Annotated in this window: 50 protein-coding genes (1 of these 50 running past the window's edge); 17 read left to right on the top strand and 33 right to left on the bottom strand. The window is 68.0% G+C overall.

Annotated elements, in window-relative coordinates:
• Window positions 1-104: the beginning of an SDR family oxidoreductase gene (locus M2282_RS13235; protein ID WP_280809235.1), read on the bottom strand. 616 nt of this gene lie to the left of the window's left edge; the window shows 104 of its 720 coding nt (coding positions 1-104); its start codon is at window positions 102-104; the stop codon falls past the left edge of the window.
• 73 nt (window positions 105-177) lie between these two features.
• Here M2282_RS13235 and M2282_RS13230 point away from each other — a divergent pair, with 73 nt between their 5' ends.
• Window positions 178-1113, top strand: coding sequence for a LysR family transcriptional regulator (locus M2282_RS13230; protein ID WP_280809234.1), 936 nt, complete (start codon window positions 178-180; stop codon window positions 1111-1113).
• A gap of 134 nt (window positions 1114-1247) precedes the next feature.
• Window positions 1248-2231 carry a helix-turn-helix domain-containing protein gene (locus M2282_RS13225; protein ID WP_280809233.1) on the top strand — a complete coding sequence of 328 codons (984 nt, stop codon included), beginning with the start codon at window positions 1248-1250 and terminating at the stop codon, window positions 2229-2231.
• An 18-nt stretch (window positions 2232-2249) separates the two neighbouring features.
• Here the strand turns inward: M2282_RS13225 and M2282_RS13220 are convergent, their stop codons facing one another.
• The 10 genes from M2282_RS13220 to M2282_RS13175 form a co-directional block, all read right to left on the bottom strand.
• The gene (locus M2282_RS13220; RefSeq protein ID WP_280809232.1) at window positions 2250-2957 is read right to left on the bottom strand and encodes an ABC transporter ATP-binding protein; all 708 of its coding nucleotides are present in this window, start codon (window positions 2955-2957) and stop codon (window positions 2250-2252) included.
• A 1-nt stretch (window position 2958) separates the two neighbouring features.
• Window positions 2959-3666, bottom strand: a complete 708-nt coding sequence (locus tag M2282_RS13215; RefSeq protein WP_280809231.1) for an ABC transporter ATP-binding protein — start codon at window positions 3664-3666, stop codon at window positions 2959-2961.
• Window positions 3663-4736: a branched-chain amino acid ABC transporter permease gene (locus tag M2282_RS13210; protein ID WP_348541733.1), complete on the bottom strand. Its 1074-nt coding sequence runs from the start codon at window positions 4734-4736 to the stop codon at window positions 3663-3665. The genes M2282_RS13215 and M2282_RS13210 overlap by 4 nt, the downstream gene beginning before the upstream one ends.
• A complete protein-coding gene (locus M2282_RS13205) occupies window positions 4733-5602 on the bottom strand; it encodes a branched-chain amino acid ABC transporter permease (RefSeq protein WP_280809230.1) in 870 nt (289 codons plus the stop codon). Before M2282_RS13205 ends, M2282_RS13210 begins: the two co-directional genes overlap by 4 nt.
• A 12-nt stretch (window positions 5603-5614) precedes the next feature.
• Complete coding sequence (locus M2282_RS13200; protein ID WP_432422900.1) at window positions 5615-6880, bottom strand: ABC transporter substrate-binding protein; 1266 nt, start codon at window positions 6878-6880, stop codon at window positions 5615-5617.
• 50 nt (window positions 6881-6930) lie between these two features.
• A complete protein-coding gene (locus tag M2282_RS13195) occupies window positions 6931-8433 on the bottom strand; it encodes an aldehyde dehydrogenase family protein (RefSeq protein WP_280809229.1) in 1503 nt (500 codons plus the stop codon).
• Window positions 8434-8479: 46 nt separating this feature from the next.
• The gene (locus tag M2282_RS13190; RefSeq protein ID WP_280809228.1) at window positions 8480-8869 is read right to left on the bottom strand and encodes a nuclear transport factor 2 family protein; all 390 of its coding nucleotides are present in this window, start codon (window positions 8867-8869) and stop codon (window positions 8480-8482) included.
• Window positions 8870-8912: 43 nt separating this feature from the next.
• Entirely contained in the window at window positions 8913-9719 is an 807-nt protein-coding gene (locus tag M2282_RS13185) for a MoaF C-terminal domain-containing protein (protein ID WP_280809227.1), read from the bottom strand.
• Between the two features lie 19 nt (window positions 9720-9738).
• A complete protein-coding gene (locus tag M2282_RS13180) occupies window positions 9739-10545 on the bottom strand; it encodes an SDR family NAD(P)-dependent oxidoreductase (RefSeq protein ID WP_280809226.1) in 807 nt (268 codons plus the stop codon).
• A gap of 100 nt (window positions 10546-10645) precedes the next feature.
• Window positions 10646-12250, bottom strand: coding sequence for a GMC family oxidoreductase (locus M2282_RS13175; RefSeq protein ID WP_280809225.1), 1605 nt, complete (start codon window positions 12248-12250; stop codon window positions 10646-10648).
• Window positions 12251-12383: 133 nt separating this feature from the next.
• On the opposite strand from M2282_RS13175, the gene hemE reads away from it, so the two are divergent.
• The 3 genes from hemE to M2282_RS13160 all read left to right on the top strand — a co-directional run bounded on the left by hemE (window position 12384) and on the right by M2282_RS13160 (window position 17010).
• Window positions 12384-13493, top strand: a complete 1110-nt coding sequence (gene hemE, locus M2282_RS13170) for a uroporphyrinogen decarboxylase (protein WP_280809224.1) — start codon at window positions 12384-12386, stop codon at window positions 13491-13493.
• A 500-nt stretch (window positions 13494-13993) separates the two neighbouring features.
• Complete coding sequence (gene priA, locus M2282_RS13165; RefSeq protein ID WP_280809604.1) at window positions 13994-16069, top strand: replication restart helicase PriA; 2076 nt, start codon at window positions 13994-13996, stop codon at window positions 16067-16069.
• A gap of 50 nt (window positions 16070-16119) precedes the next feature.
• On the top strand, window positions 16120-17010 hold the full coding sequence (locus tag M2282_RS13160) for a hypothetical protein (protein WP_280809223.1): 891 nt from the start codon (window positions 16120-16122) through the stop codon (window positions 17008-17010).
• Window positions 17011-17046: 36 nt separating this feature from the next.
• Here M2282_RS13160 and M2282_RS13155 read toward each other — a convergent pair whose 3' ends face one another.
• Complete coding sequence (locus M2282_RS13155; protein ID WP_280809222.1) at window positions 17047-17259, bottom strand: hypothetical protein; 213 nt, start codon at window positions 17257-17259, stop codon at window positions 17047-17049.
• A 270-nt stretch (window positions 17260-17529) separates the two neighbouring features.
• On the opposite strand from M2282_RS13155, the gene M2282_RS13150 reads away from it, so the two are divergent.
• Complete coding sequence (locus M2282_RS13150) at window positions 17530-18195, top strand: hypothetical protein (protein WP_280809221.1); 666 nt, start codon at window positions 17530-17532, stop codon at window positions 18193-18195.
• A gap of 5 nt (window positions 18196-18200) precedes the next feature.
• Here the strand turns inward: M2282_RS13150 and M2282_RS13145 are convergent, their stop codons facing one another.
• On the bottom strand, window positions 18201-19220 hold the full coding sequence (locus tag M2282_RS13145; RefSeq protein WP_280809220.1) for an AEC family transporter: 1020 nt from the start codon (window positions 19218-19220) through the stop codon (window positions 18201-18203).
• A 124-nt stretch (window positions 19221-19344) separates the two neighbouring features.
• Here M2282_RS13145 and M2282_RS13140 point away from each other — a divergent pair, with 124 nt between their 5' ends.
• From M2282_RS13140 to M2282_RS13120, 5 genes are all read left to right on the top strand, one after another.
• Window positions 19345-21459, top strand: coding sequence for an ATP-dependent helicase (locus tag M2282_RS13140; RefSeq protein ID WP_280809219.1), 2115 nt, complete (start codon window positions 19345-19347; stop codon window positions 21457-21459).
• 5 nt (window positions 21460-21464) lie between these two features.
• Window positions 21465-21908 (top strand): hypothetical protein, encoded by a 444-nt coding sequence (locus tag M2282_RS13135; protein ID WP_280809218.1) that lies wholly within the window; start codon window positions 21465-21467, stop codon window positions 21906-21908.
• Window positions 21905-23071 carry a phospholipase A gene (locus tag M2282_RS13130; protein WP_280809217.1) on the top strand — a complete coding sequence of 389 codons (1167 nt, stop codon included), beginning with the start codon at window positions 21905-21907 and terminating at the stop codon, window positions 23069-23071. The genes M2282_RS13135 and M2282_RS13130 overlap by 4 nt, the downstream gene beginning before the upstream one ends.
• A gap of 123 nt (window positions 23072-23194) precedes the next feature.
• Window positions 23195-24049: an ammonia-dependent NAD(+) synthetase gene (nadE, locus tag M2282_RS13125; RefSeq protein ID WP_280809216.1), complete on the top strand. Its 855-nt coding sequence runs from the start codon at window positions 23195-23197 to the stop codon at window positions 24047-24049.
• Window positions 24050-24093: 44 nt separating this feature from the next.
• Window positions 24094-25491: a coniferyl aldehyde dehydrogenase gene (locus tag M2282_RS13120; protein ID WP_280809215.1), complete on the top strand. Its 1398-nt coding sequence runs from the start codon at window positions 24094-24096 to the stop codon at window positions 25489-25491.
• 11 nt (window positions 25492-25502) lie between these two features.
• Here the strand turns inward: M2282_RS13120 and M2282_RS13115 are convergent, their stop codons facing one another.
• The 12 genes from M2282_RS13115 to aceE form a co-directional block, all read right to left on the bottom strand.
• A complete protein-coding gene (locus M2282_RS13115; RefSeq protein ID WP_280809214.1) occupies window positions 25503-26864 on the bottom strand; it encodes a sigma-54-dependent transcriptional regulator in 1362 nt (453 codons plus the stop codon).
• Window positions 26861-28696 (bottom strand): sensor histidine kinase, encoded by a 1836-nt coding sequence (locus M2282_RS13110; RefSeq protein ID WP_280809213.1) that lies wholly within the window; start codon window positions 28694-28696, stop codon window positions 26861-26863. The genes M2282_RS13115 and M2282_RS13110 overlap by 4 nt, the downstream gene beginning before the upstream one ends.
• A gap of 150 nt (window positions 28697-28846) precedes the next feature.
• The gene (locus tag M2282_RS13105) at window positions 28847-29500 is read right to left on the bottom strand and encodes a DUF6781 family protein (RefSeq protein ID WP_280809212.1); all 654 of its coding nucleotides are present in this window, start codon (window positions 29498-29500) and stop codon (window positions 28847-28849) included.
• A gap of 10 nt (window positions 29501-29510) precedes the next feature.
• Window positions 29511-30260: an acetoacetyl-CoA reductase gene (gene phbB, locus M2282_RS13100; protein ID WP_280809211.1), complete on the bottom strand. Its 750-nt coding sequence runs from the start codon at window positions 30258-30260 to the stop codon at window positions 29511-29513.
• 35 nt (window positions 30261-30295) lie between these two features.
• Window positions 30296-31480 (bottom strand): acetyl-CoA C-acetyltransferase, encoded by a 1185-nt coding sequence (locus M2282_RS13095; protein ID WP_280809210.1) that lies wholly within the window; start codon window positions 31478-31480, stop codon window positions 30296-30298.
• 158 nt (window positions 31481-31638) lie between these two features.
• Window positions 31639-32973 carry an NAD(P)/FAD-dependent oxidoreductase gene (locus tag M2282_RS13090; RefSeq protein ID WP_280809209.1) on the bottom strand — a complete coding sequence of 445 codons (1335 nt, stop codon included), beginning with the start codon at window positions 32971-32973 and terminating at the stop codon, window positions 31639-31641.
• Window positions 32974-33006: 33 nt separating this feature from the next.
• Window positions 33007-34353 carry a dicarboxylate/amino acid:cation symporter gene (locus tag M2282_RS13085; protein ID WP_280809208.1) on the bottom strand — a complete coding sequence of 449 codons (1347 nt, stop codon included), beginning with the start codon at window positions 34351-34353 and terminating at the stop codon, window positions 33007-33009.
• Between the two features lie 48 nt (window positions 34354-34401).
• A complete protein-coding gene (locus tag M2282_RS13080; RefSeq protein WP_280809207.1) occupies window positions 34402-36687 on the bottom strand; it encodes an NADP-dependent malic enzyme in 2286 nt (761 codons plus the stop codon).
• A 17-nt stretch (window positions 36688-36704) separates the two neighbouring features.
• A complete protein-coding gene (locus M2282_RS13075; RefSeq protein WP_280809206.1) occupies window positions 36705-37502 on the bottom strand; it encodes an alpha/beta fold hydrolase in 798 nt (265 codons plus the stop codon).
• A gap of 9 nt (window positions 37503-37511) precedes the next feature.
• The gene (gene lpdA / locus M2282_RS13070; RefSeq protein WP_280809205.1) at window positions 37512-39308 is read right to left on the bottom strand and encodes a dihydrolipoyl dehydrogenase; all 1797 of its coding nucleotides are present in this window, start codon (window positions 39306-39308) and stop codon (window positions 37512-37514) included.
• 13 nt (window positions 39309-39321) lie between these two features.
• On the bottom strand, window positions 39322-40926 hold the full coding sequence (gene aceF, locus M2282_RS13065) for a dihydrolipoyllysine-residue acetyltransferase (RefSeq protein ID WP_280809204.1): 1605 nt from the start codon (window positions 40924-40926) through the stop codon (window positions 39322-39324).
• A gap of 13 nt (window positions 40927-40939) precedes the next feature.
• Window positions 40940-43612, bottom strand: a complete 2673-nt coding sequence (gene aceE / locus M2282_RS13060; RefSeq protein WP_280809203.1) for a pyruvate dehydrogenase (acetyl-transferring), homodimeric type — start codon at window positions 43610-43612, stop codon at window positions 40940-40942.
• 340 nt (window positions 43613-43952) lie between these two features.
• On the opposite strand from aceE, the gene M2282_RS13055 reads away from it, so the two are divergent.
• Both M2282_RS13055 and M2282_RS13050 read left to right on the top strand, forming a co-directional pair.
• Window positions 43953-44717 carry an alpha/beta fold hydrolase gene (locus M2282_RS13055; protein WP_280809202.1) on the top strand — a complete coding sequence of 255 codons (765 nt, stop codon included), beginning with the start codon at window positions 43953-43955 and terminating at the stop codon, window positions 44715-44717.
• Between the two features lie 61 nt (window positions 44718-44778).
• A complete protein-coding gene (locus tag M2282_RS13050) occupies window positions 44779-46224 on the top strand; it encodes an HD domain-containing phosphohydrolase (RefSeq protein ID WP_280809201.1) in 1446 nt (481 codons plus the stop codon).
• Between the two features lie 280 nt (window positions 46225-46504).
• Here the strand turns inward: M2282_RS13050 and M2282_RS13045 are convergent, their stop codons facing one another.
• The 3 genes from M2282_RS13045 to M2282_RS13035 all read right to left on the bottom strand — a co-directional run bounded on the left by M2282_RS13045 (window position 46505) and on the right by M2282_RS13035 (window position 50347).
• Window positions 46505-48310 (bottom strand): cytochrome c biogenesis protein DipZ, encoded by a 1806-nt coding sequence (locus tag M2282_RS13045; RefSeq protein WP_280809603.1) that lies wholly within the window; start codon window positions 48308-48310, stop codon window positions 46505-46507.
• Window positions 48311-48447: 137 nt separating this feature from the next.
• The gene (locus M2282_RS13040) at window positions 48448-49809 is read right to left on the bottom strand and encodes an ATP-binding protein (RefSeq protein ID WP_280809200.1); all 1362 of its coding nucleotides are present in this window, start codon (window positions 49807-49809) and stop codon (window positions 48448-48450) included.
• Window positions 49810-49930: 121 nt separating this feature from the next.
• Entirely contained in the window at window positions 49931-50347 is a 417-nt protein-coding gene (locus M2282_RS13035) for an organic hydroperoxide resistance protein (RefSeq protein WP_280809199.1), read from the bottom strand.
• 328 nt (window positions 50348-50675) lie between these two features.
• Here M2282_RS13035 and M2282_RS13030 point away from each other — a divergent pair, with 328 nt between their 5' ends.
• Window positions 50676-51419 carry a response regulator gene (locus tag M2282_RS13030; protein WP_280809198.1) on the top strand — a complete coding sequence of 248 codons (744 nt, stop codon included), beginning with the start codon at window positions 50676-50678 and terminating at the stop codon, window positions 51417-51419.
• A gap of 13 nt (window positions 51420-51432) precedes the next feature.
• Here M2282_RS13030 and M2282_RS13025 read toward each other — a convergent pair whose 3' ends face one another.
• A complete protein-coding gene (locus M2282_RS13025; protein WP_280809197.1) occupies window positions 51433-51561 on the bottom strand; it encodes a hypothetical protein in 129 nt (42 codons plus the stop codon).
• A 1-nt stretch (window position 51562) separates the two neighbouring features.
• Entirely contained in the window at window positions 51563-52135 is a 573-nt protein-coding gene (locus M2282_RS13020; protein ID WP_280809196.1) for a thioredoxin family protein, read from the bottom strand.
• Window positions 52136-52354: 219 nt separating this feature from the next.
• Here M2282_RS13020 and M2282_RS13015 point away from each other — a divergent pair, with 219 nt between their 5' ends.
• The gene (locus M2282_RS13015) at window positions 52355-52561 is read left to right on the top strand and encodes a hypothetical protein (protein WP_280809195.1); all 207 of its coding nucleotides are present in this window, start codon (window positions 52355-52357) and stop codon (window positions 52559-52561) included.
• 207 nt (window positions 52562-52768) lie between these two features.
• The gene (locus M2282_RS13010) at window positions 52769-53200 is read left to right on the top strand and encodes a hypothetical protein (protein WP_280809194.1); all 432 of its coding nucleotides are present in this window, start codon (window positions 52769-52771) and stop codon (window positions 53198-53200) included.
• On the opposite strand, the gene M2282_RS13005 is transcribed toward M2282_RS13010, so the two are convergent.
• Window positions 53181-54104, bottom strand: a complete 924-nt coding sequence (locus tag M2282_RS13005) for a helix-turn-helix transcriptional regulator (RefSeq protein WP_280809193.1) — start codon at window positions 54102-54104, stop codon at window positions 53181-53183. The genes M2282_RS13010 and M2282_RS13005 overlap by 20 nt on opposite strands.
• Window positions 54105-54249: 145 nt before the next feature.
• Between M2282_RS13005 and M2282_RS13000 the strand changes: the two genes are divergently transcribed.
• Window positions 54250-55047, top strand: coding sequence for a fumarylacetoacetate hydrolase family protein (locus M2282_RS13000; RefSeq protein ID WP_280809192.1), 798 nt, complete (start codon window positions 54250-54252; stop codon window positions 55045-55047).
• A gap of 6 nt (window positions 55048-55053) precedes the next feature.
• Here the strand turns inward: M2282_RS13000 and M2282_RS12995 are convergent, their stop codons facing one another.
• Together M2282_RS12995 and M2282_RS12990 are read right to left on the bottom strand one after the other, a co-directional pair.
• Window positions 55054-56073, bottom strand: coding sequence for a TRAP transporter substrate-binding protein (locus M2282_RS12995; RefSeq protein WP_432422899.1), 1020 nt, complete (start codon window positions 56071-56073; stop codon window positions 55054-55056).
• A 27-nt stretch (window positions 56074-56100) separates the two neighbouring features.
• Entirely contained in the window at window positions 56101-56883 is a 783-nt protein-coding gene (locus M2282_RS12990) for an IclR family transcriptional regulator (RefSeq protein WP_280809191.1), read from the bottom strand.
• Window positions 56884-57194: the final 311 nt, after the last annotated feature.

Here is a 57194-nt window from a genome sequence, read left to right as displayed (position 1 = left end):
GTCGCGATGACGCGCGCCCCGGTCGCCGCGAGCCGCCGCACCGTCTCCAGCCCCACGCCCGAAGAGCCGCCAACCACCACCACTGTCTGCTGTTCCGAAGTCATGTCGAATCCTTTGGTTGCCTGATGAGCCTTCAGGTTAGGGAGCGCAGGCCTATCATTCAAATCGTTTGAAACCATGGACAACATCAACGAAAGTGATTTCAGGCGGCTGGACCTGAACCTGCTGCTGGTGTTTCACGCGCTGCTGCACGAACGCAGCGTCACGCGTGCGGCGCAGCGCCTGTTCATCGGCCAGCCTGCACTGAGCGGCGCGCTCAAGCGCCTGCGCGCGGCGCTGGGCGACGAGCTCTTCGTGCGCACCTCGCACGGCATGACGCCCACGCCGCGCGCGCTGGCACTCGCGCGCGTCATCGAGCCGCTGCTGCTCTCTTTGCAGCAGGCGCTGCATGCGAAGCCGGTGTTCGATCCCGCCAAGGCCGAGCGCGTGTTCCGCATCGGCCTGAGCGATGCGCTCGAAGTGGCGCTGATGCCGCAGCTCATGCAGCGGCTCGCGGTGGAGGCCCCGGGCGTGCGGCTGATCGCGCGCGCGGCCGATCGCGTCAGCGCGCCCGGCATGCTCGATGCCGCCGAGATCGAGCTGGCCGTGGGCGTCTTCACCGACTGCGCCACCTGGCATCGGCAGCGCGCACTGTTCGACTGGCATTTCGTCTGCGTCTACAACCCCGCGCTCGTCAAGGTGCGCGGCAAGCGGGTGACGCTCAAGGAGTACCTGCGCCATCCGCACCTGCTCACCTCGTTCAGCGCCGACCTCAGTGGCCTGGTCGACGAGTTGCTGCGCGAACAGGGGCTCGCGCGCCAGGTGGTGTTCTCGAGCCGCAACTTCGCGACCAACCCCTTCATCGTGCGGCAGATGGCGGCCATCACCACCGTGCCCACCTTCGCCGCGGCCACCTGGCGCGATGCGCTCGGGCTGGCGGTCAGCCCGTTGCCTTTCGATACGCCGAGCTACGCCGTATCGCTCCTGTGGGCCGCGGCCCACGACGCCGACCTCGGGCTCCAGTGGCTGCTTTCATTGATGGACGAGGTTTTCGGCGGCAAACCCGTTCGTTGACCCAGCGCGCACTGCGCGTAGACCGGGAACGCACCGGCGCCACCGGTCCGGGTGGAAACACCGATGATCGCCCGCCCCTGCATGCCTATCCTGCGGAAGCGCTTTCGGCGCCCCCCAAAGAGAGACAACACGGCATGAACGCAAACCACTTCAGCACGCTGCTCGAGCACCCCGAGGACCGCCAGGCCTGCTGGGGCCGGATCAGCGAGTCGTACTTCGGCGCGTTGCGCGTGCAGTGCCTCGACACGGGCACCTTCGACGCGCGCATGGATGCCTACACGCTGGGGCCGCTGGGCATGTACATGATCGAAGCCCCCTCGCACCGCGTGGCGCGGCCCGACACGCGCCAGGAGATCGTGCTGGACGAGCACTACAAGCTGGTGCTGCAGCTCGGCGGCCACGGCCACATCTCGCAGCGCGACCGCGAGTTTCACCTGCACCCCGGCGACTGGAGTCTCTACGACCCGCGCGTGCCCTATGCGATCACCAACCCCGAGCGCTCGCGCCTCCTGGCCATCACGATCCCGCGGCAGCAGTTCAAGGGCATGAAGATTCCCGACCTGCACACCTGCGAGGCGCACACGCCGGCGATGCGCGGGCTCTATGCGGTGCTGGGCTCGTTCCTCACCTCGCTGGCCGACCAGTTGCCCTCGCTGCCGGACGCGGTCGGCCGCTCGGTCAGCGACACCGTGCTGAGCCTGCTCGCATCGACGCTCGCCACGCACTCCGACGAGCAGTTCGGCGCGCATCCGGTCCCCGGCGTGCTGAAGGCCCGCGTCAAGCAGTTCGTGCACGCGCACCTGGCGGACCCCGCGCTGTCGCTGGACCTCATCGCGCAGCAGCTGCGCTGCTCCAAGCGCTACCTGCACCGCGTGTTCGAGGACGAAGACCAGACGCTGGACCGCTTCATCTGGCAGATGCGGCTCGAACGCTGCAGCGAGGCGCTGCGCAACGCGGCCGGCCGCCGCATCTCGGTGTCCGAGATCGCCTTTGCCTGGGGCTTCAACAGCAGCGCGCATTTCTGCCGCGCGTTCAAGATGCAGTACGGCGTGGCGCCACGCGAGTTCCAGCGGCGCGAGGCCGAGCAGGCCCTCGCCTCGGCGGCGCTGACGCACTGAAGCGCCGCCGGGCCGAAGCTACGCGGCAGCCAGGTAGCTGCTGTGCAGGATCTCCGGCCGGCTGCGCAATTCTTCCGACGATCCCGCAAACGCCATGCGGCCGCGCTCCAGCACATAGGCGCGGCTGGAGACGGCCAGCGCCACGGTCGTGAACTGTTCGATCAGCAGCACGCCGACACCCTCGCGCGCGACCTGCTGCACCACCTCCACCAATCGCTTGACCACGGTGGGTGCGAGCCCCAGCGAGAGTTCGTCGATCGCCAGGTAGCGCGGCTTGCCGATCAGCGCCTGGGCGATGCAGACCATCTGCTTCTGGCCGCCCGAGAGCGAGCGCGCGGGCAGCGCGAGCTTCACGCGCAGTTCGGGAAACACCGCGAGCACCTGCTCGACAGCGTCCGCTACGCGCGATGCGGGAAGCGCCGTCGCAGCAGCACGCAGGTTGTCGAGCACCGACAGGTCGCCGAGCACGCGATGCCCTTCCGGCACCACCGCCACGCCCAGCGCGCGCACCCGCTCGGGCCGCTGGCCGTGCAGCGCATGGCCTTCGACCTCGATGCGTCCGCCGGTGAGCGGCAGCACGCCGGCAATCGCCATCACCGTGCTCGACTTGCCCGCGCCGTTGGCACCGAGCAGCGCGGTCACCTCGCCGGACGGCACCAGGAGGTCGATGCCGTGCAGCACGGCCTTGCCGCCGCGCAGCAGGCGCAGATCGTGGATGCTCAGCATGTCATTCCGTTCCCAGGTAGGCCTTGCGCACGGCCGGATCGTCGAGCACCGCGCGCGTCGGTCCGAGCGCGAGGCGGCGGCCGAAGTCGAGCACCAGCGTCTGCGTGCAGGTGGCCGCGATCAGGTCGACGTCGTGGTCGATCAGCAGCACCTGCGCGCCGCAGAAGGCGTGCACCGAGCCGATCACGCGGCGCAGCGCGCCAGCCTCCTGCTCGGTGAGGCCCGCGCCGGGTTCGTCGAGCAGCAGCAGCTTGGGCGCGCCGACCAGCGATTTCGCGATCTCCAGCATGCGGCGCTGGAAGAGGTTCAAGCGTTGGCCCGGCACCGTCGCCACGTCGAGCAGGCCCGTGTGCGACAGCGCCCGCGCCACCTGCGCCACCGCCTCGCCGCGTGCATGCGGCACGTGGTCGAGCAGCGCGCGCACGTTGTCCCACACGCTCAGGTCTTCCACCACCTGCTCGGTCTGGAACGAACGCCGCAGGCCGAAGCGCACGCGCTCGATGGGCTTGAGGCCCAGCAGGTCGGCGCCATTCACCGCGACCGTGCCGGCGCGCGGCTGCACGAGGCCGCTCAGCACATTGACCAGCGTGGTCTTGCCCGCGCCGTTCGGCCCGATGAGGCCGCACACGGGCGCATCGAGTTCGGCGCTCAGCGCATCGATCGCCTTGACGCCGCCGAAGGCCACCGTGAGATCGTGGATGCGGATCATGGCGCTGCGTCCTTGGCGCGCGGCGAAAGCCGCTTGCGCACCGCATCGAACGCCCCCGCCAGTTGCCCGGCAATGCCGCTCGGCGCCGTGATGAGCGCATGCAGCAATGCGACGCCAAAGAAGATCATCGCGAGATAGCCGTTCACACCGAAGTCCGTGAGCAATGCCGGCACGGCGCGCAGCAGCAATCCTGCGATCAACGCACCGGCCCAGTGGTACACGCCGCCCACCACGGTGAGCGCGAACAGCATCACCGAATCGCCTGCGGTGAAGGCGCGCCCGTCGAGCTGGCCCACGCCGCCCGCGAGCAGGGCGCCCGCCACGCCGGCGCAGAAGCCCGCCAGCCCGAAGGCCCAGGTCTGGTAGCGCAGGATGTTCACGCCCGCCGCCACGGCTGCGGCCTCGCCGCGGCGGATCAGCGCCCATGACCGGCCGGCCCGCGTGCGCCGGTGCAGCTCGATCAGCGCCAGCACCGCCGCCAGCCACACCGCCACATAGCGGAAGTACGCCGCATCGGACAGCGCCAGCGCGGGCCGCGGCATCATCAGCCGCTCGCTGCCGAACACGCGGCCCAGCCAGCCCGCGCCGCCGTCGGGAAAGCCCATGACGTTGATCACCACCTGGAAGCCGCCGGCCATCATCATCGTGACGAGCGCGAGATAAAGCCCCTTGAGCCGCAGCGCCGGCAGCCCCGCGAGCATGCCCACCGCGCACGACAGCAACCCGCCCGCGAGCACCGACAGCTCGAAGGGCCAGCCCAGCCCGTGCCCCGCGCGCAAGGCGATCCAGCCGCCCGCGCCGAGCAGCGCGTACTGGCACAGCGACACCAGCCCCAGCTGGCCGTAGAGCAGCGCCACGCCGGCCGCCGCGATCGACAACGCGAGCGACGAAGTGAGCGTCTTGATCCAGTAGGCATTCGCCAGCCACGGCACGGCGATGCCGATGAGCAGCACGCAGCCGACCATCGCAGCCAGCGAGAGGCGTGCGCGGCGCGATGCCTCGGCCAGCGAGGCGGGCGCCACGGCGATATCCCGAGCTGGCGCCACGCCGTTGAAGATCGAAGCGCTCATGCTTGCCGCGTCCCCGTGCGAAAGAAAACGATCATCGCCAGCGCAATCAGGAACGGCGTGGCCGTGCGAAAGGCCGCGAAGCCCGGCACCGTGATCGCCAGCGCCTCCAGCACGCCGATGGCGATGCCGCCCGCCACCGTGGCCGGCAGCGAATGCAGCCGCCCGATGATCGCCGCGGCAAAGGCCGGAATCACCAGGAAGGTCAGCAGCGTAGCCTGCAGCCGCACGATGTTCGCGAGCAGCAGCCCGCACACGCCGGCGAAGGCGCCACTGAGCACCCAGGCCACCGTGTCCACGCCGAGCACGCGAATGCCCAGCAGCGCGCTCAGGTCGCGGTCATTGGCCAGCGCGCGCATCTTCAGGCCCACGCGGGTCTTCGACAGCAGCAGGCCCACGCCGCCCATCATCAGCACCGCCAGTGCGAGCCCCAGCGCCCGCGTGTGGGTGAGGCGCACCTCGACCTCGCCGAGCACGAATTCGATCGCGCCCGCATCGGTGGGCAGCACCAGCCGGCGCGGCTGCTCGCCCCAGTACCACTCGGTGAAGCCCACCACCACCAGCGCGAAGCCCAGCGTGGCGATGCTGCGGATGGTCGGGTCGCGGTGCGACAGGCGCGGCGCCAGCAGCCGCCCGTAGGCCAGCGACAGCAGCATCGACGCGACGATGGCCGCGCACCACGCGACGCCCTGCGGCCAGTCCGCCTCGAGCATCGACCAGGCCACATAGGCACCGAGCGCGCCGATGGCGCCGAACGCGAAATTCAGCACCCCCGAGGAGCGATAGAGCACCACCAGCCCCACGCCCGAGAGCGCATACACCGCGCCCAGGCCCAGGCCCGAGATGACGAAAGGCAGGTAGTCCTCCATGGCCCGGCGCGCCTACTTGAGGCCCATCTTCTGCTCGTCGGCGCGGATGTCGACCAGCTCCGGGTCTTCCGCCGTCAGGCAGCCGCCGGGCGCAAAGCGCCAGCCGTTGCCGTCCGGACTCGCGATCGGCCCGCTGTTGTTGGCGTTGTGGCGATTGCCGTTGCCCACGTAGAAGGGCTTGCAGAGGATGTCGCTGCGAAAGTCCGTCACCTTGCGCAGCGCATCGGTCACGCTCGCGCGGTCGATCTTCTTCGGGTCCATCTTGAGGAGAGCCTGCGTCACCAGCCGCGCGGCGACGTAGCCGGCCTGCGAGAAGGTGTCGCGCGGATCGCCCTTCGCGCCGTACTTTTCCATCACCGCGAGCCAGTTCTTGTTGTCGGGCCCGGCCGATTCGAGTGGATTGAATTCGAGGTTGACGTCGAAGTTGCCCTTCCAGTACGGCCCGATGGCCTTGGGCACGTCGGCGTTGTAGGCCGGCGCGGACGACACGAAGTGGATCTTCTTGCCCAGGTTCTGCTGCTCGGCCGCGGCCAGCATGGGCACCAGGATGCCCTTGGGCACGTTCATGATGATGGTGTCTGGCTTCTTCGCGGCGGCCTGCAGCATGGTGGAGGTGGCATCGGCCGAGCCGGGGTCGATGGCGATGGTCTCGACCTCCACGCCGTTCTTCCTGCCCCATTCCTTGGGCCCCTCGCAGGCCCAGTTGCCCAGGCTCGGGATGTTCGGAATGATGCAGACCATCTTCTTCGACTTGTACTTCTGCGCCGCGTACATCGCGGCGATGGTGGCCGACACGCGCGGCCCCGCATTCACCGGCACGTAGTTGCGCGCGTTGAAGCATTCGCGCGGCACGCCGGTGCCGGCGATCACCATCACGCCCTCGTCGGCGTACATCTTGGCGTTGGCACCGCACTCCACGAAGCTGGTGCTGCCCGCGAGCGCGACCACCTTGCGGTCCTTCACGAGCTTGGAGGCCACCTGCGCAGCGGTCTCGGGGTTCCACTGGTCGTCGACCACGATGTAGTCGACCGGCCGGCCGTTGATGCCGCCGTTGGCGTTCACGCACTTGAAGTACGCGGCCGCCGCCTGGCCCGAGGCGCTGAAGTCGTCGGGCCCGGTCTTGCCGACCACGGCGCCGATGGGAATGGGTTCGCCGGTGGCGGGCTTGCCGCTGTTGAGGCCGCAGTCCAGGCCCGACTGCGCCCAGGCCCCGCTGAAGCCGGCAAGGCCCATGGCGCCGACGACGGCCGACAGCGCGATCTTCTTTGTTCTCAGCATGATGAATGTCTCCAGTTGTTGTGTTCTGTTGCGTTCGGAACCGGGCGCGGCTACACCGCCATGCACACGCTCTTGAGCTCGGTGAAGCTCTCGACCGCCGCGCGCCCCAGGTCGCGCCCGTAGCCCGACTGCTTGATGCCGCCCAGCGGCAGCGCGTTGTCGAGCACGTTGTGCGCGTTGACCCAGACCACGCCCGCCTGCAGGCGCGGCACGATGCGGTGCACGGCCGAGAGGTTGTTCGACCACACGCTCGCGGCCAGGCCGTAGGCGCTGTCGTTGGCCATGCGGATGGCGTCCTCGACATCGTCGAAGGGCACCACCGTGGCGACCGGGCCGAACACTTCCTCCCGCACGATGCGCATCGAGGGCTGCGCATCGACGAACACGGTCGGCCGCACGAAGCAGCCGCCGTCGAAGGCGCGGCTGCCGCCGGTGACGAGCGTGGCGCCCTCGGACACCGCGCCGTCGATGTGCGCCATCACGCGGTCCATGTGGCGCCTGGAGACGAGCGGGCCGAACTGCGCCTTCGGATCGAAGCCCGAGCCGATGTGCAGCCCCTCGGCGACCTGCGCCAGCTCTTGCACCACCTTGTCGAAGATGCCGCGCTGCACATAGACGCGCGAACCGGCGGTGCACACCTGCCCCTGGTGAAAGAAGATGCCGTTGGCCGCGCCTTGCGCCGCCGCGGCCGGGTCGGCGTCGTCGAGCACGATCAGCGGCGACTTGCCGCCCAGCTCCAGCGTGAAGCGCGCCATGTTGTCGACGGCGGCATGGCCGATGTGCCGGCCTACCGCCGTCGAGCCGGTAAAGCTTATCTTGCGGATGTCCGGGTGCGCGGCGAGCGCGGCACCGGCGGTGGCGCCGCGGCCGCACACCACGTTGAGCGCGCCGGGCGGAAAGCCCGCCTCGATCGCCAGCTCGGCCAGCCGCAGCGCGGTGAGCGGCGTTTCTTCGGAGGGCTTGAGCACCACGGTGCAGCCGGCGGCGAGCGCGGGCGCCACCTTCCACAGCGCGATCGCGAGCGGAAAATTCCAGGGCACGATCGCGCCGACCACGCCCACCGGTTCGCGCCGCGTGTAGGTCACCCACTGCGGGCCGGGGATGCCGATGGAGTTGTCGAGCGTCTGCCCTTCGAGCTTGGTGGCCCAGCCCGCCATGTAGCGCACGAACTCCGCGCCGCCGCCCACGTCGACCATGCGCGCGATGCCGCGCAGCTTGCCGCTCTGCAGGGTTTCCAGCGCGCTGAGTTCGTCGGCATGCGACTCGATGAGGGTCGAGAGCGTGTAGAGCATGCGCTCCCGGTCGGCCGGGCGCAGCCCCTTCCAGGCGGCGCTCTCGAAGGTACGGCGCGCGCTCGCGACGGCGGCGTTCACATCGGCCGCATCGCTGTCGGGGGCTTCGGCCACGGTCATCTCGGTGGCCGGATCGACGACGGGCAGGTACAGGCCGTTGGCGGGTGCCGCCTCGCGGCCGTCGATGTGGTTGCCGCGGCGGCGCTGCGCCAGCAGGCCCACCAGGCCGAGGTGTTCGAGCGAAAGGTCTCGCAGGTTCATGGATGGACTCCGGGGCAATGCATTGAATGAAGGAAGAAGGTGGAATTCACGACATGGCCTGCGCCACGAGCAGCGTGTCGGTGAACTGCTCGAAGCTGCGCACCTTGCCGCCCTGCACCTGCCACACATGCGTCACGCGGACGCGCATGGTCTTGCCGGTCTTGCGGTAGCGGCCGTGGTAGTTGCCGATGCCGACCACGGTGTCGCCGCCATCGACCAGCCGCTCGAGTTCGAAGCGATAGCCCTCCCACTCGGTGCCCAGCACCTTGAAGACCTTCTCGATCACTTGCGCCTGGCCGACGTGCGTGCCGGCGCATGGAAAGCCGGCCATCTCGGTCCACTGCACGTCGTCGGCCACGTCGGCGAACATGGCGGGGAGGTCCTGGCGGTCGGAGGCGGCGTAGTGATCGGCAATGATCTGATGGGGTGTGCGCATGAAGAACGGGCTCCTGAAGAAGTGACAGCAAAGAAGGGGAAGCTCAGACCGGTCCGAACTCGGGCGGATAGAAGGTCTGCGAGGCCTTGCGCATGAAGGCGCCAGCCGGGTTGTTGGCGACTTCGCCCGCGCCGGTGACGCCCAGGAACTTGCCGGTCGAGCGGCCGCTCGCAAAGTTGAAGAAGAACACCGAGGCGACCGGAATCAGGAACTCGCGAAAGGTGAAGATGTACTGGTCCTCGTCGAACTTGTAGTAGCTCGCAAGGTCGACGTCGCCATGGCCGCGCTGCACGCCGACCAGGCACTGCCAGGCGTAGCGCTCGGCGCTCAGGTAAGTGTGCTCGTAGGTGTGCTCGGGGCTGTAGATCTGCCAGGTGCGCAGGCCGATGAGGTCGCGCGTGGGCTGCGGAACGGGGCCTGTCGCAGTGCCGCCTTCGAGCGTGCCGACCCAGAAGTCCTGCGGCACGCGCGGCTGGCCCGCGGCTTCGTCGGCACCGACGATGCGGCAGCGGATGGCCAGCACGCGGCGGGTGCGCGTGTTGACGACCACGCTCAGCGCTTCGGTCGGGCGGCTGGCCTGCGTGATGTCGAGGAAGAAGGTATCGGGCGCGACCTCGATGGCTTCGTACCAGTCGCCCTGGCCTTGTCCGCCGCGCGCGCCGTGTTCCTGCCAGTCGAGCGTGTGCTGCGTGCGCGGCTGCAGCGTGAGCTGGAAGCCGGGCAAGGCGAGCTTCAGCGTCTGCCCGGCGAGCGCATCGGTGGCGGGCAGGCGGTTGGTGGCGATGCCTGCGGCGAAGTCGTCGTAGTTTTTCCAGTCCGCGGGTTTCGTGACTACGGTGTTGTTGCTCATGGCGTTCCTTCCTTCTGTCTCAGGCGTCGTGCGCGAAGGCGATGGTGGGCAGGTCGACCGCGGACGCACCGCCGTCGACCATCAGCGAACTGCCGGTGACCATGGCGGCCAGCGGCGAGGCGAGGAACAGCACGGCATTCGCCACGTCCTCCGGGCTGGCGGGCCGGCCCATGGGCACGTCGCGCGTGACGAGGTCGTAGGCGGCATCGGCGCCCGGCAGGCGGTACTTGTCGATGAGCACCTGCATCTGCTCGTCGGCCATCTCGGTGCGCACCCAGCCGGGGCACACCGCGTTCACGCGCACGCCCTGCCTGCCGTAGTCGCGCGCCAGCGAACGCACGAGGCCGATGAGCGCGTGCTTCATCGTCACGTAGCCGATCACGCCCGGGCCGGCGAAGTGGCCCGCGAGCGACGAGAGCACGACGATGTTGCCGCGGCGCTCGATCAGTTCGGGCAGGAGCTCGCGTGCGCAGACGAAGGCGGTGTCGAGGTTCAGGCGTGTCGAGAGCGCCCAGGAGGCGTCGTCGGTGGACAGCGCATCGCCCACGCCGTGGCCGCCCGCGTTGGCGACCAGCACGTCGATGCGGCCGAACTTCTCGCGTGCCGCGGCGAGCGCACGCTGCACGTCGGCGGCGCTGGCGGCATCGCCCGAAACGGCCAGCCCGCCGAGCTTTGCGGCAACGGCCTCGAGCTGCGCGAGGCGGCGCCCCATCAGCACCACGCGGCCACCGGCCGCGACGAACTGTTCGGCGACTGCCGCGCCGATGCCGGTGCCGCCGCCGGTGATGAATGCGATCTTGCCGGCCATGGAAGCGGTGGAACTCATTTGCCTTGTCTCCTTGTTGGAATCGACTCTAGGTTTCGAGGGCCGCACGCGGTTGACCGAACGCGCAGTGTTCGTTGCCCGACAGCGCGGCCGAGCGGGTTCATGCCGACTGCCCCAGCACGAAGGCCGCGCAGCGCTCGGCCAGCATCACGGTCGGCGCGTTGGTGTTGCCGCTCACCAGCGAAGGCATCACCGAGGCATCGCACACGCGCAGCTTCGCCACGCCATGCACGCGCATCTGCGCATCGACCACGGCCATGCCGTCGCTGCCCATGCGGCAGGTGCCGCTCGGGTGGTAGACGGTCTTGGCGCGCTGGCGCACGTAGGCTTCGATGGCGTCCTCGGCCATGTCCTCGGCTGCGGAGGGCGCGAGCTCTTCGGAGACCACTTCGCGCAAGGCCGGCGCGCGCAGGATGCGGCGTGCGAGCTTCACGCCGCGCACCAGCGTGTCGACGTCTTCCTGCGCCTGCAGGTAGCCGCCGTCGAACAGGATCGGCGCCATCGGATCGGCGCTGCGCAGGCGCACGCTGCCGCGCGATGCCGGGCGCAGGAAGCAGGGGTTGATCGACAGGCCGTGGCCGGCCAGCGGCTCGCGGTCCACATCGCCCACGAGCACCGGCAGCACATGGAACTGCAGGTCGGGCCGGCCCTGGCCGGTGGTGTCGACGAAACCGCCGCTCTCGACCACGTTGGAGGTCAAGAGGCCGGTGTTGAAGAGCGTCCATTGCAGGCCGTGCCTGAGCGCAGCGAGGCCGCGATCGTTGCCGAGCAGGCTGATGGGCTCGCGCGTGCGGCCGTAGACCGACACCTCCAGGTGGTCCTGGAAGTTCTCGCCCACGCCCGGCAAGGCGTGCGCCACCGGAATGCCGAGCGACTGCAACTGCTCGCCGGGGCCGATGCCCGAGAGCAGCAGCAGCTTGGGCGAGGCCAGCGCGCCGGCCGAGAGGATCACTTCCTCGCGGGCGGTGGCGACGATTTCCTCGCCGGTGCCGCCCTTCCCCGTGCGGTAGGCCACGCCGGTCGCCGCGCCGTCCTTCGTCAGCACGCGCAGCACATGCGCACCGGTGACCACGCTGAGTTTCGGGTTGCCGCGCACGGCCGCGAGGTACGTGGCCGCCGTGCTGGCCCGCCGCCCCTCGAAGGTGGTGGTCTGGTAGAAGCCCACGCCCGCCTGCGCGGTGCCGTTGAAGTCGTCGTTGTAGGCCAGGCCCGCCTGCTGTGCCGCGCGCACGAAAGCCAGGCTCAGCGGATGGCGGTAGCGGGTGTCGCTCACCTTCAGCGGTCCGGTCGTGCCGTGCAGGTCGCAGGCGAAGCGCGAATTCGACTCCGCCTTGCGGAACCAGGGCAGCACATCGTTCCAGCTCCAGCCCTCGCAGCCCTGCGCCTGCCAGCCGTCGTAGTCGGCCGGCGTGCCGCGGATGTAGACCATGGCGTTGACCGAACTGCCACCGCCGAGCGTGCGCCCCTGCGGCACGAACATCTTCCGGCCGCCGGCCGCCGCCTGCGGCTCGCTTTCGTAGGCCCAGGCGCGCTCGGTGCCCAGCACCCGCACGAAGGTGGCCGGCATGTGGATGAAGCGGTCGTCGTCGGGCGGCCCCGCCTCCAGCAGCAGCACGCTGCGCCCCGCCAGCACCAGCCGGTTCGCCAGAACGCAGCCGGCCGAGCCGCCCCCCACCACCACGAAGTCGAAAACCTGTTGCGCCATGTCCCGTATCCATCCGGAGTTGTTGTCGGAGCCGGATGCTCGGCGCTGCGGCACGCCGTGGCTCACCGCGGCGGGTTGGGGCAACTCAAATTGCGCTGTCGGTCAACGCGCGGGCCCCTGCGACAATCGCCGGATGCCTTTCGCCCCACTGCAAAACGACACTTTCCTGCGAGCCTGCTGGCGCCAGGCCACCGATCACACGCCCGTCTGGCTGATGCGCCAGGCCGGCCGCTACCTTCCCGAGTACGTGGCCACGCGCGCGAAGGCGGGCAGCTTCATGGGCCTGGCCACCAACACCGACTACGCCACCGAAGTCACGCTGCAACCGCTCGCGCGCTACCCACTGGATGCGGCGATCCTGTTCTCCGACATCCTCACCGTGCCCGACGCCATGGGCCTGGGCCTGTCGTTCGAGGCCGGTGAAGGCCCGCGCTTCGCGCGGCCGGTGCGCGACGAGGCTGCCGTGGCCGCGCTCGAAGTGCCCGACATGGAAAAGCTGCGCTACGTGTTCAGCGCCGTGGCCTCGATTCGCAAGGCGCTGGCCGGCCGGGTGCCGCTGATCGGTTTCTCGGGCAGCCCGTGGACGCTGGCCTGCTACATGGTCGAAGGCGCGGGCTCCAGCGACTACCGGCTCGTGAAAAGCATGCTCTACAGCCGCCCCGACCTGATGCACCGCATCCTCGCGGTCAACGCCGATTCGGTGGCCACCTACCTCAATGCCCAGATCGACGCCGGCGCACAGGCCGTGATGGTCTTCGACAGCTGGGGCGGCGTGCTGGCCGACGGCGCCTTCCAGGAATTCAGCCTCGCCTACACCGCGCGCGTACTGGCGGGCCTCAAGCGCACCGGCGCCGACGGCCAGCCCGTGCCGCGCATCGTGTTCACCAAGGGCGGCGGTCTCTGGCTGGAGGCCATGCGTGCGCTCGACTGCGAAGTGCTCGGCGTGGACTGGACCGTGAACCTCGCCGCCGCCCGCCGCCAGGTCGCCGAAGGCACGGACAGCCAGGCCAAGGCCCTGCAGGGCAACATCGACCCGAACGTGCTGTTCGCCCCGCCCGCGCAGATCGAGGCCGAGGTGGCGAAGGTGCTGCAGGCTTTCGGCAAGCCCCATGCCGACCGCAACGCCGCGGGCCCGACGCACATCTTCAACTTGGGCCATGGCATCAGCCAGTTCACGCCGCCCGACCATGTGGCGGCGCTGGTCGAGGCCGTGCACACCCAGTCGCGCGCCCTGCGCGGTTGAAACTGTGACCAGCGGGCCGGCCGCGCGAAAGCGCGAACCCTCCCTGGAAAATCGCTCCCCAGCCGTTTGTCAAGCCTAAAAACGGTCTAGTGGGTCGGACTTATGCACAAAACTTGTGTTGCACTGCGCAAGATTATCTGAGGCATTGCCTTCTTTGCTCCCAAACCAATAGCACTTCCAAGTTGTTGATTTATATAGGATTTGAACTTTGCATTTTTTTGGGGCATTCCAGCCAGAGCCTTGATTTTCAAGGCTCTCCAGCGTGTCGAGCCTTGTTGTCAACAAAGTTATCCACAGAACTCTGGATGGATGGCAAAGCACTGGAAAATCAACGACTTAAGCGGATTTGCTCAAAGTCGCATTAACAATCGTTGCCAAGAAGGACGCCCATCTCCACCATCGCCCCAGCCCCCGACGCAGGCGCCCCCACCACGGCCGGCCCGGCTGCACCGCCGCCTGAAAGTGCGCCGGCCCAGCCTGCCTGGCGGCTCGATATCGCGGTGCAGACGCCGGCGCATGCCGCGCTGGGCGACCTGCTGAGCTACGCGGGTGCGGTGCCGCTCGTTCCGGGCACGCTGGTTCGGGTGCCGCTGGGCCGGCGCGAGGTGCTCGGCGTGGTCTGGAACACGCCCACCTCGCTGGACGGCGCCGAGCCCGACATGGCGCTCAAGCCCGTAGGCGCCGCGCTCGACGCGCTGACGCCGCTCGGCGAAGCCTGGCGCGACCTCGTGGCCTTTGCCGCGCGCTATTACCAGCGCTCGATCGGCGAGATCGCCCTGGCCGCCCTGCCGCCGCAACTGCGCGACCTGACGACCACGCAGCTGGCGCGCCGCCTCAAGCGCAAGACGACGACCGGGCCCGTCGCCCAGACGGCCGAAGCCGCCAACCTGATCGCGCTGAGCCCGGAACAGACGGCCGCCCTCGCCCACATCGAGGCCGAGAGCGGCACCTTCCTTCTGGTCGGCAGCACAGGCAGCGGCAAGACCGAGGTCTACCTGCGCTGCGTGGCCGACCTGCTCGCGCGCGACCCGGAGGCGCAGGCGCTGGTGATGGTGCCGGAGATCAACCTCACGCCGCAATTGGAAGCACGCTTCAAGGCCCGCTTCGGCGACGAGGCGGTCGTGTCGCTGCACAGCGGCATGACCAATCCGCAGCGGCTCGCCAGTTGGCTTGCCGCGCACAGCGGCGCCGCGCGCATCGTGCTGGGCACGCGCATGGCGGTGTTCGCGTCGATCCCGGGGCTCAAGCTGATCGTGGTCGACGAGGAACACGACCCGAGCTACAAGCAGCAGGAAGGCGCGCGTTATTCCGCACGCGACCTCGCCGTGTGGCGCGGCCAGCGCGAAGGCGCGAAGGTGATCCTCGGCTCGGCCACGCCTTCGCTCGAGAGCTGGCACCAAAGCCGCCCCGCCGAAGGCGACGACCCGGGCGGGCGCTACGTGCGGCTCGAAATGCCGTCGCGCATCGGCGCAGGCGAGCTACCCGCGGTGCGGCTGGTCGACATGAACCTGCAGCCGCCGAAAACCGTGCTCTCCGGCGCGCTGCTCGATGCCATCGGCCAGCGCATCGCGCGCGGCGAGCAGAGCATGATCTTCCTGAACCGCCGCGGCTACGCGCCGGTGCTGGCCTGCGGCGACTGCGGCTGGAAAAGCGAATGCCCGCACTGCAGCGCCTACCGCGTCTTCCACAAGATCGACCGCACGCTGCGCTGTCACCACTGCGGCTTCACCGAACGCGTGCCGCGCGCCTGCCCGGCCTGCGGCAACCCCGACATCGCGCCCGTGGGCCGCGGCACAGAGCGGCTCGAGGAGCACCTGGCCGAACTCTTCGCCGCGGTGAAGCGGCCCGACGGCAGCGCGGTCCGCATCGCGCGCATCGACGCGGACAGCACCAAGAAACAGGGTGCGCTCGAATCGCAGCTCGCCGCCGTGCATGCGGGCGAGGTCGATGTGCTGGTCGGCACGCAGATGATCGCCAAGGGCCACGACTTCCGGCGCATCACGCTGGTGGCGGCGGTGAACCCCGACGGCGCGCTGTTCTCCAGCGACTTCCGCGCGCCCGAGCGCTTGTTCAGCCTGCTGATGCAGTCGGCCGGCCGCGCCGGACGCGACGCCACCTACCTCGCCGCGCAGGGCGCGACGGCCGAGATGTGGATCCAGACCTTCCACTCGCAGCATCCGCTCTTCATGGCGCTGCGCAAGCACGACTACGCCACGTTCGCGAAGCAGCAACTGGACGAGCGCCAGGCCGCCGCGATGCCGCCCTTCGCCTTCCAGGCGCTGCTGCGCGCCGATGCGCGCGAACAGTCGGTGGCGCAGGCTTTCCTGAACATGGCGGCCGATGCGGCCGAGGCCCTGCCGGGCGCCGACATAGTCACCCGCTATCCGGCGGTGCCGCTCTCGATCCAGCGCGTGGCCAACGTGGAGCGCGCGCAGATGCTGATCGAAAGCCCTTCGCGTGCCGCGCTGCAACGCCTGCTCGCAAGTTGGCAGCCGCTGCTGCACGAACTGCGGCGCACCCCGGAGGGCAAGGGCGTGATCCGCTGGCTGGTCGACGTCGATCCGCACAGCATCTGAGCCGGTTGTCCTGCACGGCGCGAAGGCCGCCAGGGCCAAGGTGCTGCGGCATGAACACCTCCTTCGTCCGCAAGACCCGCCTGATCGGTTTGGGCATCCTGCTTGTGGCGGCCTCGACGCTGGCCCTGGCACAGCAACAGTCCGCGCCCGCCGACACCGGCCCGGCGGCCACGCTGCGCGCAAAGCTGCAGGCGCTCGCGCCGCAACTCGAGCGCAACGCCTTTCGCCGGCCGCTCGCACTCGAATCGAGCGAAGCCGCGGACCGGTTGAGCGGCGACGTCTATGCGCTGGTGGACCACCCCGTCGCCCGCGTGAGCGAGGCGCTGCGGGAGCCCGCCGCGTGGTGCCAGGTGCTGATGCTTCACCTCAACACCAAGCACTGCGCAGTGAAGAGTGGCGGCACCACGCTTGCGGTGGCCATCGGCCGCAAGTTCGACCAGCCACTGTCGGATGCGCAGACCATCGCTTTCGCCTACACACCGGGCAAGGCGGATGCGAACTACCTCAACGTGCGGCTGAGCGCGGACACCGGCCCGCTCTCCACGCGCGACTACAGCATCGTGTTCGAAGCGGCGCCGGCCGATGGCGGCAAGACCGCGATCCACCTGCGCTACGCCTATGCCTACGGCACCGCCGCGCGGCTCGCGATGAAGGGCTATCTCGCCACGCTCGGCAGCGACAAGGTCGGCTTCACGCCGGCGGGGCAAGGCAACTACATCGGCGGCGTGCGCGGCGTGGTGGAGCGCAACACCATGCGCTACTACCTTGCGATCGACAGCTACCTCGACGCGCCCGGTGCGGGGCAACTGGAGCAGCGCCTTGCAGCGTGGTTCGATGCGACGGAGCAGTACGCGAAGCAGCTCCACGAAATCGACAGGAACGACTACCTCGCGATGAAGCGCCACGAGTTCCAGCGCCTTCAGCAGCCGGCCGCGTCCTGAAACGCGCCTGTTCCGGCCATTCCGGTGACTCCGTATTCAGTGGTAGCCGGTGGGCTCCTTGCCCATGTCGACATAGCGCAGCTCGCGGTGATGCCGGCGCCGGGCAATGCTGCCCGGCCATGCGAACACCACGAGGCTGAGCGCGGCCAGCGCGATCGAAGACGCGGTGCCCAGTGCACCGACATGCCAGGCCCAGCCCGCGCCGGAAAGCCAGGCCACCCACAGCAGGATGCGAACCAGTATTGCCATCGCGCGCCCCATTCACATCTTTGACCTGGAACCACTTTAGCAGCCCATCTGCAAACTCAAGCATTCAACTGAAGAGATATCGATGCCTACGACTTACGGCCTGCCCTTGGATTACCCAGAAATAATCTGAAAAAAGGGTTGACGTGATGCAGTGACGCTGTTCAAGCTGTCAACGCGCGACCGCCCCCTGCGGTTTCGCGCTCCAAGCAAGCCCGCTCACACGCAAAGGTCGCCGTGAAACCGTCGTCTCTTCCTGGTTGGGTTTTCTCGTTGGCATGCATCGCCTGCGCCATCGGCGCCCCGGCGGCAGCCGCCGACATCGAGCTGCAGGGCCGCAAACTGGTGGTCTCGGGCATGCTCGACGGCAGCGCGATCAAGACCTTCACGGACCTTCTGGCGAGCGGCACGGTGCGCACGGTGGTGTTCGAGGACCTCTCCGGCGGCACCGCCGATGCGGCGGGCGCCTTTGCCGATGCCATCCGCGCGAGCGGGGTCGACACCGAGATCCGCGGCCAGTGCCTGGCCGCCTGCGCCTATGCGTTCCTCGCGGGCAAGACCCATCGATTCGGTTATGGCTTCCAGGTCAACGGCATCCTGCTGCCGGTGGCTGCGCGCCCCACGGCGGCCGAGCTGGCCGTGCGCTGGCGCGGCGATGAAGCCCACAAGACACTGGCCGACTTCACGCCCGCAACCGCCGCCATGGCGGACACGGCGACGGCCAAGCCGGTGGAGGCCAGTGTCCAGCCCACGAAAGACACCAAAGACGCCAAAGACAACTGGCAGCCCGACCACGGCGTGCTTTTCACCGCGAGCCCCACGCTTTTCGGGCGCGTCTACAACGCCTACTACTGCGACGGCACGCAGGGCCGCGATTTTTCGAAGTGCGAGCGCCTGTCCGATGCCGATCCGTACAAGCTCGGCGTCCTCACGCCGTAGGCAGCTCAGCGCAGCAGCCCCACCGCCAGCGGAAAACTGAAGAAGGCCGCCACCGTCGTCCACAGGATGATGCGGGCGAAGCGCCCGTTGTCGGCGCCGAAGCGCTCGGCCAGCATCGACACATTGCTCGCGCTCGGCAGCGCCGCGACCAGCACGATCACCGCCAGCGCCGCATGCGAGAGCGGCAGCCCCAGCGCGATGGCGCCGGCGCCCAACGCCCACACCAGCAACGGATGCAGCAGCAGCTTCACCCCCACCACCGGCAGCACATCGGCGAGCGGGGCCTTGGGCGCGGGTGTGCCGGCCGTGCCCATGGCCTGGGCGACGGCCGCGCTGGCCTGGTGCTCGCGCGCCAGCAATGCCGAGCGCGCCAGCACCGCGCCGATGGTGAAGAGCGCCACCGGCGAGGCCGCGTCCGCGAGCATGGCGACGGTGCGATCGATGGGCCCCGGCAGTTGCCAGCGCGCGGCCGACAGCAGCACGCCCAGCAGGATCGACCACGGCATCGGGTTCACGACGATGCCGCGCAGCGCCTTGCGCGCCGCCTGCGATGCACCGTGCCGCCCCGCGCCCCCGGCGCCATCGAGCCGCGAGAGCGCGATGCACAGCGATGAAGTCACCACCAGGTCGAACGCGATCGTGATGATCATCGGCCCGGCCGCCTGCGTGCCGAGGATCGCCACCAGCAGCGGCACGCCCATGAAGCCCGTGTTCGGAAAGGCCGCCACCAGCGCGCCGAAGGCCGCGTCGTTCCAGCCGATGCGCGGGTTGCGGGTCAGCAGCACCACGCCCGCGACCACGGCCAGCGCGCTCGCGCCCCAGATCAGTGCAACGCTGCCGTCGAGCAGTTGCGCGATCGGCGTGCCGGCGCCGAAGCGCAGCAGCATGCAGGGCAGCGCGAAATACAGCACGAAGGTGTTGAGGCCGGGAATGGCCTCCAGCGGCAGGAGGCGGGCGCGGGCGGCGCCGTAGCCGGCCGCGATCAGCGCGAAGAAAGGGAAGGTAACAAGGAATACGGGCAGCACCGCCCGATTGTCGTGGCCCCGCTCCGGCGTGTCCCGCCTACAACGTCCGGGGGGTCCGGACCCGTATCATAGCCCGCTTTGCGCCTGCCGTTCCCCACGGCGTTCCCCGGTTCTCCCAACCCCCATGTCCCACGGTCTCAATCTCGCGCAACAAGAAGCGGTCAATTACATGCATGGTCCCTGCCTGGTGCTGGCAGGCGCGGGCTCGGGCAAGACGCGGGTGATCACGCACAAGATCGGCCGGCTGATCCAGGCCGGCATGGAGCCCAAGCGCATCGCGGCCATCACCTTCACGAACAAGGCGGCCGCCGAGATGCGCGAACGCGCGAAAGACCTCATCGGCAAGGACGCACGCAAGGTGGTGGTCTGCACCTTCCACGCGCTGGGCGTGCGCATGATGCGCGAGGACGGCGCGGTGCTGGGCCTGAAGCCCGCCTTCAGCATCCTGGACAGCGACGACGTGACCAAGATCCTGAAGGACGCCGGCGGCACCACCGACATCGCCACCGCCCGCATCTGGCAGTGGACCATCAGCAAGTGGAAGAACATGGGCCTCGATGCCCAGCAGGCCGCAGCCGCCGCGGTGGACGACAACGAGCGCATCACCGCCGAGGTCATGCGCCACTACGAGGAGCGGCTGCAGGCCTACCAGAGCGTCGATTTCGACGACCTCATCGGCATGCCGCTCAAGCTGCTGCACGACTTTCCCGAGGTGCGCGCCAAGTGGCAGGCCGCGCTCGGTCACATCCTGGTGGACGAATACCAGGACACCAACGCCACGCAGTACGAGGTGCTCAAGGCGCTGGCCGGCGACCGCGCGCGCTTCACCGCCGTGGGCGACGACGACCAATCGATCTACGGCTGGCGCGGCGCCACGCTGGACAACCTGAAGAAGCTGCCGGTCGACTACCCGACGCTCAAGGTCATCAAGCTGGAGCAGAACTACCGCTCCACCAGCGCCATCCTGCGCGCGGCCAACAACGTGATCGGTCCCAACCCCAAGCTGTTTCCCAAGACGCTGTTCTCCGAACTCGGAGAAGGCGAGCCGGTGCGCATCGTCGATGCCGACACCGAGCTGCACGAGGCCGAGCGCGCGGTGGCGCGCATCGTGAGCCTGCGCGCCGGCGATGCGGTCACGCAAGGGGCGCAGCACAAGGAGTTCCGCGACTTCGCCATCCTCTACCGCGCCAACCACCAGGCACGGATCCTGGAACAGGCGCTGCGCCGCGCGCAGATCCCGTACAAGGTCTCGGGCGGCCAGAGCTTCTTCGACCGCGCCGAGATCAAGGACCTGTGCGGCTGGTTCCGCCTCTGGGTCAACAACGACGACGACCCCGCGTTCCTGCGCGCCATCACCACGCCCAAGCGCGGCATCGGCCACACCACGCTCGCGAGCATGGGCACCTTCGCGACCCAGTACAAGCTGAGCCTGTTCGCGGCGCTGTTCAGCCCCTCGCTGCCCAGCGTGATCCCCAAGCGCACGCTGGAGGGCGTGCACGAGTTCGGCCGCTACATCAACGACCTGGAATACCGCGCGCGCCGCACCATGGGCGCCGAAGACTCGCGCACCTTCATGCTCGACTGGCTCAAGGAGATCGACTACGAGCGCCATCTCTACGAAGGCGAAGAGAGCGAGGCGGCCGCGGCCACGCGCTGGAACAACGTGCTGGAATTCGTCGACTGGATGTCGCAGCGCGCCGGCGGTTCGCTGGACGACGCCTCGGGCGCCAACGACAACGACAACACCGACGGCAACGAGCGAAAGAGCCTGCTCGAGGTCGCGCAGACCATCTCGCTGCTCTCGACCATCAGCGAGCGCGAACAGGACCAGAACGTGGTCACGCTCTCCACGCTGCACGCCTCCAAGGGCCTGGAGTGGCCGCACGTGATGCTCATCGGCGTGACCGAGGGCATGCTGCCTTTCAAGCTGGACGACGACAACGGCCGCCAGAAGGTGGTGAGCGACGAGACGACGCAGCGCCTGCAGGAAGAGCGCCGCCTGATGTACGTGGGCATCACTCGCGCGCAGCGCACCCTGGCCGTGAGCTGGACCAAGAAGCGCAAGCAGGGCCGCGACATGGTGCCCTGCCAGCCGAGCCGCTTCATCGCCGAGATGGGCCTGGACAAGGCCACGACGAAGGAAGACCCGCGCGAGAAGCTCAAGGCGCTGCGCGCCGAGTTCGCGCGCAAGGCACAGGACAGCGCGGCCGCGAAGGCGGCCGCCGCGGCGGCGCCATGAAAGCGATGCGCGCTGCTTTGATCGCACTGGCCGCGGTCACCGTCACGGGCTGCGCCGCGGTCGATCCCAACTGCCCCGCCGATGCGCGCGACCTGCCGCTGCCGTCGCTCTACGGCCGCTGGGAAGCGCGCTTCGACGGCTTGCCCGCCGCGTCCGTCGTACAGCTGGGCAAACACCCCGACTACGCCGGCGTTCGCGGCACCATCACACGCGATGCCGGTGGCGGCGCAAAGCCTTCGGTGGCGCAGCTCGCGGGCGACGTCGACGACGAGGGCGCGCTCTCCATCGACGAATCGCTGGACGGCCGCGCCATCAGCGGCAACTGGGCCGGCACCTTGCAGCCGCGCTCCTGCGGCCGCGAATTCAGGGGAACCTGGCGCAACGCCGCAGACGACAGCACGCACCCGTTCGTACTGACCAAGACGGGCGCCACGGAAGGAAAACAATGACCACTCGCACACATGCCCTCTTCGCAACGTCCATGACGTTCGCGGCCTGCCTGGGCAGCACGGCCGCATATGCACAAGCCGTCGACAAGCCCGCGAGCCCGCTGGCCGACTCGCAACTCACCTGGCAGCAATGCGCCGCGCTCGGCAACAACAACGATGCGCGCCTGGCCTGCTTCGACCGCTGGGCGCAGCAGCAGACGCTGCCCTCGGTGTCGGTGCCCGTCGCGCCGCCGGTGCTGGCCAGCACGCAGGCGCCGCCAGTGGACGGCTCGATCCCCGCCACGCGCGTGATCTCGGTGGCCACCACCGAGGGCTGCCGCGACCAGCAGTACTCGGCACTCTCACGCTTCTGGGAGCTGGAGAACGCCACCGACTGCGGCACCTTCGGCTTCCGCGGCTACCGGCCCCTGTACGTGGCCGCCTCGGCCGCCACCCAAAAGCCGCAGGTGCCCACCTCGCCCTCGCCCGACCACACCGGCGAGCCCGTCGCCTACCAGGCCAACGAGATGCGCATCGGCCTGTCGGTGCGCACCAAGCTCGCGCAGGGCATGCTCACGCAGAACGACCCGATCAAGAAAGACTCGCTGTGGTTCGCCTACTCGCAGCAGTCGACGTGGCAGCTGTTCAACGGTGCGATCTCGCGCCCGTTCCGCACCACCGACCACGAGCCCGAGCTGATGTACGTGTACCCGACCGACTTCAAGCTGCCCGGCGGCTGGCGCTGGCGCTATGCAGGCCTGGGCATCGTGCACCAGTCGAATGGCCAGACGCTGCCGCTGTCGCGCAGCTGGAACCGTGTCTACCTGATGGGCGGCGCCGAACTCGACGACAAGTTCCAGATCACCGGACGCATCTGGAAGCGCCTCTCGGAAGATGCGGCGAAGGACGACAACCCCGACATCGCCGACTACATCGGCCGCGCCGAGATCACCGGCCGCTGGAATCTCAACCGCGACAACACGCTGGGCCTCACGGTGCGCAACAACCTGCGCGACAGCGGCCGCGGCTCGGTGCGGCTCGAATGGCTCAAGGCCATTGGCGACCCGACCAAGAGCAACCTGCGCTTCCACACGCAGCTGTTCCATGGCTATGGCGATACGCTGGTGGACTACAACCGCAAGCGCACCGTGCTCAGCATCGGCCTGAGCCTGGTGGATTTCTGACTCGCCCCCAGGCTTCGCGCACTTCGTGTCGCTTCTCCAACCCCCTACCGGGGGCAACACCAGCGGCCCGGCAAAGCCGGTTCCGCGGTGTTCCACTGAAAGATTGAAAGGAAGGATCGCTCGATGAACCACGACCTGTCCCCCGTCGACGCCGCGCAGCGCGAGATCATCGCGGCGCTGCATGTCGCTCCCGTGTTCGATGCCGCCGCCGAACTGGAGCGGCGCACCGACTTTCTCGCGAGCTACCTGAAGCAGACCGGCCTCAAGACGCTGGTGCTCGGCATCAGCGGCGGCGTCGATTCGCTGACCGCCGGATGCCTTGCGCAGCGCGCCGTCGAAAAGCTGCGCGCCGAAGGCTGCGACGCCACCTTCATCGCGATGCGCCTGCCCTACGGCGTGCAGAAGGACGAAGCGGAAGCCCAGCGCTCGCTCACGGTGATGAAGCCCGACCGCACGATCACCGTCGACATCCGTCCCGCGGCCGACGGCATGCTGGCCGCGCTGAAGGCCGGCGACCTGAAGTTTCGCGATGCGGCGCACGAGGACTTCGTGCTGGGCAACATCAAGGCACGCCAGCGCATGGTGGCGCAGTTCGCGGTGGCCGGCGCGCACGACGGCATCGTCATCGGCACCGACCATGCGGCCGAGGCGCTGATGGGCTTCTTCACCAAGTTCGGCGACGGCGCGGCCGACATCACGCCGCTCACCGGCCTCAACAAGCGCCGCGTGCGCGCCGTGGCCGCACTGCTCGGCGCGCCCGACGAACTGGTCTACAAGGTGCCCACCGCCGACCTCGAATCGCTGGTGCCGGGCAAGCCCGACGAAGACGCCTTCGGCGTCACCTACGAACAGATCGACGACTTCCTCGAAGGCAAGCCGGTGTCGGCCGCGGCGCGCGCGATCATTCTTTCGACGCACCGCAAGAGCGCGCACAAGCGCGCGCTGCCGGTCGAGCCGCCGCCCGCAGCGAGCGCCTGACGGCAGGCCAGGCGGGCCGGGCTCATCCACAAGGCCTATCGACCATGACACAGCACATGCGACAGACCTTCGATGCGATGCGCGCCGCCAGCCTTCGCGCGCAGACGCCGCCGTGGCCCGAGCGCGCCAGCCGCCTCGAGCGCCTGCGCGCCCTGGTCACCAGCAACCGCAAGGAGATGGCCGCCGCCATCAGCGCGGACTTCCACAACCGGCCCTTCCAGGAAACCGAGCTGGCCGAGGTGTTCCCCTCCATCGCGGGCATCGACCACGCGCTGCGCCACGGCAGGAAGTGGATGCGCCCGCAGCGCCGCGCCACCGGCCTCTGGTTCAAGCCTGCGTCGTCGCGGATCCTGCCGCAGCCCCTGGGCGTGGTCGGCATCGTGGTGCCGTGGAACTACCCGCTGAACCTGGCCGTGGGGCCGATGACGGCGGCGCTGGCCGCGGGCAACCGCGTGATGGTGAAGCAGTCGGAATTCACACCGCGCTTCGCCGAACTGTTCGCCAGCCTCGTGCGCGCGAGCTTTGCGGAAGACGCGATCGCCATCGTCAACGGCGACGCCGAAGCGGCGCGCGAGTTCTCCAGCCTGCCATTCGACCACCTGCTGTTCACCGGCTCCACGGCCGTGGGCCACCATGTGATGCGCGCCGCGAGCGAGAACCTCACGCCGGTCACGCTGGAGCTGGGCGGCAAGTCGCCCGCGATCATCGGACCCGGTGCGAACTTCGAGAAGGCCGTCGAGCGCATCCTCGTGGGCAAGACGCTCAACGCGGGCCAGACCTGCATCGCACCCGACTATGTGCTGCTGCCCGAGGGCCAGCAACAGCGCTTTGCCGACAGCGCACGGCGCGTGTTCGCAGCCATGTACCCCGACATTTCGAGCAACCCCGACTACACCAGCATCGTGAGCCCGCGCCATTTCTCGCGGCTGCAGGAGCTCGCCGCGACGGCGCAGGCGCAGGGCGCATCGGCCATCCCGCTCTCGGACATGGCGCCCGATGCCGCGACGCGCCGCTTCCCGCCCGTGCTGCTGACCGGCGTGCAAGCCGGCATGCGCGTGATGCAGGAGGAGATCTTCGGCCCGATCCTGCCGGTGGTGGCATACCGCACCATCGAAGACGCCATCGCCTACGTCAACGCGCATCCGCGCCCGCTCGCGCTCTATCTGTTCGAGAAGAACCGCGCGACCATCGACCGTGTGATGCACGAGACGGTGGCGGGCGGCGTGTCGATCAACGACACGCTGCTGCACATCGCGCAGGACAACCTGCCCTTCGGCGGCGTCGGCGCGAGCGGCATGGGCGCCTACCACGGCGAGTACGGATTCCAGACCTTCTCCAAGATGAAGCCGATCTTTCACCAGTCGGCGTTCAGCGGCGTCGGCCTCTTCAAGCCGCCCTATGGCAAGACCTTCGAGCGAATGATGAGGTGGCTGGTGCGCTGAGCGGCCGGCTGCTACTTGAACTCGTCCGCCGCGATACCCAGCTTGCGCAGCTTGTCGTGCAGCGTCTGCCGCGCAATGGCCAGCGCAGTGGCCGTGGCCGGCTGGTCGCCCTGGTGCTTGCGCAGTGCCTCGACGATCACCGCGCGCTCAAAGGCCTCGACCTGCTGCGGCAGCGCACGCGGCAATGCGGGCAGGCCTTCACCCGTGCCGCGCGCCTGCGTGAGGCGCTCGCCGAGCAGGCCGAGGACGAAGCGGTCGGCCACGTTGCGCAGCTCGCGCACATTGCCCGGCCAGGCGTAGGCCATCAGGTCGGCCAGCTGGGCGCCGCTGAGCAGCGGCGCCGCGCGCTCGTAGCGGCTCGCGGCCAGCAGCGTGAAATGTTCGAACAGCAGCGGAATGTCTTCGCGGCGCTCCCGCAGCGGCGGCAGCTCGATGAAGGCCACGCCCAGCCGGTAGTACAGGTCGGCCCTGAACTTCTGGCGGTCGCTCATTTCCTTCAGGTCGTCCTTGCTCGCGGCCACCACGCGGCAGTCGAAGGCAATCGCCTTGTTGGAGCCGATGCGCTCGATGCTGCGCTCCTGCAGCGCACGCAGCAGCTTGATCTGCACCGCCATCGGCATGCTTTCGATCTCGTCGAGAAAGAGCGTGCCGCCGTTGGCGTATTCGAACTTGCCCACGCGCACGCGGTTGGCGCTGGTGAAGGCGCCGGCCTCGTGGCCGAAGAGCTCGCTCTCGGCCAGCGCCTCGGGCAGGCCGCCGCAATTGAGCGGCACGAAATGCTGGCGGCGGCGCTCGCTGTGGTCGTGCAGGCAACGGGCGACCAGCTCCTTGCCGGTGCCGGTCTCACCGTAGATGAGCACGTCGGCCGAGGTCTCGGCCAGCGTCATCACCGTGCGGCGCACCAGCTGCATCTGCGCCGAGCGGCCGATCAGCACCGACTGGATGCCGTTCCAGTTCTCCAGTGCATCGCGCAGCGCGCGCACCTGCAGCGACAGCTGCCGGCGCTCCATGGCGTGGCGCACGATGGCCACCAGCCGCTCGGAGCTGAAGGGCTTCTCGATGAAGTCGTAGGCGCCCTCGCGCATGGCCTGCACCGCCATCGCGATGTGGCCGTGGCCAGTGACCAGGATCACCGGCAGCTCGGCATCGGCGGCGTGCAGTTCGCGCAGCCATTCGGTGCCGCTCAGGCCCGGCAGGCGCACGTCGCAGACCACGATGGCCGGCACGCCGAAGCTGATGTGGGTGCGCGCGCGTTCGGCGCTGTTGAAGGCTTCGACCTCGAAACCGGCCAGGGTCAGCACCTGGGTCGTGCTGAGGCGGACGTCTTCGTCGTCCTCGACCAGCATCACCCGGATGGCAGGGGCTTGGCTCACTTGGGGATCACTCCTGTGGGGGTGGGAATAAGGATGTTCTGCACGGCGGCGGGCAGGTCGACGACGAACGCGGCGCCGCCTTGCGGAAGGTTGGCCGCGCGCAGCGTGCCGTCCATGGCGCGCGCCAATTGTGCCGAGATCACCAGGCCGAGCCCGAGGCCCGAGCCCGCCGGCTTGCTGGTGACGAAAGGCTCGAAGAGGCGCGGCAAGATGTCCGGCTGGATGCCCGGCCCGGTGTCGCTCACACGCAGGATCACGCGGCCCTCGTGCGGGCGCGCCTCGATGCGCAGCGTGCGCCGCGGCGCGTCCTGCATGGCGTCGATGGCATTGCGCATCAGGTTCACCAGCACGCTGCCGAGCGCCGCTTCCTCGGCCATCGCGCTCAGGCCCGCGGGCTGCACGTCGACCTCGATGGCGACGGCGTTTTTGCGGGTGGCTTCGGCCACGATGACCTGCGCGTCGGCGATGGCGCGCGCCATCGGCACCGCCGCAAGCGGCAAATCGCTCCTGTGCGCGAAGTTCTTGAGCTGCGAGGTCAGGCGCGCCAGGCGATCGACCATGCCGCGGATGCGCTGCAGGTTGCCGCGCACGTCGTCGAAGCGGTTCTTGTCGAGCAGGATGCCCGCGCTTTCCGACAGCGTGCGCATGGCCGTGAGCGGCTGGTTCAGCTCATGCACCACGCCGGCCGACATCTGGCCCAGCGCCGCCATCTTGCCGGCATGCACCAGCTCGCCCTGCGCCGCGCGCAGTTGCGCGGTGCGTGCCACCACGGTCGATTCGAGCGTGTCGTGCGCGGCCTGCAGCGCGGCCTGGTTGGCAAGCTTCTGCCGCACCGCGCGGCGGCGCTGCCACAGCGTGACGGCGATCAGCAACAGCACCGCCATCGCCAGGCTCGCGGTGATGGCCGCGTTGCGCGCGCCCACCCGCACCGGCGCGAGATCATCGAGCACCACCAATTGCCACGGTGCGCCGCGCAGCTTGCGCGTGGAGGCGAGCTGGTCCACGCCGTCGAGCGCGATGACCTGCACATCGCGCGCCAGTGCTTCCTTCTGCGTCCATTGCAGCGGCTGCAGCGCGGCTTCGCCATAGGGCCGCGAGCGCTGCACCTCGGCGCGCTGCAGGCCGTCGAGCGGCAGCATCGGACGGAACTTGATGTCTTCGCGGGTGGAGAGGATCACCACCCCGCGCTGGTCGATCAGCGCCACGTCGCCTGGGAGCTTGCGCCAGGCGCGCTCGGTCTCCTCGAGGTTGACCTTGACGGCCACCACGCCGCGCGTGGGCTGGTCGCGGCGCAGCGCGTACGAGAGGTAGTAGCCGGGCTTGCGGCTGGTGATGCCCACGCCGTAGAAGCGGCCGCGGCCCTGCCCGAACGCGTCGATCACGTAGGGGCGGAACGACAGGTCCTGGCCGACGGTGGTGCCGGGCCGGTCCCAGTCGGAGGCCGCCAGCGAGGTGCCGCCCGCATCGAGCACATAGAGCATCTCGGCGCCCGCGGTGGCGTTCACGCCGGCCAGGTAGCGGTTGACGGTGTCGCGCAGCGACCCGTCCGAGGGCGTGCCGAGCAGCGCCGGGACGACAGGCGTCATCTCCAGCAGCGCGGGCAGGTATTCGAAGCGGGCCAGGTCGGCGTCCAGCCCGGTCGCGAGCATGTCGAGCCGGTGGTCGGCCGCATCGCGCAGCCGCGCAAGGCCGTTCTGCATGGCCAGGTGGTGGCCGGCGAAAGCGGCCACGGCCACCAGCGCCAGGGCGCCGAGCCAGCGCGGCAGGCCGCGCCAGCGCCGGGAGGTGTGAGAAGGCAGATCGAAGCGCAGTACCGGCTCCCGTGAAGTCATGGAGCCGTTATTGCACAAGGCCGCAGAGGCCGCATCAGTGGCAGCCCGGTGGCGGGCGTCCTGCAACATTTCGTCCAGGCTCGGCATTCGCTCAGGCATGGCGCGGCTCGCCGGGCCGGCGGCGGCAGGCGAGGCAGCCGCCGGCAGAGGTCATCGCTTGGCCGAGCCGCCCTGCTTCAGGGCTTCGGACATGCCGATGAGCACCCCGCTCGCGAGCGTCGCGTAGCTGTCGAGCAGCGCCTGCGAGGCGCGCAGGCTCATCGCGCGGCCGTCGCGCAGGTTCTTGTGCGTGTCTTCCATGAGCTGCTCCAGCGCCACGTTCGCGCGCGCACCGGTGTCGGTTTTCTTGCCCTGCATTGCCTGGAAGACGCCGCTCCACGGGCCGTCCATCGGTGCGGCCTTGCGCACGCTGGCGAACAGCGTGTCTTCCATCTTCTCGATGTCGGCCAGCGCCTTCTTGAGCTGCGTCTCGCGCAGGCTCACGCCCTGGTCGACCAGCTGCTGCAGCGCGCGCTGGTTGGCCACTACCGCCTGCTCCAGCGCGCCGTCCATGCCGGCGAAGGCCTTGGTGAGCAGCGCCTCCACGTCGGGCGCGGGCAGCTTGCTGCCCGATGCACCGGCCGAGGCCGCCTTGGTGACCGTGCCCAGCACCTGCCGGATGTTCGCGAGCGTGAGCTCGCGGCCCTGCAGCGCCTTGAGCGTGGCCTCGTGCACCGTCTTGCGAATGGCCTCGCCCTGCTTGGCCGTGGCGTCGGTGAACTTGTTGATCAGTGCGACCTGATCGATGCCGTTTTTGAGGATCATGGTCGTGCGCTCATTGCATGTGCTGGCCGCCGTTGATGGCGATGTTGGCGCCCGTCACGAAGGCGGCTTCTTCCGAAGCCAGGTAGATGATCAGGCCCGCCACTTCCTCGGGCTTGCCGAGGCGGCCGACCGGGATGTGCGGCAGGATCTTGCTGTCGAGCACTTCCTTCGGGATGGCCGTGACCATCTTCGTGCCGATGTAGCCGGGCGAGATGGTGTTCACCGTCACGCCCTTCTTCGCCACCTCGAGCGCCAGTGCCTTGGTGAAGCCATGCACGCCGGCCTTGGCGGCCGAGTAGTTGGTCTGGCCGAACGCGCCCTTCGATCCGTTCACCGACGACACGTTGATGATGCGGCCCCAGCCCCGCTCCACCATGCCGTCGGCCACCTGCTTGCTCATGTTGAACAGGCTGTCGAGGTTGGTGCGCAGCACCGCGTTCCAGTTGATCTGGTCCATCTTCTTGAAGGTCATGTCGCGCGTGATGCCGGCGTTGTTGACCAGCACGTCGACCGGGCCCAGCGCTTCCTGCACCTGGCGCACCGCCTCCGCGCACGAGTCGTAGTCGGCCACGTCGCAGGGCACGGCCAGGATCCGGTAGCCGCGCTCGGCCATCTGCGCCACCCACTCGGCATGCGACTTGTTGCCCGGCGAATAGGTCACCGCGAGCTTGTAGCCCGCATCGACCATCTTGGTGGAGATCGTCTCGCCCAGGCCGCCCATGCCGCCGGTGACCAGGACCACTTGTTCTTTGCTGCTCATTGGCTTGCTCCTTCTTGTGTGACAAAAAAATTGAATCAGGCGCGTTCGACGGCCAGTGCGACGCCCATGCCGCCGCCGATGCACAGCGATGCCAGGCCCTTGTTCGCGCCGCGGCGGCGCATCTCGTGCAGCAGCGTCACCAGCACGCGGCAGCCCGAGGCGCCGATCGGGTGGCCGATGGCGATGGCGCCGCCGTTCACGTTGATGCGGCTGGTGTCCCAGTCCATCTGCTGGTTGACCGCGCAGGCCTGTGCCGCGAAGGCTTCGTTGATTTCCATGAGGTCCAGGTCCTGCGCGTTCCAGCCGGCCTTCTTGAGGGCAAGCTGCGAGGCCGGCACCGGGCCCATGCCCATGAGCGAGGGATCGAGGCCCGCGCTCGCATAGGCGCGGATCACGGCCAGTGGCTTGAGGCCGAGCGCGGCGGCACGTGAGGCCGACATCACCAGCACCGCGGCGGCACCGTCGTTCAGGCCCGAGGCATTGCCGGCCGTCACCGAGCCGGCCTTGTCGAAGGCGGGGCGCAGGCCCGCGAGCGCATCGGCGCTGGTCTTGCGGTTCACGAACTCGTCGGCGGAGAAGACGATGGGGTCGCCCTTCTTCTGCGCGATGCTGAAGGGAAGAATCTCGTCGTTGAAGCGGCCGGCATCCTGCGCGGCCGCGGCCTTCTGCTGCGAGGCGAGCGCGAGCGCATCCTGCATCTCGCGCGTGATGCCGTACTTCTTGGCCACGTTCTCTGCCGTGGTGCCCATGTGGTACTGGTTGTAGACGTCCCAGAGGCCGTCCACGATCATGGTGTCGACCAGCTTCCAGTCGCCCATGCGCTGGCCGTTGCGCGAGTTGGGCAGCACATGCGGCGCGGCGCTCATGTTCTCCTGGCCGCCGGCCACCACGATCTCGGCATCGCCGCACTTCACGGCCTGCGCCGCGAGCATCACGGCCTTCAGGCCCGAGCCGCAGACCTTGTTGATGGTGAGGCCCGGCACGCCGACGGGCAGGCCCGCCTTGATGACCGTCTGCCGCGCCGGATTCTGTCCCGCGCCGGCCGCGAGCACCTGGCCCATGATCACCTCGGACACCGCATCGCCCGGCACGCCGGCCTTCTCGAGCAGCCCCTTCACCACATGTGCGCCCAGTTCCGGTGCGGCCGTGCCGGCGAGCGCGCCGCCGAACTTGCCGACCGCCGTGCGTTGCGCGGCCACGATCACGATATCGTCTGACATGAGAGTCTCCTTGAGGTTGATGCGAGGGGAAAAGATGGAAGCGCATTGCGCATCGGCGCGCCAGACTGCACATGGCTTTGCGACAGCCGCTGCTGCCAGGCCTGCGACCGGGAGGTCGCGTTGAAAGGGTTTGAAGGTGTGGTCATTGCCATGCCTGCTCAATGCAGCTTGACGTGGGGTTCGGTGCGCCGCGTGATGAGGCGGGCGAGCGTGTCGAGCGAAACCTTCACAACGCCGTGCAGCGCCAGCTCGTGCATCTTGTAGAGGGACACGTACATGAGCCGCGCGAAGCGGCCTTCGATCATCAGGCTGCCGCCCACCGGGCCGCCCATCATGTTGCCGACGGTGCTGAACTCGCCGAGCGACACCAGCGAGCCGAAGTCGCGGTAGCGGTAGGGCTTGAGCGCCTTGCCCGCCATGCGCCGGCGGATCTGCGCCGCCACGTGCGAGGCCTGCTGGTGCGCCGCCTGCGCGCGCGGCGGCACCAGCCCGCCCTTGCCGTCGTTGGCCTCGGGCCAGTTGCAGGCCGCGCAGTCGCCGATGGCGAAGATGTCCGCATCGCGCGTGGTCTGCAGCGTGGGCAGCACCGCGAGCTGGTTGCTGCGATTGGTCTCCAGCCCCGCAATGTCCTTCATGAAGTCGGCCGCCTTCACGCCCGCGGCCCACACCACCAGCTCGGCCGGCAGCACGCGGCCATCGGCCAGGCGCACGCCTTCGGGCAGCACCTCGGCGACCTTGGCTGAGGTGTGCACGTCCACGCCCAGCTTGCGCAGCAGCGCCTCGGTGGCTGCGGACATGCGCTGCGGCAAGGCGGGCAGCACGCGGTCGGCAGCTTCGATCACGCTGACCTGGATGTCCTTCTCGGCGTCGACGCGGTCCAGCCCGTAGGCCACCACCTCGCGCGTGGTGCGGTGCAGCTCGGCCGCCAGCTCCACGCCGGTCGCGCCCGCGCCGATGATCGCCACATGCAATTGCTCGGGCCGCAGCGGCGTGGTCTGCGCATGCGCGCGGATGCAGGCGTTGACCATGCGCTGGTGAAAGCGCTGCGCATCGGCCTTCGATTCGAGCCGCAGCGCGTGCTCCCGCACGCCGGGCGTGCCGAAGTCGTTGCTCAAGCTGCCGATGGCAACCACCAGCGTGTCGTAGCCGAAGGCCCGCTCGGGCGTGACCAGCCGGCCTTCGTCGTCCAGGTACGGCGCCACGTTCACCTGGCGCCGCTCGCGGTCGATGCCGGTCAGCTCGCCGAGCCGGAAGCGGAAGCCGTGCCAGTGCGCCTGCGCGAGGTAGTCGACCTCGTGCGCGCTCATGTCCATGCTGCCCGAGGCGATCTCGTGCAGCTTGGGCTTCCACACATGGGTGCGGTGCTTGTCGATCAGCGTGATCTCCGCGCGGCCGCGCAAGCCCCGCGAATCGCCCAGCCGCGTGGCCAGCTCCAGCCCGCCCGCGCCGCCGCCGACGATCACGATGCGGTGCTTCGAATCAGGGGTGCTCATGGGTGCGGCCTGTGGCTGCGGAATGTCGAAGGCTCAGCGCGCCGGGCCGGCGGGCATGTGCGTCTCGGTCGCGTCGAGCACCAGCTCGGGCTCGTCGGCCTCGGCGCCGGTCTCCTGGTTCAGGATGCGGTTCATGCGCCCCACATCGAGGTCGTCGGTCCACTTGGCAACCACCACCGTCGCGACACCATTGCCGATCAGGTTGGTCAGCGCACGCGCTTCCGACATGAAGCGGTCGATGCCGAGGATGAGCGCAAGCCCCGCCACCGGCACATGGCCCACCGCCGAGAGCGTCGCCGCCAGCACGATGAAGCCGCTGCCGGTAACGCCCGCCGCGCCCTTCGAAGTGAGCAGCAGCACGGCCAGCAGCGTGAACTGCTGCGTGAGCGTCATGTCGGTGTTGGTCGCCTGCGCGATGAACACCGCGGCCATCGTCAGGTAGATCGAGGTGCCGTCCAGGTTGAACGAGTAGCCCGTGGGCACCACCAGCCCGACCACCGATTTCTTCGCGCCCAGGTTCTCCAGCTTGGCCATCATGCGCGGCAGCACCGATTCGCTGGACGAAGTGCCCAGCACGATCAGGAGTTCTTCCTTGATGTACTTGATGAACTTCCAGATGCTGAACCCGTGGAAGCGCGCGATGCCCCCCAGCACCACGAAGATGAACAGCAGGCAGGTCAGGTAGAAGGTGGCCATCAGCTGGCCGAGCTGCAGGAGCGAGCTCACGCCGTACTTGCCGATGGTGAAGGCCATGGCGCCGAAGGCGCCGATGGGCGCGACCTTCATGATGTAGCCCACGATCACGAAGAGCACATGCGAGCCCTTCTCGATCACATCGAACACCAGCGTGCCGCGGCCGCCGAACTTGTGCAGCGCAAAGCCGAACATCACCGCGATCAGCAGCACCTGCAGGATCTCGCCCTTGGCGAAGGCATCGACCACCGTGCTGGGAATCACGTTGAGCAGGAAGTCGGTGGTGCTCTGCATCTTGCCGGGGCCGGTGAAGGCCGCGACGCTCTTGGCGTCGAGCTGGCTCACGTCGACGTTCATGCCGGCGCCGGGCCGCACGATGTTGATGATGACAAGGCCCACCACCAGCGCGATGGAGCTCACGACCTCGAAGTACAGCAGCGCCAGGCCACCGGTCTTGCCGACTTTCTTCATGTCCTCCATGCCGGCGATGCCCACCACCACCGTGCAGAAGATGATCGGCGCGATGATCATCTTGATCAGCTTGATGAAGCCATCGCCCAGCGGTTTCATCGATGCGCCCGTGTCGGGCCAGAAGTGCCCCAGCAGCACCCCGAGCACGATGGCGGTGATGACCTGGAAGTAGAGGGATCTGTAAAAGGGCTTGGGTGCTACGGATGGTTGGTCCACGGGATCTCCTAGAAAATTTCAGTGCGCGCGTTCACGGCCGTGCCGTCGTCAGGCCGCGTTGCGGTGCGAGTTGGCATCGACCACCGCCAGCGCCGTCATGTTGACGATGCGGCGCACCGTGGACGAGGGCGTGAGGATGTGCACCGAACGCGCCGCGCCCAGCAGGATGCCGCCCACCGTGATGCCGCTGCCCGCCGCCATGCGCAGCAGGTTGTAGGAGATGTTGGCCGCATCGACGTTGGGCATGATGAGCACGTTGGCCTCGGTCTCCAGCGCCGAGTCGGGAAACTCATGGTCGAGGATCGATTTGGACAGCGCCGCATCGCCGCGCATCTCCCCTTCGACCGCGAGTTGCGGATCGGCGGCCTTGATGAGCGCGAGCGCCTCGCGCATCTTCACGGCCGAGGCCGCATCCGATCCGCCGAAGTTCGAGTGCGACAGCAGCGCCACGGCCGGCGTCACGCCGAAGCGGCGCACTTCCTCGGCCGCGAGCAGCGCGATCTCGGCGATCTGCGCGGCATCGGGGTCGCGATTGACGTGCGTGTCGCAAATGAAGAGCTGGCGGCCTGGCAGCATCAGCATCTGCATGGCGGCCATGGTCTTTGTGCCGGCGCGCAGGCCGATCACGTCGCGCACATGGCGCAGGTGGTCGCCATAGCCGCCGAGCGTGCCGCACAGCATGGCGTCGGCCTTGCCCTGGCGCACCAGCATGGCAGCGAGCAGCGTGCCGCGGCTGCGCATCTCGGTCTGCGCCACCAGGCGCGAGACGCCGTCGCGGCGCTTGAGCTGGTAGTAGGCCTCGGCCGCGTCGCCGTGCACCTCGGGGGCTAGCAGATCGACGGCCTCGCAGTCGGCGCCCAGCGAAAGGCGCAGGCCGTATTGCGCGATGCGATCGGCGATCACGTCGGGGCGGCCCAGCAGCAGCGGGCGCGCCAGGCCTTCATCAACCACCACCTGCGCGGCGCGCAGCACGCGCTCGTCCTCGCCCTCGGCGTAGACCACGCGCTTGGGCGACTGCTTGGCGGCGGCGAACAGCGGCTGCATGCTGCTGCCCGACTGATAGACGAACTGCGACAGGCGCTGGCGATAGGCCTTCATGTCGGCGATGGGGCGCGTGGCCACGCCGCTGTCCGCCGCGGCCTGCGCCACCGCGGGCGCGACGAACTCGATCAGGCGCGGATCGAAAGGCTTCGGGATCAGGTAGTCGCGGCCGAAGCGCAAGCCGACCGCGCCATAGGCCTGCGCCACCACCTCGGGGATCTCGGCATGCGCGAGCTCGGCGATGGCGCGCACGGCGGCGAGCTTCATCTGCTCGTTGATCGTGGTCGCACCCACATCGAGCGCGCCGCGGAAGATGAACGGGAAACAGAGGACGTTGTTGACCTGGTTCGGATAGTCCGACCGGCCGGTGCCCAGGATCGCATCGGGGCGCACGGCCAGTGCGTCTTCCGGCAGGATCTCCGGCGTCTGGTTGGCCATGGCGAGGATGATCGGATCGCGCGCCATCTCCTTGACCATCTCGGGCTTGAGCACGCCGCCGGCCGAGAGACCCAGGAAGATGTCGGCACCGCCGATGATGTCGGCCAGCTTGCGCGCCGGAGTCTCCTGCGCATAGCGGGCCTTGTTCGGGTCCATCTGCTCCTTGCGGCCGGTGTAGACCACGCCCGCGCTGTCGGACACGAAGATGTTCTGCTGCGGCAGGCCCAGGCTCACGATCAGGTCGAGGCAGGCCAGCGCCGCCGCACCCGCGCCCGAGGCCACGAGCTTCACCTCGCGGATGTCCTTCTTCACATACCGCAGCGCATTGAGGATGGCCGCCGCCGCGACGATGGCGGTGCCGTGCTGGTCGTCGTGGAACACCGGGATCTTCATGCGCTCGCGCAGCTTCTTCTCGATGTAGAAGCACTCGGGCGCCTTGATGTCTTCCAGGTTGATGCCGCCGAAGGTGGGCTCCATGCGCGCGATGGTGTCGATGAGCGCGTCGGGGTCGTTCTCGTCGAGCTCGATGTCGAACACGTCGATGCCGGCGAATTTCTTGAAGAGGCAGGCCTTGCCTTCCATCACCGGCTTGCCGGCGAGCGCGCCGATGTTGCCCAGGCCCAGCACCGCGGTGCCGTTGGTGATGACGGCCACGAGGTTGGCGCGCGAGGTGAGGTTCATCGCCTCGGCCGGGTCGCGCACGATCTCCATGCAGGCTTCGGCCACGCCGGGCGAATACGCGAGCGCCAGGTCGCGCTGGGTGGCCATCGGCTTGGTCGGGTTCACCGAGATCTTGCCGGGCGTCGGATAGCGGTGGTAGTCGAGGGCGGCTTCGCGCAGTTTGTCGTCGGACATGGTGTCTCCGTGGAATGTCAAAGAGGGGTGGCGGCGGCAGCGGCGTCGGCCAGCCAGTCGCGCAGGCCGCACAGGAGCGCTGCGGGCTGGTCGGCATGCACCCAGTGGCCGGCGTCGGCGATGCGCTCGGTCTCGGCATGCGGGAACAGCGCGCGAATGCCGGCGAGCGAAGAAGGCCGCACGTAGTCCGACTCCGCACCGTGGATGAAGAGCGCCGGTCCGTCGTAGCGCGCTGTGCGCAGTGCATCGGGAAAGCCGCAGAGCTCGCGCATGCACAGGCCCGTGGCCAGCAGGTTCAGGCGCCAGTCGAAACGGTCGTTCTGGCGGCGCAGGTTCTGCATCAGGAAATCGACCGGCGCCTCGGCACTCAGGCTGTCGGCCAGCGCCTGGCGGATCTCGCGGCGGCTGGCAGCACCCGCCACATCGAGGCTGCGCATGGCCGACACGTACGAGGAGAACTGGTCGGCGTAGCTCTCGGGCGCGATGTCGATCACCGCGATGCCGGCGATGGCTTCCGGGTGCGAGAGCGCGAGCGCCATCGCGGTCTTGCCGCCCATGCTGTGGCCGATGACGAAGGGGCGCTGCAACTGCTCGCTCTCGATGAGCGCCAGCACGTCGCCCGCCATCTCAGCGTACGACATGGACTCGGCCCAGGGCGAGCCGCCATGGTTGCGGGCATCGGGCAGATAGACGCGGTGGCCTTCGGCCAGCGCCTGCGCGATCTGCGTCCAGTTGCGTCCCGCGCCGAACAGGCCGTGCAGGATCACCACCGGAGGCCCCGATCCCAGGGCCTCGAAAGCCAGTGCGAGCGACATGGCGGCGTCTTACTTCTTCTTGACCGGGGGCAGGTCGGTGCAATGCCCTTCGAACACCTCGGCCGCCATGCCGATGGATTCACCCAGCGTCGGATGTGGGTGGATGGTCTTGCCGATGTCCGAGGGCTCGCAGCCCATCTCGATGGCCAGGCACACCTCGCTGATCAGGTCGCCCGCATGCGTGCCGACGATGCCGCCGCCGACGATGCGGTGCGTGGCTTCGTCGAACAGCAGCTTGGTGAAGCCCTCGTCGCGCCCGTTGGCGATCGCGCGGCCCGATGCGGCCCACGGGAACACCGCCTTGCCGATCTTCAGGCCCTCGGCCTTGCACTGCTCCTCGGTCTTGCCGGCCCATGCCACTTCGGGATCGGTGTAAGCCACCGAGGGGATCTGCCGCGCGTCGAAATACGAGGCCTCGCCGTGCGCCACCTCTGCCGCCACATGCGCCTCGTGCACGGCCTTGTGGGCGAGCATGGGCTGGCCCACGATGTCGCCGATGGCGAAGATGTGCGGCACGTTGGTTCGCATCTGCTTGTCGACGTCGATGAAGCCGCGGTCGGTGACCGCCACGCCGGCCTTGTCGGCCGCGAGCTTCTTGCCGTTGGGCGTGCGGCCCACGGCCACGAGCACGAGGTCGTACAGCTGCGGCTCCTTGGGCGCCTTCTCGCCTTCGAAGCTGACCTCGATGCCGGCCTGGGTCGCCTTCGCGCCGACGGTCTTGGTCTTGAGCATCACGTTGTCGAAACGCGGCGCGTTGACCTTCTCCCACACCTTCACGAGGTCGCGGTCGGCGCCCTGCATCAGGCCGTCGAGCATCTCGACCACGTCGATGCGCGTGCCCAGCGTCGAATACACCGTGGCCATTTCCAGGCCGATGATGCCGCCGCCGATGACGAGCATGCGCTTGGGAATTCCCTTGAGCAGCAGCGCACCTGTGGAGTCGACCACCCGGTCGTCCTCGGGCATGAAGGGCAGCTTCACCGCCTGCGAGCCCGCGGCGATGATGGCCTTGGCGAACTTCACCACCTTCTTCGCACCGCCCTCGCCCACCACCTCGACATGGTGCGCATCGAGGAAGCTGCCGACGCCGGTGACGACCTCGACCTTGCGCGCCTTCGCCATGCCGGCGAGGCCGCCGGTGAGCTTCTTGATCACACCGTCCTTGAAGTCGCGCAGCGCGTCGATGTCGACTTCGGGCGCGGTGTACTTGATGCCGTGCCTGGCGAGCAGCTTCACCTCGTCCATCACGCCGGCCGTGTGCAGCAGCGCCTTCGAGGGGATGCAGCCCACGTTGAGGCACACACCGCCGAGCGTGGCGTAGCGTTCGACCAGCACGGTCTTCATGCCGAGGTCGGCACTGCGGAACGCGGCCGAGTAGCCGCCGGGGCCGGCACCGAGCACGAGCACTTCGCATTCGATGTCGGCCTTGCCGGCGTAGCTGCCGGCAATGGGTGCAGATGCCGGCGCTGTCTCGCTCCCTCTCCCGCCTGCGGGAGAGGGTTGGGGTGAGGGTGCGGCCGTCGCCTCCGGCCCCTCTCCCGCAGGCGGGAGAGGGGAGGCAGCAGCAGTCGTTTCGATGACGAGGATCACCGAGCCTTCGCTCACCTTGTCACCGAGCGCAACCTTCAGCTCCTTCACGACGCCCGCATGACTCGACGGAATCTCCATCGAAGCCTTGTCGGACTCCACCATGATCAACCCGGTATCGACCGCGATGACTTCGCCGGGCTTGACCAGCAATTCGATGATCGCGACATCCTTGAAATCGCCGATGTCGGGAACCTTGACTTCCACCGTGTGTGCCATTTGGGAGCTTCCTTCAGAACAGCACGCGACGCAGGTCGGCGAGCACGTTGGCGAAATAGACGTTGAAGCGCGCGGCGGCGGCGCCGTCGATCACGCGGTGGTCCCACGAGAGGGACAGCGGCAGCGTGAGGCGCGAGCTGTAGGTCTTGCCGTCGGCCGAGTGCTGCTTCCAGTAGCTCTTGCACACGCCCATGATCGCGACCTCTGGCGCATTGATGATCGGCGTGAAGTAAATGCCGCCGATGCCGCCCAGCGAGCTGATGGTGAAGGTGCCGCCCGACATCTGGTCGGGCTTGAGCTTGCCGTCGCGCGCGAGCTTGGCGAGTTCGCCCATTTCCTTGGCGATGTCCGGCACGGTCTTCTTGTCGACGTCGCGGATCACCGGCACCATGAGCCCGTTGGGCGTGTCGGCCGCGAAGCCGATGTGCCAGTAGTTCTTGAGCACCAGTGCATCGCCATCGAGACTCGCGTTGAACTCCGGAAACTTCTTCAGCGCCGCCACGGCCGCCTTCATCATGAAGGGCAGCATGCTGATCTTCACGCCCGACTTTTCCAGCTCCTTGTTCATCTGCACGCGGAAGGGCTCCAGGTCGGTGATGTCGGCCTCGTCGTGCGTGGTCACATGCGGAATGACGACCCAGTTGCGGTGCAGGTTCGCGGCGCTGATCTTCTTGATGCGTGACAGTTCCTTTCGCTCGGTCGGGCCGAACTTGGCGAAGTCGACCTTGGGCCAGGGCAGCAGGTCGATGCCGCCGACGCCACCGCCCGCAGGGGCGGATGCGGCCTTGGATGCCGCCGGTGCGGCAGATGCGCCGCCGCCTTTAGCGAAGGCCTCGACGTCGGTGCGCACGATGCGGCCGTGGTCGCCCGTGCCCTTGACCTTGCCGAGATCGACACCGAGCTCGCGTGCAAGCTTGCGCACGGCAGGGCCGGCGTAGGCGAGTGCAAAGCCCGCTTCGACCTCCGCATTGCCGGCTGGCAGCACCGCCGCCGCGGCTTCGCTCCCTCTCCCGCTCGCGGGAGAGGGCTGGGGTGAGGGCGCGGCCGCCGCCACAGGCGCATCGCCCGTGGAAAGCGACAGGATCACCGACCCTTCACTGACCTTGTCCCCGATCTTGATGCCGATGGCCGTCACCACGCCCGACAGCGGCGCAGGCACATCCATCGTCGCCTTGTCGGATTCGAGCGAAACAATCGGGTCTTCGGCCTTCACCGTGTCGCCGACCTTCACGAAGATCTCGATGACCGGCACGTCCTTGAAGTCGCCGATGTCGGGCACGCGCACCTCGGCGATGCCGGCCGGTGCGCTGGTGGCCGACGGCGCGGCGCTCACGCTGGGCTTGGCCGCTTCGGCAGGCGCCGGGGCGGCAGCCCCGTCCTCGCCCTTGAACGTCATGATGACGCTGCCTTCGCTGACCTTGTCGCCCAGTTTCACAGAAATGGACTCCACCACGCCGCCGCGCGGCGCGGGCACCTCCATCGTCGCCTTGTCGGATTCGAGCGAGACCAGCGGGTCTTCGGCCTTCACCGTGTCTCCGGGCTTCACGAAGATCTCGATGACCGGCACATCGCTGAAATCGCCGATGTCCGGAACCTTGATGTCGATTGCGTTGCTCATGTCGGGTACTGCCTCAGACGGTCCAGGGGGCTGCGCGCTCGGCATCGAGCCCGTACTTCGCGATGGCCTCGGCCACCACGGCGTGCTTGATCACGCCGTCGTCGGCCAGTGCCTTGAGCGCGGCCACCACCACATGCCAGCGGTCCACCTCGAAGAAGCGGCGCAGCTTGCGGCGGTAGTCGCTGCGGCCGAAGCCGTCGGTGCCCAGCACCGTGTAGCGCCGGCCCGCGGCCTGCACGTACTCGCGCACCTGGTCGGCGTAGTTGCGCATGTAGTCGGTGGCCGCGATGACGGGGCCGTCGTGCCCTTCAAGGCATTGCTCGACGTGGCTCTTGCGCGCGGGCTCGGTGGGGTGCAGCCGGCTCCAGCGCTCGGCGGCCATGCCGTCGCGGCGCAGCTCGTTGTAGCTGGTGGCGCTCCACACGTCGGAGGCAATGCCGAAGTCGCTCTTGAGCAGCTCGGCCGCGAACATCACTTCGCGCAGGATGGTGCCGCTGCCCATGAGCTGTACGCGGTGGCCTTTCTTGGGTGTCTTGCCGCCGTCGCTCAATTGGTAGAGCCCCTTGAGAATCCCCGCCTCGCTGCCCTCGGGCATTCCGGGGTGGGTGTAGTTCTCGTTCATGAGGGTGATGTAGTAGTACACGTCCTCCTGCTCGGCGTACATGCGGCGCATGCCGTCGCGCACGATGGCCACCACCTCGTAGGCGAAGGTCGGGTCGTACGAGATGCAGTTCGGAATGGTGCCGGCCAGGATGTGGCTGTGGCCGTCTTCATGCTGCAGGCCTTCGCCGTTGAGCGTGGTACGCCCCGCGGTGCCGCCCAAGAGGAACCCGCGCGCCCGCATGTCGCCAGCGAGCCAGGCCAGGTCGCCCACGCGCTGCAGGCCGAACATCGAGTAGTAGATGTAGAACGGAATCATCGGCACGTTGTTCGTGCTGTACGAGGTGGCCGCGACGATCCAGCTGGACATCGCGCCGCCTTCGTTGATGCCTTCCTGCAGCACCTGTCCGTCCTTCGACTCGCGGTAGTACATGAGCTGGTCGGCGTCCTGCGGCTTGTAGAGCTGGCCGAGCGACGACCAGATGCCCAGCTGGCGGAACATGCCTTCCATGCCGAAGGTGCGCGACTCGTCGGGCACGATGGGCACCACGTGCTTGCCGATCTGCTTGTCGCGCACCAGCGTGCCGAGCATCTGCACGAAGGCCATGGTGGTGGAGATCTCGCGCTCGCCGGTGTCCTTGAGCAGGCGCTCGAAGGTGGCCAGCGGCGGAATCTCCAGCGCGGTCGACTTGCGGCGGCGCTGCGGAAGATAGCCGCCGAGCGCGGCGCGGCGCTCGCGCAGGTACTTCATCTCGGGGCTGTCTTCGGCGAGTTGGATGAAGGGCACGTTGGGCAGCTCTTCGTCGGACACCGGAATTTGGAAGCGATCGCGAAAGCCGCGCAGCGCGTCCTGCGTCATCTTCTTGGCCTGGTGCGCGATCATCTGGCCTTCGCCCGATTCGCCCATGCCGTAGCCCTTGACGGTCTTGGGCAGGATCAGCGTGGGCTGGCCCTTGTGCTTGACGGCCGCGGCGTAGGCGGCGAACACTTTCTCGGGGTCGTGGCCGCCGCGCGTGAGGCCCCAGATCTCGTCGTCGCTCATGTCGGCGACCAGCGCCCTGGTCTCGTCGTACTTGCCGAAGAAGTGCTCGCGCACGTAGGCGCCGCTCTTGCTCTTGAAGTCCTGGTACTCGCCGTCCACGCACTCTTCCATGCGCTGCAGCAGCATGCCGCTCTTGTCCCTGGCGAGCAGCGCGTCCCAGCCGCTGCCCCAGAGCACCTTGATGACGTTCCAGCCGGCCCCGCGGAACACGCTCTCCAGTTCCTGCACGATCTTGCCGTTGCCGCGCACCGGGCCGTCGAGGCGCTGCAGGTTGCAGTTGATGACGAACACGAGGTTGTCCAGGCTCTCGCGGCCCGCAAGCGAGATGGCGCCGAGCGACTCGGGCTCGTCCATCTCGCCGTCGCCCATGAAGGCCCAGACCTTGCGTGGCGCCGTGTCGGCGAGGCCCCGGCCGTGCAGGTATTTCAAGAAGCGCGCCTGGTAGATCGCCATCAGCGGACCGAGCCCCATCGACACCGTCGGGAACTGCCAGAAGTCGGGCATGAGCCACGGATGCGGGTACGACGGAATGCCGTTGCCCTCGGACTCCTGCCGGTAGTTGAGCAACTGCTGTTCGCTCAGCCGGCCTTCGAGGAAGGCGCGTGCGTAGATGCCGGGCGAGCTGTGACCCTGGATGAACAGCAGGTCGCCGCCGTGCGTGTCGGTGGCCGCGTGCCAGAAGTGGCCAAAGCCGATGTCGTAGAGCGTGGCCGCCGACTGGAAGCTCGCGATGTGGCCGCCGAGTTCCGAAGAATCCTTGTTGGCGCGCAGGATGATCGCCATCGCATTCCACCGGATGATCGAACGCAGGCGGTGCTCGATCTCGCGGTTGCCGGTGGACTTTTCTTCCTTCTCGGGCGGGATGGTGTTCTTGTAAGCCGTGTTCAGCGAACGCGGCACATACACGCCCTCGCGGCGGCCCTGGTCGACCAGGCGATTCAACAGAAAGTTCACGCGGTCGCTGCCGCGGTGCTGCTGGACGGCGCCGAGCGCATCGGTCCACTCGCCAGTTTCCGTGGGGTCAAGGTCACCCATGGTGCTCATCGGTTTGTCTCCTGTGTCGTGGCCGGAAGCCGCATCGGGCGATGCAGTCGGCTGGAGTACTGAGCAATCGATATGCCACGCGCGGCATGGGGCGCAGAGCGCACTAAGTCGTTGATTTCATGAGGATCGATACGGGTCCGTGCGGGGCCGGCCGCCGACGATCCGGATGCGATCCGGCGAGGCCGTCCGAATCGCCGGACAAGGAGCCGGGGGCAAACCCCGAGTGACAAACGCGAAAGATGGAGGGGATCGGACATTCGTCCGATGGCGCCAAAGACGGGTCGCGACGACAGTACAGGCTCTCCTTCACCACACCCCAATCTCTCTCCTCAGGACTCCCATGAAAACCGCTCAACGCTTCAAGCTCGCCGCCGCTGCCCTCGCCATCGGCCTCTCTTTCGCAACCGGCGCCGTCGCGGCCGACAAGCCCAGCGTGGTCATCGTCCACGGCGCATTCGCCGACGGCTCCGACTGGGCCAAGGTGATTCCGCTGCTGCAGGCCAAGGGCGTGAACGTGGTGGCGGTGCAGAACCCGCTGACCTCGCTCGAAGACGACGTGGCCGCCGCCAAGCGCGCCATCGATGCGCAGCCCGGCAAGGTGGTGCTGGTCGGCCACTCGTGGGGCGGCTCGGTGATCACCGAAGCCGGCGTGAACGACAAGGTGTCGTCGCTGGTGTACATCGCGGCCTTCGCGCCCGATGCGGGCCAGAACTCGGCCGAGCTCGGCAAGGACTATCCCGCAGCACCCGGCTTCGCGCACATCAAGGCCGATGCGAGCGGGTTCCTGTCGCTCACGAAGGAAGGCATGTCCAGGCACTTCGCGCAGGACCTGCCCGCCGCCGCCACCGCGGTGATGACCGCGACGCAGGGTCCGATCCTGGGCAAGTCCTTCGAGCAGAAGCTCACCGTGGCCGCGTGGAAGACCAAGCCCTCGTGGTACGTGGTCGCGAGCTCGGACCACATGATCCAGCCGGCGCTGCAGCGTGACATGGCCAAGAAGATCGGCGCGACCGTCACCACGGTCAACAGCAGCCACGTTCCGCAGCAATCGCAGCCGGCCAAGGTGGCGCAGGTGATTCTGGACGCGGTGAGCCAATCCAAGTAAGGTGCCCGGCGTGCCGGCCGCGGCCGGCACGCCTTCTTTCCTTTTCTCTTCGGTTTTTCCCGTGCAGCCTGCGCCCCATATCCCGGTCTTCGACGCCATCAAGGCCCTTGCATTCGTCGGCGACCTGAGCATGGGGCAACCCATCGACCATTCCGCACGCACCGCGTGGATCGCCTCGCAAATCGCCGCCGCCATCGGCCGCGATGCCACGGTGCAAGGCCATGCGGCCTGTGCGTCGCTGTTGCGGTGGTCGGGCTGCACCGCGAATGCGCCCGAGTTCTCCGACCTGATGGGCGATGACGTCGGCGGGCGCCGAGCGATGCTCTCGACCGCATCGGCGAGCGCAGCGGCGGAATTCGCGGGCTCGGTCGGTCCGATGGCGGAGATCCATTGCGAGGTGTCGGGCGACATCGCGCGCACGCTCGGCATGCCGCCAGAAGTGGAGCGCACGCTGCGCCACATGTTCGAAGCCTTCGACGGGCGCGGCAAGCCGCACGGGTTGCGCGCCTCGCAGATTCCCGAGGAGGTCTTCATCGTCTCGGTCGCCGGCGATCTCGAAATCTTCTCGCGCGTGCATGGCTTGAGCAATGCGCTGCGCTACATCGCCGAGCGGTCCGATGCACGCTATCCGGCCTTCGTGGTCGATGCCGTGCAGCAGCATGCGGTCGACTGGCTGCATGCGCTGGAGCAAGGCGCGGCGGCCGACATGCAGTCGCCCTCCGACGCACTGCGCGAGGCAACCGCATCGCTCGAACTGATCGCCGACGTGATCGACCTCAAGCTGCCGTGGATGACGGGCTTCTCGCGCCGCGTGGCCGATGCCGCGTTCGCTTGTGCTGCAGGCGTGGGGCTGGGCGACGTCGAACAGGGGCAGGTACGGCGCGCGGCGCTCATCCACGGCATCGGCCGCGCGTCGGTGCCGAATGCGGTGTGGGATTCGCCGGGCGTGCGCAGCGAGGCCGATAAGGAACGACTGCGCCTCGTGCCCTACTGGACGGACCGTGCGGCGCGGCGCATCGGCACGCTGCGCACCGAGGCGGAGATCGCCTCCTTCGTCGATGAACGTATCGATGGCTCCGGTTTTTTCCGTGGCATCAAGGGGCCGGCCATCGACGTCGAGGGGCGCGTGCTCGCGGTCGCCGCGCACTGGGTGCTGCTGCGCACCAGCCGGCCGGGGCAGCCCGCGCTCAGCGAGGCCGATGCGATCGCCGCGTTGAAGAACGAAGCGGAACTCGGGCGGCTCGATGCAGCGGCTGTGGCCGTGCTGACGGGGCATCCGCATGAAGCCACCACCGCGCCATCGAACGAAGCAACCGCCCTTCTCTCCAGCCGCGAGATCGAAGTGCTAGGGCGCATCAGCCTCGGAGACAGCAACAAGGAAGCGGCGCGCGTGTTGGGCATCAGCCCGAGTACGGTGCGCGCGCATCTGGAGAACATCTTTCGCAAGCTTGAATGCACAACGCGTGCTGCGGCTACCTTGAAGGCGTTGACGCTCGGGTTGCTCTGAACTGAACGCGCGCTGCTGTTCAGGGCGGGTGCACAGGCCACCGGGTACTCCCCTCCGCGAATGTCCCCCGGGCTTCCCCTCCTCCTTGATTTCGCTGCGGGGAGCACCCGATGCCCTGCGCACATGGACGCGTTGTCGGTGTGCGGCCGATCAACGACCGCTCAGAAAACGAGCGCGCCGATGGGGTGCCTTGCGCAGCGAAATCAAGGAGGAGGCCGCAGGCCGGGGGACATTCGCGGAGCAAGGTACCCCGTCGGCGTGATCGCAGCCCTGAACGGTTTCAACCGAACGTGAACGCATAAGCCTGCGCCCCACCGTCCAGAAACTCGATCTCGAACAACCGCTCCTTCTCACCCTTCGCCTGACGAACGAGCTGATAGAGCTTCTGTGCTTCGATGGTCCCGTAGCCTTGCTCATCGATGTCCGCACCGTGGTCTGCGAGCGGCGGCTTGCCATCGACGAGCACACGGAAGCGCACCGGCTTGCCATCGGCCATGCGACCGAGCACCAGGTGCAGGTCGCGCGCCTGGAAGCGGTAGGCGATGCGGCCGTTCGGCTGGTTCGACACGGCGCGCTCGGGCTCGACGGTCCAGTCGCCGGCAAGCGCCCACTGGTTCGTGCGCAGCATCGCGGGGCTTTGGTAGACATGCGCGCGGCCGCTCACGAGACCGCCGGGTGAGGCGAAACCCTGGGCGCGTTCGGCGCCTACATAAGTCTCGCCCGACATCGCGAGTTCGTCGCCCGGCGCGGCCTGCGTGCCCTCGCCCTTCGGCGCGACCACGCCGGCCGGCAGGTTGCGCTGCCCGGCTTCGGCGAGCAGTTGCTGGATGATCTGCTCGGCCTTGTCGTAGCGGTTTTCGCCGAACTGGTGATGGCGGATGCGCCCTTGCGCATCGATGAAATAGAAGGCGGGCCACGACTGGTTGTCGAAGCCGCGCCAGATCTTGAAGTCGTTGTCCAGTGCCACCGGGAAATCGATGCCGAGGTCCTTCGTGGCCTTGCGCACGTTGGCCGAACGCTTCTCGAACGCGAACTCCGGCGAGTGCACGCCGAGGACGACGAGCCCCGCGTCCTTGTACTTCTCGGCCCACGCGCGAACGTAGGGCAGCGTGCGCAGGCAGTTGATGCACGAGTAGGTCCAGAAGTCGACCAGCACGACCTTGCCGCGCAGCGCCTCGGGGGTGAGCGGCGGCGAGTTGATCCATTCGGTCGCGCCGGCGAGCGACGGGAGCTGGCCCTCGATGCCGAGCTTGCGCACGGGTGCCGGTTCCGGGAGCACGGCGGCGGTCTTGACGAAGCCGGTGTCCTGTTGCTGCGGGGCCGATTCGACCAGGGGCCTGGATGGTGGTTGCGGCTTCGGCATGTCGATCTTCTCCACGAGTGCTTTTTCGAGTGCCGAAGTGGTGCCCACCGAGAGCTGGCTGAGCACGCCTGTATCGAGCCCCAGCGCGATGGCGCCCACGCCCACCAGCACGGCCACGCCTGCCACGCGGCGCACCCATTCGCCCGTGTGCAGCGAACGCTTCATGACCGCGAACAAACGCCCGCCGAACAGCAGCGCGGCTGCCAGCGAGGTGCAAGCGCCGGCCGCATACGCGAGCAGCAGCACCGTGGTGCCGACGCTCGCGCCGTTGAGCGCCGCGCCCGTCAGGATGAGCCCGAGGATCGGACCCGCGCACGGCGCCCACAAGAGGCCCGTGCCGACGCCCAGCAGCAGTGGTGAGAACACCGAAGCTTTGGCGTTTGGGCCATCGGGCTGCGCTTCGGCCAGACGGATGCCCAGCGCCACCAGCGGCCGGCTCATGCGATCGGCCAGACTCGGGAACAGCAGCGTCACTCCGAACAGCGCGAGCATCGCGATCGCCGCATAGCGTCCGTACTCGTTGACCGTGACCACCCAGCCGCCGCCCACTGCAGCCAGCGTGGCGATGGCGGCAAAGGCCAGCGCCATGCCGGTCAGCATCGGCAGGCCGTGCGAGCGGAACGGGCGGTCGGCCCGTGCGAACACGAAGGGCAGCACCGGCAGGATGCAGGGGCTCAGGATGGTGAGCACTCCGCCGAGGTAGGCAATCAGAAGGAGCAGCAGCATGGTTCGGGTCTCGTCTGTGGTGGTCGAAGTGCATCGTCGGGGCGTGCGGGGTCTTCACGGTCTCGACGCGCGAGCCGCGGTTGCGGGAAACGGGTGGATGGAAACAGCGCCGCGGCATGCGCGGCACTGCGCCTCTAGGCGATTCGCGTGGGCATGGTCAGGCGTGCCTCCAATCCGCCTTCGGGGCGGTTCTGCAGCTTCAGCTCGGCGCCCATCGCCATCGCCAGCTGGTGCGCGATGGCCAGGCCGAGGCCGGTGCCGCCGGTGCTGCGGTTGCGCGAGCTTTCGACGCGGTAGAAGGGCTTGAGCACCGCGTCCAGCTCGTCGGGCGGAATGCCGGGGCCGTTGTCGACGACGGCGATGGCGAGCTGCCCATTGCCGGCAGTCACTCGCACGCGCACATCGCTGCCGAAGATCAGCGCGTTGTCGATCAGGTTCATGACGATGCGGCGCATCGCGTTCGGCCTGCCGACGATGGGCGCGCCCACCTTGCCTTCGAGGTGCACCGTCTTGCCGGCGTCCTCGTAGTCGGCCTGCATGCTCTCGAGCAGCGCGTCGGCGTCCATGCGCAGTGGCGGTTCGGTGGCGCCGTGCAAGGTGCGCGCATAGGTCACGCCTTCGCGCACCAGCGAATGCATCGCATCCAGGTCCTGGCGGAATTTGCCGCGGTCGTGTTCGTCGTCCATCATTTCGGTGCGAAGACGCATGCGGGTGATCGGCGTCTGCAGGTCGTGCGAGATGGCAGCGAGGATTTCCACGCGCTCGGCCATGTAGCCGCCGATGCGCTGCTGCATCGCATTGAAGGCGCGTGCGGCGTGCGCCACTTCGGTGGGGCCTTCTTCGGCGAGCTTCTGCGGCTTGAGGTCGGGGCCCAGGTCGTCGGCGGCGGCGGCCAGGTCGGCGAGCGGCCGCGTCACCAGCCGCACCGCGAACCAGGCGCAGACGGCCAGCACCATCAGCTGGATCGCCAGCACCCACATGACCCAGCGCGACACCGGCATGCCCACGCGCCGCGCATGCACGACCACCGAGGAGCCATCGGTCATCCGCACCTGGATCTCCAGGCCCTCGGGCGGCTGCGGCACCTCGCCGACCTTCACGATCTCGAAGGGGCGCATCGCCTCCACGATGGCGGTGGCGAACTGCTGCGACAGCAGCGAGCTGGGCGCCACGCCCTCGGCCATGCCGCCCAGCACGAAGCGGTAGTTGCGCCGCTCCAGTTTCTCGAGCCATGCGGGGCGTTCGGCGGCGGGCAGCCGGTCGAGGATGGCGACCGAGCTGGCGATGTCGCGCTCGATGCCGATCATCATCAGCTCGCGCATCGCCATGTCGCGCTCGTAGCGGATGGCGGCGAAGGTGAGCAGCTGGGCGATCGCCAGGCCCACCACGATGATCAGCGTCACGCGGGAGAACAGCGAGCGCGGTACCAGGCGGCGCAGGCTGCCGGCGATGTTTGCCGGGGGGTTCGCGACGACGGGGCTGGCGGGTGTGGACATGGCCTCGTTTATAGACCCCGGCCAGGCCGGAAAGCCCATCGCATGTATCGCAGTGTGTTCAGCAGCAAGCAGCGACATGGAACATTACCCGTGCAGGCCCGTCATGCGTCCGGTCTCGGGGTCAGACCACGTGGATGGTGACGTCGATGTTGCCGCGCGTGGCCTTGGAGTACGGGCAGGTCTGGTGCGCCGCATCCACCAGCGACTGGACGACCTCGCGCTCTATGCCGGGCACGCTCACGTTCAGGCGGGCCTTGAGGAAGTAGGCGCCGTCGGTGTTGGCCAAGTCCACTTCGGCGTCCACGGCCAGGTCGGCGGGCAGCTTGATCTTGAGCTTGCCGGCGGCCAGGCCCATGGCGCCGATGAAGCAGGCGGACCAGCCGGCGGCGAAGAGCTGCTCGGGGTTGGTGCCGGTGCCCGGGCCGCCGGGGGACGACAGCTTGACGTCCAGGCGGCCGTCGCTGCTGGTCGAAGCGCCGTCGCGGCCGCCGGTGGTGCGGGTCTTGCCGGTGTAGAGGATCTTTTCGGTGGAGGTCATGGTGCTTCCTTGGAGGGGTTGGTTGGGAACGACCGGATTGTTGGGCCGCTCTCGCCCTCCCGGCGCCCCTTGCGTATGCCTGTGTATCTGCCGGAGAAACCCACACAGTACGTTTCACTGACGACGCCGATCCGCCAGAACGCTCGACCCGCGCTCGACCCGGCGACGGCCGGGCCGACCCCAGGTCCCACAACGGGCCGCAAAAGGCCGCACGCAACAAACTGTCCCTCGCCCCGGCGCCGGATACTTTGGAATACAAAGCCGCTTGCAGCGGGGAACCGGCGGGATACATTCCGGCTGCGGCGCACTTCACACCCCACCCACAGCCATGACCCCAAAGACCTCCGACCACATCCTCATCGTCGACGACGACCGGGAAATCCGCGAACTGCTCACGACCTACCTGGTCAAGAACGGCCTGCGCGTGGTGGCGGTGCCCACCGGGCGGCACATGCGCGCGGCGCTGGAGGAGTCGGGCCCTTTCGACCTGATCATTCTGGACCTGATGCTGCCGGGCGAAGACGGGCTCACGCTCTGCCGCGACCTGCGCACCGGCAAGTACAAGGCCACGCCGATCCTGATGCTCACCGCGCGCAGCGAGGAGGCCGACCGCATCCTGGGCCTGGAGATGGGCGCCGACGACTACCTCGCCAAGCCTTTTTCCGCGCGCGAGCTGCTCGCGCGCATCCGCGCCGTGATGCGGCGCACGCGCATGCTGCCGCCCAACATGGGCGCGGTCGAGCCCTCGCAGAAGCTGGCCTTCGGCGACTGGCACGTGGATACGGTGGCGCGCCACCTGCTGGACGACAGCGGCACGATGGTGGCGCTGAGCGGCGCCGAGTACCGCCTGCTGCGGGTCTTCCTCGACCATCCGCAGAAGGTGCTGAGCCGCGACCAGCTGCTGAGCCTCACACAGGGCCGCGAGGCGGAACTTTTCGAGCGCTCGATCGACCTGCTCGTGAGCCGCCTGCGCCAACGCCTGCGCGACGATGCACGCGAGCCCCGCTACATCAAGACGGTGCGCAGCGAAGGCTACGTCTTCGCCTCGGCGGTCGAAGCGCGGGACGACTGAGCGTCCCGCCGCTTCATGTGCGATGGCGCTTGCGGGCGCTCACGAATTCGCGGGTGGCGATGCATTGGCAACTCACCGGGTTGCGGACCTCGTGGGCGAAGCCGCCCGCGAAGAAGAGGAGCGCGAACCAGAGCTTCTTCATTTCAGCCTCCAGCACTTGCAGCCACCGGCGACGGCTCGGCCAGCAGCGCCTGGATCTTCTTCTCGGTGGTGCCGTAGCTGCCTTCGCCGAAGTGCGAATAGACGATCTTTCCCTGCTTGTCGATCAGGTAGACGGCGGGCCAGTACTGGTTGTTGAAGGCCTTCCAGGTGCCATAGCTGTTGTCCTGCGCCACGGCGTGCTTGATCTGCAGGCGCTGGATCGCGTCCTGCACATTCTTGGTCGACTTCTCGTAGGCGAACTCCGGCGTGTGCACGCCCACGACGACGAGGCCCTTGTCCTTGTACTTCTCGTTCCACTCCTTCACATAAGGCAGGTGGTTGAGGCAGTTGATGCAGGTGTAGGTCCAGAAGTCGACGAGCACGACCTTGCCGCGCAGCTCCTGCAGCTTCAGCGGCTCGGAGTTGAGCCACTTGTCGATGTTCTGGAACTCGGGCGCCTGGGCTGCGGCGTTGGCAGCGATGTCGCCACCGCGCGGCGGCGCCGCAAAGGCGAGAACGGCCACGGAGGCGGCGACCGCCGCAATGGCGAGGACCACGTTGGATCGGATGCGCATGGTGATTTCCTTGGGTGAAAGTGAGGCGGCGTCTAAAGAACAAGCGGATTGTTCGACGCGGCCTGCCTTCCGAGCGCAGATTGCGTATGCCTCTGTGTCCGCACCGAAACCGCACACACTACGTTTCATGGCGGCGGCATCCGTCTCCGTCGCACGGTCGCCGGAAAATTTCAGACTTGGCCTACAGACACCCGATGCAAGGGCGACCATGTTGAGGCCATGACACATCCGATCGAACTCATCATCGATGAGCCGGTGCCCGGCTCGTTCGTCTGGCGGCTGCTTGAAACCGATGCGAATGGCGCGAACCCGACCGTCCTTCGCAGCGCCTTCGACCCGGCCGACAGCTACGAGGCCGCACTGGCTTCAGGGCAGCGCGCCCTGCACAGCGAGATACGCAACATCACCGCCGGCGCGGCGCACTGAAGGCCCGGCCTTCGCAATCCAGCCGCTGCTCGTTGCGGCGGAGCGGATGTGCGCGCAGGCCCAGATCTCGGTGCGTCACTCAGCGCGTCAGCATGAACTTACGGTGGGTTCGCAAGGCGTCCTACCACGCGTGCACGGCCGGTTCCTAGGATGTTTTCAGGCGCTGGACCTGAACCGACAACCAACACCGGCGTCAAGGAGATGACCATGCAAAAGTTTCTCTGGATATGCGCAACCGCGTCGTGCCTCATGGCGCTCCCGGCCCATGCGCAGACGACCCCGGCTCCGGGAGGAGCGGTGGATCCCGCCGTGGCGGAACTCAAGGCCGGCCGCGACAAGATCGCCGCCGACTACAAGGCCGACAAGGCCGCCTGCGATGCCATGAAGGACAACGCCAAGGACGTCTGCGTCGAGGAAGCCAAGGGCAAGGAAAAGATCGCCAAAGCCGAGCTCGATCAGAAGGTGCGGCCCAGCGACAGCAATGCACGCAAGGTGGCCGAGGCCAAGGTGGAAGCCGCCTATGACATCGCCAAGGAAAAGTGCGACGACCAGAAGGGCGACGCCAAGTCCGCCTGCGTGAAGCAGGCCAAGGCCGAAGAGAGCAAGGGCAAGGCTGAAATCAAGGCAATGAAGAAGTAGCCGCCGCGCCCGCATCCTGGCGGAACTGCCGCGGCGTGACGCCGATCTGCTGGCGAAAGCGCCGGCTGAAATAGTCGGCGTCGCTGAAGCCGCATTGCAGTGCGATGTCGCCGATGCGGATGCTGGAGGTCAGCAGCAGTTCCTTGGCGCGCTCCAGCCGCCGCTCGGTGACGAGTTCGGTGAAGGTGCGGTCGGTCTGCTTCTTGAGCAGGTGCGCGAGGTAGTTGGGCGAGAGCATCGCTGCAGCGGCCGCGTCGTTGAGCGAGATCTCTTCGCCGAGGTGCTCGCGCACATAGCGCATCACACGCTGCAGTGCGTCGCGCCGCGAACTGCGTCCGCTGTGGCGCGCGGCCTGTTCGAGCAGCGCCGTCTCGTGCCGCTGGCAGGCCAGCGCGATGAGCTGCAGCAGGATGCCGCGGATCGCGCCCGTGGTGGCGAAGCCGCGCTCGCGATTGAGCGCCGATAGCTCGTCGAGCCAGCGCAGGATGCGCGCGAAATCCGCTTCGTCGAAAGCAAAGTCGACGTACTCCTGGAACAGGAACGGCGCAAGCTCGGGATGGCGCGCGACGGACACCTCCTCGAGGTCGAGTGGCTCGACGGCCAGTTCGGGCCACAGAAAGCCCTGGTCGAAATTCACGATGGCGTAGCGCGCGCCGACCGGATGCGGCACCACGTGCACGCGGTACGGTAGCACGAAGCTCAGGTGCCCCGCGCGAAACGGGCGCACCGCACCGCCGATGAGCTGCTGCCCGCCGCCCTCGATGCTCACCTGGATCTGGAAATACTCGTGCCGGTGCGGCCGCGCGAGCACGTCGCGTGCACCTTCGAATCGGATGTCGAAGTCGAGATGGTTCGCTCGCTCCTGCATGCCGTAGAGGCGGGAGCTGGACTGGGGAGCCGGCATGGCGCGATGGTAACGAGAGCGGCGCAGGCTTCGGGAGACGTGTTGGCTGCGTCCTGTTTTTGCGTAGATGCGTGCGGCGTGGCGACGGCGTGCGATCCCAGAATCGATCACTCGCTTTCAGACACAACCAGAAGGAGACAGATCCATGTCCAGTTCATCGTCACGCCGCGGCCTACTGGCCGGCTCGGCCGCCATGGCCACAGGCGCCATCGCCGGCTGCGCGCTGCCCGCGGGCGCCGCACGCACGGCGCCCACGCCCTTCGACGTCGCCGTATCGACCGTGCCGATCGTCGGCAGCGAGCAGGTGTACCCGGTGCGCCGCATCTACTGCATCGGCCGCAACTACGCTGCGCATGCGCGCGAGATGGGCTCGGACCCGACGCGCGAGCCGCCCTTCTTCTTCCAGAAGCCGGCCGATGCGATCCAGGTCGTGACGCCCGGCAAGGTGGCCGACCATCCCTATCCCACGCTCACGAAGAACTACCACTACGAAGTGGAGCTGGTGGTCGCGCTCGCCAAGGGCGGCAAGAACATTCCGGCGAGCAGCGCACTCGCCCATGTGTACGGCTACTCGCTCGGCCTGGACATGACGCGCCGCGACCTGCAGCGCGAGATGGGCGACCAGAAGAAACCGTGGGAAATCGGCAAGAGCTTCGACCACTCGGCGCCCATCGGGCCGATCCATCCGGTGGCGAAGGTTGGCCATTTCGCCGATGGTGCGATCTGGCTCAAGGTGAATGGTGAAACGAAACAGAACGCCACGCTCAAGTACATGATCTGGTCGGTGGCCGAGCAGATCAGCCGCCTGTCGCAGGCCTTCGAGCTGATGCCCGGCGACATCATCTATTCGGGCACGCCCGAGAACGTGGGGCCGGTGGTGCGCGGGGATCTGATCGAGATCCACATCGACGGGTTGCCGAACCTGTCGGTGCGGATCGTCTGAGCAGGCTTACTTGCGCGCCTTCTCGATCTCGGCCATCAGCTCCTTGACGGTGGCCTCGCCCACCGAGGCCGAGTACTTGTCGATGACGGGCTTGACCTTCGCGCGCAGCTTGGCCATTTCTTCGGGCGGCAATTCGGAGACGGTCATGCCCGCCTTCTTGAGCGCATCGAGCGCGCTGTCGGCCGCGCCGCGCGAGGCCTGGCGCTGGAACGCGGTCGATTCGGTGGCGGCGTCGTCGATGATCTTTTTCTCTTCCGCGCTCATGCCGTCCCAGGTCTTCTTGCTGATCAGGAGCGCCTGCGGGTTGTAGATGTGGCGCGTCTGGGTGATGTACTTCTGTACCTCGGCGAACTTGGACGAGAGGATCGTCGTGTTCGGGTTCTCCTGCCCGTCGACCGCCTTCTGGTCGAGCGCCGGATAGAGCTCGGGGAACGGCAGCGGCGTGGCGTTGGCGCCCAGCGCGCTGAAGAGATCGATGTAAATCGGCGATTGAATGACGCGGATCTTCAGCCCCGCGATGTCGTCTGCCTTCACGATCGGCCGCTTGCTGTTGGTGAGGTTGCGAAAGCCCAGGTCCCAGTAGCCCAGGCCGTGCAGGCCCTTGTCTTCGAGCCTGGCCATCAGCTTCTGGCCGAAGGGGCCGTCGGTGACGGCATCGGCTTCCTTGCCGCTGTTGAATAGAAACGGAAAGTCGTAGGCCGCGAATTCCTTCACCTGCGCTGAGAGGATGCCGGCGTTGAGCACGGTGATCTCGACCGTGCCGCCCTGCAATGCGGACACCGTCTGCAGGTCGCCGCCAAGAGAGCCGCCCGCAAACAGCTTCACCGTGATTTTGCCGCCGGACTTGGCCGCCACGATATCCGCGAATTTCTGCGCGCCCTGCGCCTGCGGATGGCCAGTCTGGTTCTGGAACGCGAACTTGAGCGTGCGCTCCTTGACCTGCGCGAACGCGCCGCCGGTGGCGAATGCGGCAGCGGCCGCGACGGCGGCCAGCATCGCGAGCTTGCGAATCGAATCTCTCTTCATGGCTTGTCTCCTTTTATGTGAGCCGGTCTAGGCTCTTTTCTTGAACAACGCCGATGCGCCGCTGGCACGCGCGACGTCTTCGGCGGTCTGAAGAAGCGCCGGTCCCAGCGCCTCCATTCGCTGCGGCGTCAGGCGGATCAGCGGGCCCGCGATGGTGACGACGCCGATGGCCGTGCCATCGGCGCCGAGCACCGGCGCGGCCATGGCCGTCATGCCTGGCGCGAACACTTCGTTGATCATGCTGAAGCCGCGCTGGTGCGCGGCCTTCACATAGGCCATCACGGCCTTGATGGAGGTGGGCGCCTTGGGGCCGTAGTCCTGCGGCGTGCCCAGTCCCTTCTTCGCGACGAGCACGGTGGCGGCGTCCTCGCTCATCGTTGAGAGCCACGCGTGGCCGGCCGCGCTGCACGAGAGGTTGACCGACAGGCCCATGTCCGGGTCGTAGCGCAGGCCGCGCGTGGCGCCCTGTGCCTTGGCGACGAAGGTCAGCTCGTCGCCATCGACCACGGCCAGGCGCACCAGTTCGCCCGAGGTCGAGGCAAGCTGGTCGAGCAAAGGCTGTGCGATGTCCACGATGCCCGAGCGGCTCAGGAACGACAGGCTGATCGAGACGAGCTTGATGGTCAGCACATAGTGGCCATCGCGCGGGTCCTGCCGCACGTAGCCGCAGCGGATCAGCTCCGTGAGCAGGCGGTGCGACGCGCTCAGCGGAATTTCCAATTCGCCTGCCAATGTCGAGAGCGCACAGCCCTCCGGATGTTCGGCCAGGTGTTCCAGCACCTTGAAGCTGCGTTCCAGTATCCCGCTCATATCGCTCTTTCGAATTTCGTTTGACAGACGCCGGTGATCTTGCCCGGCGGAGCGTAACAGATAGAGGGAAGGGATTTCCATAGTGGAAACGCTTTCCAACCAAATCCATAATCGCGCCCAGTCCGGTTTTTCAATCTCTTCCCGAGGATCTTTTGTGAAACTTCTTCGTACGCTTGCCATCGCCAGCTTCTGCGTCGGCCTCGCCGCCCCGACCATGGCGCAACAGGAGCGCGTGATCCGCTTCGGCCACCTGAACAACGCCGACCACCCCGTGAGCTTCGGCGTCAAGCGATTCGCGGAACTGCTCTCGG

Origin of the sequence: Variovorax boronicumulans, from assembly GCF_029892485.1 — a bacterium.
Lineage (GTDB): Bacteria > Pseudomonadota > Gammaproteobacteria > Burkholderiales > Burkholderiaceae_C > Variovorax > Variovorax boronicumulans_B.
This window is presented reverse-complemented; position numbering and strand designations above follow the sequence as displayed.

What these genes read in the sequence shown, in the direction of transcription:
- M2282_RS13040 (WP_280809200.1), bottom strand. Translation starts at nt 49,809, where the DNA reads ATGTCCACACCCGCCAGCCCCGTCGTCGCGAACCCCCCGGCAAACATC.
- M2282_RS13225 (WP_280809233.1), top strand. Translation starts at nt 1,248, where the DNA reads ATGAACGCAAACCACTTCAGCACGCTGCTCGAGCACCCCGAGGACCGC.
- M2282_RS13000 (WP_280809192.1), top strand. Translation starts at nt 54,250, where the DNA reads ATGTCCAGTTCATCGTCACGCCGCGGCCTACTGGCCGGCTCGGCCGCC.
- M2282_RS13015 (WP_280809195.1), top strand. Translation starts at nt 52,355, where the DNA reads ATGACACATCCGATCGAACTCATCATCGATGAGCCGGTGCCCGGCTCG.
- M2282_RS13090 (WP_280809209.1), bottom strand. Translation starts at nt 32,973, where the DNA reads ATGAGCACCCCTGATTCGAAGCACCGCATCGTGATCGTCGGCGGCGGC.
- M2282_RS12995 (WP_432422899.1), bottom strand. Translation starts at nt 56,073, where the DNA reads ATGAAGAGAGATTCGATTCGCAAGCTCGCGATGCTGGCCGCCGTCGCG.
- M2282_RS13080 (WP_280809207.1), bottom strand. Translation starts at nt 36,687, where the DNA reads ATGTCCGACGACAAACTGCGCGAAGCCGCCCTCGACTACCACCGCTAT.
- M2282_RS13155 (WP_280809222.1), bottom strand. Translation starts at nt 17,259, where the DNA reads ATGGCAATACTGGTTCGCATCCTGCTGTGGGTGGCCTGGCTTTCCGGC.
- M2282_RS13025 (WP_280809197.1), bottom strand. Translation starts at nt 51,561, where the DNA reads ATGAAGAAGCTCTGGTTCGCGCTCCTCTTCTTCGCGGGCGGCTTCGCC.
- M2282_RS13095 (WP_280809210.1), bottom strand. Translation starts at nt 31,480, where the DNA reads ATGTCAGACGATATCGTGATCGTGGCCGCGCAACGCACGGCGGTCGGC.
- lpdA (WP_280809205.1), bottom strand. Translation starts at nt 39,308, where the DNA reads ATGGCACACACGGTGGAAGTCAAGGTTCCCGACATCGGCGATTTCAAG.
- M2282_RS13190 (WP_280809228.1), bottom strand. Translation starts at nt 8,869, where the DNA reads ATGCGCACACCCCATCAGATCATTGCCGATCACTACGCCGCCTCCGAC.
- M2282_RS13110 (WP_280809213.1), bottom strand. Translation starts at nt 28,696, where the DNA reads ATGACTTCACGGGAGCCGGTACTGCGCTTCGATCTGCCTTCTCACACC.
- M2282_RS13195 (WP_280809229.1), bottom strand. Translation starts at nt 8,433, where the DNA reads ATGAACCTGCGAGACCTTTCGCTCGAACACCTCGGCCTGGTGGGCCTG.
- phbB (WP_280809211.1), bottom strand. Translation starts at nt 30,260, where the DNA reads ATGAGCAGCAAAGAACAAGTGGTCCTGGTCACCGGCGGCATGGGCGGC.
- M2282_RS12990 (WP_280809191.1), bottom strand. Translation starts at nt 56,883, where the DNA reads ATGAGCGGGATACTGGAACGCAGCTTCAAGGTGCTGGAACACCTGGCC.
- M2282_RS13135 (WP_280809218.1), top strand. Translation starts at nt 21,465, where the DNA reads ATGCGCGCTGCTTTGATCGCACTGGCCGCGGTCACCGTCACGGGCTGC.
- hemE (WP_280809224.1), top strand. Translation starts at nt 12,384, where the DNA reads ATGCCTTTCGCCCCACTGCAAAACGACACTTTCCTGCGAGCCTGCTGG.
- M2282_RS13205 (WP_280809230.1), bottom strand. Translation starts at nt 5,602, where the DNA reads ATGGAGGACTACCTGCCTTTCGTCATCTCGGGCCTGGGCCTGGGCGCG.
- aceE (WP_280809203.1), bottom strand. Translation starts at nt 43,612, where the DNA reads ATGAGCACCATGGGTGACCTTGACCCCACGGAAACTGGCGAGTGGACC.
- M2282_RS13075 (WP_280809206.1), bottom strand. Translation starts at nt 37,502, where the DNA reads ATGTCGCTCGCACTGGCTTTCGAGGCCCTGGGATCGGGGCCTCCGGTG.
- M2282_RS13105 (WP_280809212.1), bottom strand. Translation starts at nt 29,500, where the DNA reads ATGATCCTCAAAAACGGCATCGATCAGGTCGCACTGATCAACAAGTTC.
- M2282_RS13220 (WP_280809232.1), bottom strand. Translation starts at nt 2,957, where the DNA reads ATGCTGAGCATCCACGATCTGCGCCTGCTGCGCGGCGGCAAGGCCGTG.
- M2282_RS13055 (WP_280809202.1), top strand. Translation starts at nt 43,953, where the DNA reads ATGAAAACCGCTCAACGCTTCAAGCTCGCCGCCGCTGCCCTCGCCATC.
- M2282_RS13160 (WP_280809223.1), top strand. Translation starts at nt 16,120, where the DNA reads ATGAACACCTCCTTCGTCCGCAAGACCCGCCTGATCGGTTTGGGCATC.
- aceF (WP_280809204.1), bottom strand. Translation starts at nt 40,926, where the DNA reads ATGAGCAACGCAATCGACATCAAGGTTCCGGACATCGGCGATTTCAGC.
- M2282_RS13035 (WP_280809199.1), bottom strand. Translation starts at nt 50,347, where the DNA reads ATGACCTCCACCGAAAAGATCCTCTACACCGGCAAGACCCGCACCACC.
- M2282_RS13005 (WP_280809193.1), bottom strand. Translation starts at nt 54,104, where the DNA reads ATGCCGGCTCCCCAGTCCAGCTCCCGCCTCTACGGCATGCAGGAGCGA.
- M2282_RS13140 (WP_280809219.1), top strand. Translation starts at nt 19,345, where the DNA reads ATGTCCCACGGTCTCAATCTCGCGCAACAAGAAGCGGTCAATTACATG.
- nadE (WP_280809216.1), top strand. Translation starts at nt 23,195, where the DNA reads ATGAACCACGACCTGTCCCCCGTCGACGCCGCGCAGCGCGAGATCATC.
- M2282_RS13030 (WP_280809198.1), top strand. Translation starts at nt 50,676, where the DNA reads ATGACCCCAAAGACCTCCGACCACATCCTCATCGTCGACGACGACCGG.
- M2282_RS13010 (WP_280809194.1), top strand. Translation starts at nt 52,769, where the DNA reads ATGCAAAAGTTTCTCTGGATATGCGCAACCGCGTCGTGCCTCATGGCG.
- M2282_RS13200 (WP_432422900.1), bottom strand. Translation starts at nt 6,880, where the DNA reads ATGCTGAGAACAAAGAAGATCGCGCTGTCGGCCGTCGTCGGCGCCATG.
- M2282_RS13020 (WP_280809196.1), bottom strand. Translation starts at nt 52,135, where the DNA reads ATGCGCATCCGATCCAACGTGGTCCTCGCCATTGCGGCGGTCGCCGCC.
- M2282_RS13185 (WP_280809227.1), bottom strand. Translation starts at nt 9,719, where the DNA reads ATGAGCAACAACACCGTAGTCACGAAACCCGCGGACTGGAAAAACTAC.
- M2282_RS13230 (WP_280809234.1), top strand. Translation starts at nt 178, where the DNA reads ATGGACAACATCAACGAAAGTGATTTCAGGCGGCTGGACCTGAACCTG.
- M2282_RS13130 (WP_280809217.1), top strand. Translation starts at nt 21,905, where the DNA reads ATGACCACTCGCACACATGCCCTCTTCGCAACGTCCATGACGTTCGCG.
- M2282_RS13120 (WP_280809215.1), top strand. Translation starts at nt 24,094, where the DNA reads ATGACACAGCACATGCGACAGACCTTCGATGCGATGCGCGCCGCCAGC.
- M2282_RS13215 (WP_280809231.1), bottom strand. Translation starts at nt 3,666, where the DNA reads ATGATCCGCATCCACGATCTCACGGTGGCCTTCGGCGGCGTCAAGGCG.
- M2282_RS13210 (WP_348541733.1), bottom strand. Translation starts at nt 4,736, where the DNA reads ATGAGCGCTTCGATCTTCAACGGCGTGGCGCCAGCTCGGGATATCGCC.
- M2282_RS13180 (WP_280809226.1), bottom strand. Translation starts at nt 10,545, where the DNA reads ATGAGTTCCACCGCTTCCATGGCCGGCAAGATCGCATTCATCACCGGC.
- M2282_RS13175 (WP_280809225.1), bottom strand. Translation starts at nt 12,250, where the DNA reads ATGGCGCAACAGGTTTTCGACTTCGTGGTGGTGGGGGGCGGCTCGGCC.